The organism is Leclercia sp. J807 (genome assembly GCF_009734465.1).
In the GTDB taxonomy this organism is placed as follows: Bacteria; Pseudomonadota; Gammaproteobacteria; order Enterobacterales; family Enterobacteriaceae; genus Enterobacter.
Genome location: NZ_CP046446.1, coordinates 1437952 through 1495622 on the forward strand (window position 1 = coordinate 1437952; position 57671 = coordinate 1495622).

Genomic DNA, 57671 nt, shown 5'->3' on the forward strand with positions numbered 1-57671 from the left:
GAAATGACTGCACCATAAAAGTGCAAAACCCCCGCCAGGAGCGAGGGTGTGATAGCAAAATGCTATGGATTACTCGATGTTAGACTCGATGAACCACAGGAACTGATCCAGGTCGCGGGAAGCCGCGGTCAGGATATCTGCCGTGTCTTCGTCTTTCACTTCGCCAATCGCTTTACGCACGTCGTTGGCGACAACAGCATAACGATCCGCCAGCTCTTTCAGGTGGTCCTGAACGCTATGGATATCCAGCGGGTAGCTCTTCAGCGGGGTTTTGCTGTTGATCACCTGGGTTGTACCCAGCGCCACGCCGCCCAGCTGCACAGCGCGTTCAGCCATGGTATCCAGGTGAGTAGTCAGTGCAGTGCGGAAGCCATCCAGCATCTCATGCACAGCAATAAAGTTGGCACCGCGCATATTCCAGTGAGCCTGTTTAGTAATCAGGGACAGGTCAATGAACTGGATCACCTGGCGATTCAGCAGCTCAATCGTCGCTTTCTTATCGCTGTCTGACACATCGTTACGGGTATACAGCAGATTAGGTGCTTTTGTTTTTACCAGTTTAGCGGTAGGCATAATCTCATTTCCTCTTGATGTTGGCGTCCAAAGTTATTTCGAAATTAAGTATAGCACCGGCTATAGATAGCGCGACCGGGTCCTGCCTATCGGTTTAATAGTAAAAGGTTGGTTGTGATATATAACTATTTGAAAATAAATGGATACTTATATCGGTGGGTAAATTAATCTTATTTTTGAAGGACTTTGAAGGAGGGGCGTAAAATATTTCAAAATAATGACGCTAATGCGAATGGGAATATTTTGCCAGGGAACCGCTCCCCGGCAAAATAACACCCGCTAGCGAATATCCACCTCTTCGACTTTACTCTCCCGGCGCAGGGTGAGGGTCGAACCCATCGAGGCGGCAATGATCGAGCAGAGCGCCAGGGTCTGGGTGAAGGTCAGGGTTTCGCCGAGGAATATCATTCCGGATATCGCCGCGAGGGCGGGTTCCATACTCATCAGGGTGCCGAAAATACGCGTCGGCAGACGCGTGAGGGCAATCATCTCCAGCGAGTAGGGGAGCGCCGTTGAGAGCACCGCCACCGCCAGCCCCACCGGCAGAATTGACCACTGCCAGATCGATTCTGTGGCCTGGGCCATCCCCAGAGGAACGAAAACTATGGCGGCGATAAGCGACCCGAGGGCGACCGTTGCCGGGCCGTGCTCTTCGCCGGCGCGCTGGCCGGTCAGAATATAGATGGCCCAGCAGGCACCTGCTCCCAGCGCCAGCGCCGCGCCGGTGAGATCGACGTGCGAAACATCCTGGCCCAGCGGCAACAGGAACCACAGCCCCAGCACCGCCAGTACCACCCAGATAAAGTCCACCGGACGTCGGGAGGAGAAGAGGGCTACCGCCAGCGGGCCGGTGAACTCCAGCGCCACGGCGATCCCCAGCGGCACCGTCTGAATCGACAGGTAAAAGAGGTAGTTCATCGCCCCCAGCGACAGCCCATAAAAGAGCAGGGGCAGGCGCTGCTCCTTCTGAAAGCGCAACCGCCAGGGTTTAAAAATCACAACCAGGATCAGGGTACCGAGCGCAATACGCAGCGCCGTCACGCCAGGGGCACCCACCACCGGAAAGAGCGATTTTGCCAGCGAAGCGCCGCTCTGTATGGAGAGCATGGCAATAAGAATGACGATTACGGGCAACCAGACCGGCGCCCTGCGAGACAACCCAGGCATCCTTTCTCCTGTCAGTTTGTGTCAAAGGAAGTAAAGAGGAGGAGTGTAAAGGAAATAACGCCGGGCGGTTGAGACTTTGTTGAAAAAAAGTCGTCACAAATCCGTAAAATGGCCTCATACGGCAGAATGATTTCTGTAACAGATTAGGAATCATCTGGATGAATGTATTGTGACTGACGCGCACTATTAGCGTTATGAAACACAAATGTGGTGTTTTTTGAACAAGATAGCTGCTGGTAGAAATGTTTAGTTACATGAAAACCCGCGTTAGACATCACGAATCACAAAGAGTTCACAAGTTTTTTTGATATATTTAAAACTTACGGATTTACTTGAAGCACATTTGAGGTGGTTATGAAAAAAATTGCATGTCTTTCAGCACTGGCGGCCGTTCTGGCTGTTTCCGCAGGTTCCGCAATGGCAGATACGTCCACCGTTACTGGCGGTTACGCTCAGAGCGATATGCAGGGCGTAATGAACAAAACCAACGGTTTCAACCTGAAATATCGCTACGAGCAGGATAACAACCCACTGGGTGTTATCGGTTCCTTCACCTACACCGAGAAAGACCGTTCTGAAGACGGCGCGTACAACAAAGGTCAGTACTACGGCATCACCGCTGGCCCGGCTTACCGTCTGAACGACTGGGCAAGCATCTACGGTGTTGTGGGTGTTGGCTACGGTAAATTCCAGCAGACTGAAAACCAGGGCTTCAACCGCACTGCAAGCAACAGCGACTACGGTTTCTCCTATGGCGCAGGTATGCAGTTCAACCCAGTTGAAAACGTTGCGCTGGACTTCTCCTATGAGCAGAGCCGCATCCGTAACGTTGATGTTGGCACCTGGATCGCGGGCGTAGGTTACCGCTTCTAATCACTTCGGTGAGCCAATATAAAAACCCGCTTCGGCGGGTTTTTTTGTTTTTCTCCCCATCATGTTGGATAGAGGAGGGGATGAGGAGAATATGCGGCTCGGAGGTTTGTTCCGTTCACTTCATGTTCTGTGCTTCTCTTTCAGCAGCGTCACCTGTGAACGTGTTAAGGGGGCTACCGCCGCCCCCTTAACAATCCCGGCTCCCGGCAAAGAAAATCGCCGCGTTGCGGTACCCTCAGCTTATGCCCTCCGGCTATCGGGTCGGGCGTGATCCTACATCCATGTAGGTCACGCCCTCTCGGCGCATCCCTGCGCCTCGCCCCGGCCTACGGTCAACGCTTCGGCGATTTTCAGCCGGACCAGGGAGCCGCTGTAAGACGTTTATTGTTCTGTAATTATGTTATTGCTGCGACAGAAAAAATTTACCGGCTTTTCGTCTCAAACAGATCCGTCCCCAGATGGTTGTAATCAACTTTCTGTAATTTAAAGTTGGTCACATACACCGGCGGCGCTTTATCGTTCGACAGGAATCGGTACTTATTCGCGATCTCTTTGGCAGTGATCCCCGTCCACTGCGAGAAGAAGCTTAAGAAATCATTCGCTGAGCGGCGCGCTTTGATGATGCGATGGGCTTTGTCATCGCTCGACAGCACCATAAACGGCACCTGGAAGTTCTGCTGATAAGCGTCGTCGTGCGCCAGATACTGCACCTCTTTCCCGCGCTCTTTGAACGCCAGCCCGTGATCGGAAAAATAGACCATTGAGAAGCTCTCGCCGGTGTTTTGCAGCTGAGCATAGAGCTTGCTGAGCAGGTCATCGGTCTGGGTCATGGTGTAGAGATAGCACGAGGTTTCTTTCGACTGCACGAACTCGGCATATTTCCCCTGAGTGCGATCGCAGGCCTGCGGATGGGAACCCATCAGGTGCAGAACGATCAGCTGCGGCTGAGTGCGATGGCTGCTGAAGACCTGTTCGGTCATCTTCAGTAATGCCTCATCCCGGGTATTTTTATCCGCCTCGAAATCACCACTTTTCAGGAAATGCACTTCGTCAGCCCGTTTGGCAATGCTGGCAATGGCGGTATCGTATTCGCCGATCTGCCCCTGGTTGGAGAACCACCAGCTCTGGAAGCCCGCGCGGTTGGCGAGGGTCACAAAGTTATCCTGATACTGCGGCTTGTTGTCCACCACCGGGTTAAGCGTCAGCCCCAGCGACTTCTGGGTAGAACCGCTGGCGGCAATGTAGTCGGTAAACAGGGTACCGTTAACCTTGCTGGCAAACGGGGTGTTATTCCAGTGGCCGCCAAAGGCGCCCAGCGCATCGCGGCGGGCGCTTTCACCGATCACCACCATATAGATGTGATACTTCGGTTTTACCCCCAGCACGTTCCAGGTGTCCTTCATCTGCGACAGTTCGGCCATCCGGGCCTGCTCTTCAACCACTTCCTGGTTGTTCACCACCACATCTTTGACGAAGCGAAACACCGGATAGCCGGTATCTTTCAGCTTGAAGACGCCGCCCCAGGCCAGGTTCTGCACCGGGGCGACGAAAAAGGCCACCACGCTGAAGACCAGGCACAGGCTGTCGATTTTGCTCCACGCGTTTCTGGGCTGCGGCTTACGGCGCACGGCAATCACGCCGAGCGCAAAGATAAACAGGGCGACGATATAGCTGTACCACGGGAAGATGGTGAGGATCTCCGTCGACTCTTCCATATTGGTAGAGTGCATCGCCAGCAGGGTATTAAAGTTTGGCGCGCCGTAGGCCTGACCAAAAGGGAAATACATAGCCGCCACCAGCGAGCAGACGCCGACTACCCCTTTCTGCAGTCGCGGCGCGCTGAGCCACAACAGATGCAGGATACAGGTGAAGGCAACGGCATACAGCAGGCTAAATTCGTAGCCCAGGGCAAAGTTAATCAGCAGCGACTGTAAAAAATAGAATCCCGTCCACGGGCTTAAGGCCCGGCTGCGGGTAATGAGCGTCTCTTTCAGGGTTAAATTCATAGGTCACTATCGCGAAAACGCCATGTGCTCACCCTGGCGCCAAGGGTCAAAACCTGCCTGAGAATGCGTAGAAGGGGGATTGAGGTCCGCATCTGCGAGCCGCAAAAAGTGCAGGGCTGCAAGAAGATAGAGCCAGTAAGGTATAACGTCAACAGATATAAAAGGGGTGTTTTGCGAAGAGGGCTGCATTTCCGTAAAAAAGCTCGGGGAATAGCCGTCCGCGAGGGAGTATAGCGATGAAAAATGACAAAAAAATGAAGCGGCGTACCGCGACGCCGCTTAGTGGGAAGGTTTGTTCTGCTCTGGCTTGCCGTTGATGATGTCGCAAATCATATTCAGCAGCATTAAGCGTACCTTAAAGGGAGAGTGGCTAAACACGCGCATACACCTCTTGAATTCGTTCATATGACCTCCTGCGGGTTGATCCCTTCGATCCTTGAAGGGTGACTGCATTACATACAGATATAGCACAGGCTATGTTGTATAGCTATGGCTATTACGTTAATTTTTTGTGCTTGTGTAGCGATGGTTTACAATGGCCGCTTATGCATTGATACGCTTGATGTGTCACCGGATTGAGGAAGCACAATGAATCGCCGTGCAGGTAAACCAACAACAAAAAAAATGACGCAACTGGTCAATGTCGAAGAGCATGTCGAAGGCTTTCGCCAGGTTCGCGAAGCGCATCGCCGCGAGCTGATTGATGATTATGTCGAGCTGATCTCGGATCTGATCCGCGAAGTAGGGGAGGCCCGTCAGGTGGATATGGCGGCGCGTCTTGGCGTTTCCCAGCCGACGGTGGCAAAAATGCTCAAGCGTCTGGCCACGGTGGGCCTGATCGAAATGATCCCCTGGCGCGGCGTCTTTCTCACTCCGGAAGGGGAAAAGCTGGCGCAGGCGAGCCGCGAGCGCCATCAGATTGTGGAAAACTTCCTGTTGGTGCTGGGCGTCAGCCCTGAGATTGCCCGCCGGGATGCCGAGGGAATGGAACACCACGTCAGCGAAGAGACGTTGCAGCAGTTCCTGGTCTTTACGCTGAAACACGGATCCGCCGCAGAATGACCCTTCCAGGCCTGCGGGCGCTGGCCCGCGATCGTTTCTTTCATCTGTTGCTGGTGGTGGGGATTGGGCTCAGTTTTCTGGTTCCCTTCGCACCTGAGCGCTGGCCTGCCGCCATCGACTGGCACACCATTATTACCCTCGCCGGGCTGATGATGCTCACCAAAGGGGTCGAGCAGAGCGGCTTTTTTGACGTGCTCGGGCGCAAGATGGTGCGCCGTTTCGCCACCGAGCGGCGCCTGGCGCTGTTTATGGTCTTCTCAGCCGCGCTGCTCTCCACCTTCCTGACCAATGATGTGGCGCTGTTTATCGTGGTGCCGCTGACGCTCACGTTGCGCAAGCTGTGCGAGATCCCGGTCAACCGGATGATCATCTTCGAGGCGCTGGCGGTTAACGCCGGGTCGCTGTTGACCCCGATTGGTAACCCGCAAAACATCCTGCTGTGGGGACGCTCCGGACTGTCGTTCGCCGCCTTTACCTGGCAGATGACGCCGCTGGCGCTGGTGATGATGTTAACCCTGGCGCTGCTGTGCTGGTTTGCTTTCCCGGCAACGCCGCTGCGCTATCACAGCGGCAGCGCCATCGCCCAGGCGAAACCGCGGCTGGCATGGAGTTGTCTGGCGCTCTATCTGGTCTTTCTGGTGGCTCTCGATCTGAAACAGGAGCTATGGGGCGTGCTGCTGGTGGCGGGGGGCTTTCTGCTGCTGGCGCGTCGGGTGCTGATAAGCGTGGACTGGACGCTGCTGCTGGTGTTTATGGCGATGTTTATCGATGTGCACCTGCTGGTTCAGGTCCCGGCGTTGCAGGGCATGCTGCAGAACGTCACCCATCTGTCGCAGCCGGGGCTGTGGCTCACCGCCATCGGGCTGTCGCAGTTTATCAGCAACGTACCCTCGACCATTCTGCTGCTGAACTATGTGCCGCCGACGGCGTTACTGGCCTGGGCGGTGAATGTCGGGGGCTTTGGTTTGCTGCCGGGCTCCCTCGCAAACCTCATCGCCCTGCGGATGGCAAACGATCGCCGGATCTGGTGGCGCTTCCATCTCTGGTCGCTGCCGATGCTGGTCTGGGCCGGGTTCGTCGGTTTCGGATTATTCCTTCTCATATAGTGCCCTATTTGTCAGTTTTTCCTGGCAAATGTATAGCAACGTCCTAACTTTATTGAGCGGTATAAATTGTGATGCCGCTCACTAACAGGATGGACGCTGTTCTATGGCAGAAGAAAACCACACCTCTGAAGATACCGATAATAAAGAAAATAAAGAGACTGAACGTAAACGCCCCGGCAAAAAGCCGCTGATTATTCTGGGTATTGTGGTGATCGTCATGGTCATCGTGGCGCTGGTATGGTGGTTTATGACCCGCAACCAGGAGACCACCGACGATGCCTTCACCGAAGGTGACGCTGTCACAATTGCCCCGAAAACCGCTGGCTACGTCACCGATCTGCGGGTGCGGGATAACCAGCGGGTGAAAAAAGGCGATCTGCTGGTGACGATCGATCCCCGGGATACGCTCGCCCAGCGCGATCAGGCTAAAGCCCAGCTCGGTCTGGCCGAGGCCCAACTGCATCAGGCGCAGGCGCAACTGGCGCTCTCGAAAGTGCAATACCCCGCCCAGCGCGACGAAGCTAACGCCCAGGTGATCAAAGCCCAGGCCGATCTCGCCAATGCCCAGGCGGAGTATCGCCGTCAGCGCGGCGTCGATCCCCGCGCCACCACGCAACAGAGCATCGACGCGGCCAACGCCCAGCTGCGCAGCGCCCAGGCCCAGCTTGCCAGCGCCAAAGCACAGCTTGAGGTGGCCTCCCAGGTGCAGCTGCAAATTCGTCAGCAGGAGACCAACGTCGAAGCCCGGGAGCGCCAGGTGGAACAAGCGCGTGCCCAGCTGAAGACCGCCGAGCTCAACCTCTCTTACACCGAAGTTCGTGCTCCCTTTGATGGCTACATAACGAAGCGCAACGTCCAGACCGGTACCCTGGTGCAGGCGGGCACCGCGCTCTTTTCCCTGGTCTCGAGCGATATCTGGGTGGTCGCCAACTTTAAAGAGTCCCAGCTGGAGCGGATGCGCCCCGGTAATAAGGTCACGCTGAGCGTGGACGCCTGGCCAGATATGGAGCTGGAAGGGCATGTCGACTCTATCCAGCAGGGGAGCGGCTCACGCTTTGCCGCCTTCCCGTCGGAAAACGCCACCGGTAACTTCGTGAAGATCGTCCAGCGCGTACCGGTGAAAATTGTCATTGATAAAGGGCTGGATCCCAATAAGCCGCTGCCGCTGGGCCTGTCGGTTGAGCCGAAGGTAACCGTGGAATGACCGACCACAGCCATGAAAACTGGCGGCCCGCCAGCAACCCGTGGGCGGTGGCGATCGTCGTCACCCTCGCGGTGTTTATGGAGATCCTCGATACCACCATCGTCAACGTGGCGCTGCCCCACGTGGCGGGTTCGCTCTCCGCCAGCTATGACGAATCCACCTGGGTGCTCACCAGCTATCTGGTGGCGAACGGCATTGTGCTGCCCATCTCGGCGTTTCTGAGCCGGCTTTTTGGCCGCAAGCAGTTCTTCCTGATCTGCATTGTGATGTTCACCATCTGCTCCTTCCTGTGCGGGATCGCCACCGAGCTGTGGCAGATCATCCTGTTCCGTATTCTGCAGGGCTTCTTCGGCGGCGGACTGCAGCCTACCCAGCAGTCGGTACTGCTCGACTACTTTAAGCCGGAAGATCGCGGTAAGGCGTTTGGCCTGTCGTCCATCGCCATTATTGTCGCCCCGGTGCTGGGGCCGACGCTCGGCGGCTGGATCACTGATAACTACTCCTGGCGCTGGGTGTTTTTTATTAACATCCCGGTGGGGATTGTGACCGTGCTGGCGATCTATCAGCTGCTGGAAGATCCGCCGTGGGAGAGTAAATCGAAAGAGAAACTTTCCGTCGACTGGACGGGCATCGGGCTTATCGCCCTTGGCCTCGGCTGCCTGCAGGTGATGCTCGACCGCGGGGAAGACGAAGACTGGTTTAACTCGAACTTTACGCGCACCTTCGCGGTGCTGACGCTGATTGGCATTATCGGCGCTATCTACTGGCTGCTCTATGCCAAAAAGCCGGTGGTGGATCTGCACTGCATGAAGGATAAAAACTTCGCCGTCTCCAGCCTGCTGATGGCCGGTATGGCGATGATCCTCTACGGCAGTTCGGTGGTGATCCCGCAGCTGGCGCAGCAGGATCTGGGCTATACCGCCACCTGGTCGGGGCTGGTGCTCTCGCCCGGCGCGATCCTCATTGTGCTGACCATCCCGCTGGTGCTGAAGCTGATGCCGATTGTGCAGACGCGCTGGATCATCGCCTTCGGCTTTGCCTGCCTGGCGACGGCCTTCTTCTGGTCGCGGACGCTGACGCCGGATATCGACTTTGAGACCCTGGTGCTGTTCCGCAGCGCCCAGTCGATTGGGCTGGGGTTCCTGTTTGTGCCCCTGACCACCATCGCCTTTATCTCGATCCCCCGGCGGCTGAACGCCGACGCTGCGGCGCTCTTTACCATGTTCCGCAACGTGGCGGGGTCGGTAGGCATTTCGCTCTCGACGGCGGCCATTACCGAGCGCTCCCAGGCCCACAGCGCCCATCTCGCCACGCATACCTCGGCGTTTGACGAGCCGTTCCAGCAGACGATCCGCGAGATGGCCCAGGCGATCCAGAACTTTACCACCCAGGTGGGCGACCCCACCGGCATCGCCACCGGGCGCATGTACCAGGCGATGATCGAGCAGTCGCGTTTCCTGGCCTACGTGGATGTCTTCACCATTCTGAGCGTGGTGGCCCTTTTACTGATTCCGTTTTGTTTGTTGCTCTCGCCGGTTAAGAGCGAGGGGAGTGCAGGAGCACACTGATGATTCGACGTTTAAGCCCCCTGATGTTAATGCTGCTGCTGGCAGGCTGTGCCGTGGGGCCTGACTACCAGCAGCCCGCGCCGCAAACCCCGACGCACTGGAACGATCCGGGCGACGGCGGCGTGAAATCGCAAACCGCGTCGACCGCCATCAATCCTCGCTGGTGGAAATCCTTTGGCGATCCGCAGCTGGACAGCCTGATTGAGCGCGCCATCGCTGGCAACCTGTCGCTACAGCAAACCGTGTTGCGCATCGCCGGGGCGCGGGAGCAGATCAACCAGGCGGGCGGTGCCTTCTTCCCGGCGGTGAACGGCAACCTGCAGGCCACCCGGCAGCAGCTGGGGCTGGAGGGGGAGCTGAAATCCCACGGCGTATACGATCAGCTTGATGATGTGGATCCTGAACTGCGCGGGGCGCTGGGACCGCTGACCCAGCCGATTAACCTCTATCAGGGCAGCTTTGACGCCCAGTGGGAGCTGGATCTGTGGGGCAAGGTGCGCCGTCAGGTGGAAGCCGCCAACGCTCAGCAGCAGGCGGCTATCGAGCAGCGTAACGATGCACTGGTGTCGCTGGAGGCGGAAGTCGCCCGCGCCTGGCTCCAGCTGCGCGGAGCCCAGAGCAGCATCGCGACCCTCAATACCCAGATCGAGAGCGCGCAGCAGACGCTGGATCTGACCAGCAGCCGCCAGCGCGGCGGCCTGTCGCCGCAGTTGGACGTGGAGAACGCCCGCGCCCAGCTCGGCAACCTGGAGGCGCAGCTTCCGCAATATGAAGCCCAGGCGCGGCAGGCGATGAACGGCCTGGCGATCCTGCTTGGCAAACCGCCGGGAGCGCTGGACGGCGAGTTGCAGGCCAGCAAACCGTTGCCCGCGCTGCCGGAGATTGTCCCCACCGGGATCCCGTCCACCCTGGCGCGACGCCGCCCGGACGTGCGTGAGGCCGAGGCGAATCTGCATGCGGCCACCGCGCAGATTGGCGTGTCGGTGGCGCAGCTGTTCCCCAGCGTCTCCCTCAGCGGCCAGTTTGGCCTGCGTAACAGCGAGGCTAACTGGCTCACCGACTGGAGCAGCCACTTCTACAGCGTCGGGCCGCAGTTCTCCATTCCCATCTTCCAGGGCGGACGGCTGGTCTCCAGCGTGAAGGTCGCCCGTGCCCAGCAGGGCGCCGCCGTACTGGACTATCGTCAGACGGTGCTTACCGCGCTGGGGGATGTGGAAAATGCACTGGTCAGCTACCGCACCGACCAGAAGCGGGAGGCGGGATTAAGCAAAACCATTGATGCGCTGCAAAACGCCTTCGATCTGGCGAGCAGTAGCTATCGCCAGGGGATCGCTACCTTTATCGACGTGCTGGATGCCCAGCGCCAGCTGGCCCAGGCGCAGCAGCAGCGGGATCAGGCCCGGGTACAGAGCGCGCTGGATCTGGTGGCGCTCTATAAAGCGCTTGGCGGGGGATGGGAGCCGTATCAGAAGGTGCAGCTGCCGGATTATGCTGTGTTTGGGGATGCGCCGAGGGGATGATTTAGCGCTTTGGAAAGAAATTGCATATTCGCCATTCAGAGGTAAGTTCCGTTCACTTTATGACGGATAGAATATGACGTTCCAGCACACGTGAACGGGAAAAGGGGGCCACCGCGGCCCCCTTTTCAATCCCCGCGGCCCCGCAAGAAATCGGTGCTTCGCACTGCGCTCACCTCCCGACCTGCTGCCTGCGGTCGGCTCAACTCGACATCCTGTCTCGATTCGCCTCTGGCCGCCATCCCTGGCGTCCAGCCCTTGTCATCCGGTCTCCGGTTCGCCGATTTCAGCGGAACTCAACACCCGTGCCACATGCAGAAATTGTTAAAAGACTCTTTTAAGTTTTTTCAAACAGCTGGAAAGGTGGAGGGGGCGAGAGTCCGGCTGAAAATCGCCGAAGCGTTTCCTGTAGGCCGGGGCGAGGCGCATGGATGCGCCGAGAGGGCGTGACCTACATGGATGTAGGATCACGCCCGACCCGAAAGCCGGAAGGAATAAGCTGAGGGGACCGCGAAGCGGCGATTTTCTTTGCCGGGAGCCGGGATTGTTAAGGGGGCGGCGATAGCCCCCTTAACACGTTCACCGCAGCGGGGTGAACATAATGCAGAAATGCTTTAGTGAACGGAACAATTCCACTGTTTCAGCAGAATTGTTCCTATTACCATCAGTTCAACCGAACCGGCATCCCCGAACGGTTTTGAATCGCCTGATCCACAATCGTCGCATCCACATCCTGCTGGCCGGTCACCGCCTGCACATTGCTGGTCAGGGTAATTGGCACAGTTACGTTATTGTCGATCTGCTCTTCGCTGGTAGAGAGCGGGTTATGCACTTCGAGGTAACGGCTGCCATCCGGCTCGGTGGTCGCTTTGACAGGCTCGTTGATGAACTGCACGCGAGTACCCACCGGTACGTTTTCGAACAGGAATTTGATGTCGTCGTTACGCAGACGCACACAACCGTGGCTCACGCGCAGGCCGATACCGAAGTTGGCATTGGTGCCGTGAATCGCATACAGGCGGCCAATGTAGAGCGCGTACAGACCCATCGGGTTATCCGGGCCCGCAGGCACAACGGCTGGCAGCGGCTCGCCCGCGGCGATGTATTCCGCGTGCATCTTCGCGGTTGGGGTCCAGGTTGGGCCCGCTTTCTTACGCTCAACTTTGGTAGTCCAGTTCATCGGGGTATCTTTACCCAGCTGGCCGATACCGATTGGCAGCACGATTACGGTGTTGGTGCCTTTCGGGTAGTAGTACAGACGCATTTCGGCGCTGTTGATGATGATACCTTCATGTACGGTATCCGGCAGGATCAGCTGCTGAGGAATGTTCAGCACGGTGCCGCCTTTCGGCAGGTACGGATCGACGCCCGGGTTAGCTTCCATCATGTTGGAGAGGCCAAGCTGATATTCTGCTGCGAAATATTCCAGCGGCTGGCTGTTGCCTTCTTCAATGGTCACAACCTGGTTCTGACCGACCAGACGGCTACCGTCGGTTGGCAGTGGATAGGTGACAGCAGAAGCGGTCTTGCAAAACCCTACTACGGCAAACGCCGCCGCAAAAAGCGAAGTTAATTTCATATTCATGTTGTGCGAGGTATCTGTGCCACGTTGGCAGGTTGTTTAAAAGTCAGAACGGTTTAGGGAGCGCATTATATGTGCATTCCCACCCGCATGGAATTCGGATGTGTACTAAATCACACTTTTTTCAATTCTGTTAAAGTGTAGCGCTACGTTGTTAAGCGGGATCTCATTTCGGAATTGTGGCATAATGCCGGGTTTATCACACTTCTCGCAGGAATCTCCCGTGTTAGTTACCAGCAACGTCACTATGCAGTTTGGCAGTAAGCCGCTGTTTGAAAACATTTCCGTCAAGTTTGGCGGCGGCAACCGTTACGGCCTGATTGGTGCCAACGGTAGCGGAAAATCCACCTTCATGAAGATCCTCGGCGGCGATTTAGAGCCGACCCTGGGCAACGTTTCTCTCGATCCGAACGAGCGCATCGGTAAGCTGCGTCAGGATCAGTTCGCCTTTGAAGCGTTCACCGTGCTTGATACGGTGATCATGGGTCACGTTGAGCTGTGGGAAGTGAAGCAGGAGCGTGATCGCATCTACGGCCTTGCCGAAATGAGCGAAGAAGATGGCTATAAAGTGGCCGATCTCGAAACCCAGTACGGCGAAATGGACGGCTATTCCGCCGAAGCCCGTGCCGGTGAGCTGCTGCTCGGCGTCGGTATTCCGGTTGAACAGCATTACGGCCCGATGAGTGAAGTCGCGCCAGGCTGGAAGCTGCGTGTTCTGCTGGCGCAGGCGCTCTTCTCCAACCCGGATATCCTGCTGCTCGACGAACCGACGAACAACCTGGACATCGACACCATTCGCTGGCTGGAGCAGACGCTGAACGAGCGTAACAGCACCATGATCATCATCTCGCACGACCGTCACTTCCTGAACATGGTCTGCACCCACATGGCCGATCTCGACTACGGCGAGCTGCGCGTTTATCCGGGCAACTACGACGAGTACATGACCGCCGCGACCCAGGCGCGTGAGCGTCTGCTGGCTGACAACGCCAAGAAAAAGGCGCAGATTGCCGACCTGCAATCCTTCGTCAGCCGCTTTAGCGCCAACGCCTCTAAATCCCGTCAGGCCACCTCCCGCGCCCGTCAGATTGACAAGATCAAGCTGGAAGAGGTTAAAGCCTCCAGCCGTCAGAACCCGTTCATCCGCTTCGAGCAGGATAAGAAACTGTTCCGTAACGCGCTGGAAGTGGAAGCCCTCACTAAGGGCTTTGAAGAGGGGCCACTGTTTAAAAACTTCAACCTGCTGCTGGAAGTGGGGGAGAAGATCGCGATTATCGGCGCCAACGGCGTGGGTAAATCCACCATGCTGAAAACCCTGGTAGGCGAACTACAGCCGGACAGCGGTACCGTGAAGTGGTCAGAAAACGCCTCTATCGGCTATTACGCGCAGGACCACGAGTATGAGTTTGAAAACGACCTGACCGTATTCGAATGGATGAGCCAGTGGAAATCAGAAGGCGACGATGAGCAGGTGGTGCGCAGCTTCCTGGGCCGTCTGCTCTTCAGCCAGGACGACATCAAAAAACCGGCGAAGGTCCTCTCCGGTGGTGAGAAGGGCCGTATGCTGTTCGGCAAGCTGATGATGCAGAAACCGAACATCCTGGTGATGGACGAACCGACCAACCACCTGGATATGGAATCGATCGAATCGCTGAACATGGCGCTGGAGATGTATCAGGGCACCCTGATCTTCGTCTCTCACGACCGTGAGTTCGTCAGCTCGCTGGCGACCCGCGTAATTGAAATTACGCCGGAGCGCGTGGTGGACTTCAGCGGTAACTACGAAGACTACCTGCGCAGCAAAGGTATCGACGGCTAATCATCCGTTTCTGACCCTTCCCGTCCGGGGAGGGTCTGCTTTCCCCCTTTCTGCACGCTTTCCCCCGCATTTTTCATAACTTCTTGTTTTTAAATACGATATCACTGCGTTTATATAATTGGTATACCAATTATGGTGCATTTCACCTGTCATATAACTCTCGGGAAATTGGTATAACAACTTAAAAGAAGGGAGAACCGGTCGCGGGCGGAAATCAGGCAGTTTCGTGCAAAAAGCGGGGTAAAAGCGGCACACACTTTGTAACCGTTATGCAGTGAGACATCATGACCTGTTGTTTGCGTTAAGAAAAATGATTTTTAACGTAACCGGAGCGCGGTCACAAAATTACCGGGGGGAGATTAAGCGGGGCGGCGACGCCCATACTGGACGCGCCGCCGTAAAGGGATCAGGCCATGCCAAGTGCGCGCTTGCCGTGAATGTTCAGATCATCAACGGTGAAGCGTGACTGCCATGTCGCTTCATAATCTTCACGCGGGAAATCGCCCGGGGAAGCCCCGGTTTCCAGCGCCGCTTTCACCTTCTTCGCGTAGGCGAGGTTTTTCTCGCACATCGGCGCCGCCGGAATGTACATCACGTTGCCCCAGCCCTGCTGGTTCTCGACCGGGGCCACCGAGTGGATCACATCGCAGTGCCACCACACGGAGTCACCTGCTTCCAGCGCCGGAATGCTGGTTAGCGCTTCTATTAACAGCGGATGCCACTTCTCGGAAATCGGCAGCACGTGACCTGGCGCCACGCCGCAGAGTTCATCTTCCGGCACATCATCCAGCAGCGGACGCAGCAGAATGTACGCCATCGCTTCCGGGATCGGCACCACGTGCAGCAGCCCCTGATCCGGGATCATGTCTGAGAGCGCCGTCCAGCCCTGGAAGGTGCGGAACACCGAGCATTTGGTGGTGTTCTCCACGGTGTACTCTTCCACTTCGGTGCGGTGGGCGGCATCCCACGGATCGTACTGCTCGATATTGCCATCAAAGACCCGGGCAAAGACCTGCTGATAGGCCGGAAGCAGCCAGCGCTCTAGCGCGCCGGAGTCAGTGTGCGCTCCGAGCCCCTTCGAGGTGGTTCCCGGCGGACGACGACGAATGCGGTCCGGGTAGATCACGCTGACGTCCGGGTTGAACCACTGCTTGCCGTTACTCTCAAAAGTCCATAAACGGTTCAGGAATGACTGCACCTGGGCCATCTCTTCGCTCTGACGAGCTTCCATCTGGGCGTGCGACCAGTAGATCGGGTAGATCTCCGGGCGGGAGGCGGTGAGGGTGCCAAAGAAGTTATCTCCCGGACCTTTATAGACATCATCAAAACGGTTGAGATCCAGATAGTCGAGCATCGCGTTATCCCACGCCAGCGCCTGCTCGCGCGGGAAATGACCTTTGATCACCGCACAGCCCCGGCGTTTCACCGCCTCGCGCTGCGCCGGACTGATATTACCGCTCTGCACGTCGGCAAAGGGGATCACCGGCCAGACAGGATCGCCTTTGCTTTTCAGGGCATTAATTTCTGCCACGCGGCTGGCAATTTTATCGCTCAGGCGATCAAACACGCCCTGTACGTCGCCAATCTGCGCCCGTAGCTCGCGTTTCATCTGGCGGATGGCCGCTTTATGGTCAGCGGGCAAAGTTTCACTGGTAAACGTTAAGGTCATAACAGCCTCGCTATCTTTCATTCGAAAGTAAAAGTAATTACAAGTGATACTTTAGGTTAAAAATAAGTTAATGCAAGTTAAATAACTTGATGAAGTGCACAACCCGGAGAGAAAGAGAAAGGTTCGCCGGAGGAGGCTCCGGCGAGAAAATCAGTTGCTGAAAGGCGGGGTGTTATCGAGGACGGCCTGAATCACGTTCAGCGCGCCCTGGTGGTTGTTGTCGTCGGTCTGATAGCGGGTGATAGCTTTGATATTTTCGCCCGCGTTACCCATGGCGAAGGAGTAGTGGGCAAATTTCAGCATTTCGGCATCGTTACCGCTGTCGCCAATGGCCACGCACGCCTGCGGAGAGATGTGCCAGCGCTTCAGCAGGCGGCTGATGCCGTTGGCTTTATGCAGGCCGGGAATGATCAGATCGACAAAACCAAACCCGCTGGTCACCGGCTTCATGATGCCGTCAAGGGAGACATGCAGGGCGTCAATCAGGTTCGGGATATCGCTGTCAGGCAGGTTCAGCGAAAACTTGAACAGCACGTCGTCGATGTCGCGATAGTCGCTGATGCGCTGTAAGCGGTGATAATGTTTTGACATCAGGTCGACGAAGGCGTCGGGTGCCTTGTCGCTGACGTAAGCACTCTCCAGACCGCAGGCGACAAAGTTCAGGGCGCTATCTTTCAGCAGTTCGCCAATGACAATCTGCGACTCATGTTTCGTCAGTTCGCCGTGGAAAATCTGCTCGCCGTGATCGAACACCAGCGCGCCGTTCTCCGCCACGAAGGAGATCTGCGATTTCAGCTCCGGGAAGAAGGAGATGAGCTGGTAATACTGGTTGCCGCTGGCGACAACGAACTCGATATTGCGGGCCTGAAGTTGCTGGAACTGCGCCTGAAAGCGGTCACGATCGTACTGCTTGGCGTCATCAAGAAAAGTCCCGTCCATATCAGTGACGATAACTTTAACGGTCATACATTGCGCTCCTGGATGTTACTGCGACCAGCAACATTCTAATAACAATGTGACCAAAACCACAAATTTAATTTCGAATGAAAGTGAAAAGCCGGGTGGCGCTACGCTTACCCGGCCTACGGGAGAATTGTAGGCCCGGTAAGCGTAGCGCCACCCGGCGTTTGTTTACAGCGTATGCTCAGTACGCGCAATAATATCGTCCTGCGCATCCGGCGACAGGGCGGTGAAGAACGCCGAGTAACCCGCCACGCGCACCACCAGGTCACGATACTGATCCGGGTGTTTCTTCGCTTCCAGCAGCGTTTCGCGCGACACAATGTTGTACTGGATATGCCAGCCTTTATGCACCTCGAAGAAGGTACGCAACAGCACCATCAACTTCTGGCGGTCGCTGTCGTTATCCAGCGTTGCCGGGTTGAGCTTCTGGTTCAGCAGCACGCCGCCCAGAATCGCCTCGGTAGGCAGTTTGCCCACGGAGCCGATAACCGCGGTTGGGCCCAGGTGGTCCGTACCGGAGGCCGGGCTGGCCCCTTCCGCCAGCGGAGTATGCGCTTTACGCCCGTCCGGGGTCGCCATAGTTGCCGCGCCAAACGGTACGTTGGCGGAGATGGACGAGGTGCCGGCGTAATATTTCCCGCCAATTGGGCCGCGACCGTAGCGCGGGTTATGGTACTGCTTCAGCTCTTCGATGTAGGTCTGGTAGGCACGGGTCAGGAGCAGATCCACGCTGTCATCGTCGTTACCGTACTTCGGCGCGCCGTTGATCAGACGCTGGCGCAGCTGCTCATGGGTCAGTCCCTCGTAATCATCCGCAAGGGCCGCCGCCAGCTGCTGCTGACCAATCGCCCCCTGTTCAAAGACCAGCTTCTTCACTGCCGCCAGGCTGTTGCCGAGGTTGGCGATGCCCACCTGCAGGCCGGATACCCAGTCGTACTTCGCGCCGCCCTGCTTGATGCTCTTCGCGCGCTCAATGCAGTCATCCACCAGCGCCGAGCAGAGAATGTCGTGGACGTTCTCTTCCAGCATGGTGTCCACCACGTACTCGATTTCGATGGACTTGCGGGTGTAATAGCGGATCTGGCTATCCCAGGCGGCCATCACTTCGTCAAAGTTGTTGAAGTTGCCCGCCGAGAGCGCTTTTTCCTGCGGCAGGAATACTTTACCGCTGGTGGCGTCGCGGCCGCCCTCCATCGCCGCCAGCATCACGCGGGCGAAGTTAATGAAGCTCATGCCGGTGCAGCGGTAGCCCCACTTGCCGCCTACTGCGGTTTCGATACAGCCGATGGCCGCATAGTCGTAGGCGTCCTCTTTCTCTACCCCGAGCTTGATAAATTCCGGGATCACAATCTCATCGTTGTTGAAGGCTGGCATCCCGAAGCCACAGCGGATCACCTGAACGCAGGCGTCGAGGAAGTCGTTGCTCATGCCCGCGTGGTAGCGCACGCTCAGGTTCGGCTGGGTGGAGCGCAGACGACCGCAGGATTCCAGAATGGCGTAGGAGAGCGGGTTCACCGCATCCATCGCCACACCGTTCACCAGTTTCTGACCGCCGATGGTGACGTTCTGGTACAGCGGGCTACCGGCAGAGGCTTTGGAGTGCGAGCCGGAGCGGATCTTGTTCACTTCCAGCAGCTTCAGCCAGCAGCTGTGCAGCAATTCGATGGCGTGTTCACGATCCAGAGACTGGTTCAGCTCCACGTCGCGGCGGTAGTACGGGTAGAGATACTGGTCCATCCGGGCAAAGGAGACGGAGTGGCCGTTGGACTCAATCTGCAGGATCAGCTGGATGAAGTAGCACAGCTGCAGTGCCTGCCAGAAGGTTTTTGGCGGTTCGTGGGCAATCACATCGCAGTTTTCCGCCATGGCCAGCAGCTCGTCGCGGCGGCTTTCGCGGGTTTCGCTGGCGGCCATCTCACGCGCCAGGTCGGCAAAGCGTTCGATATGCATGCTTACCGCTTCCAGCACGATATCGATCGCTTTCAGGAACTGTTCACCGTGCAGATCTTCCAGCACCGTCAGGTTGATGCGGGAGCGGCGCTCGGCCACCTTGTGGCGCAGGCCGTCGAGCCCCTTTTCCAGCAGCAGCGGGAAGTTCACCGCCAGGTGGGCGTCGCCGGAGGTCATGTTGCCTTCGGCTTTAATAATCCCGGTTTCCAGCAGGCCTTTTTGCTCATCGGTGAACATACCGTAGCAGCGATCCTGCACCGTCTGGCCACGCCACCACGGGCAGAGTTCATGCAGAACGCGTTTGTTCTCTTCGCTTACCGCAAAGCCCGCGCCCGGACGGTCGGCGAGATCGTCGATCTCTTTTTCAATCCACGAGACGGTGTATTCCGGGAAGATCGGCGCGGCGCGCACTTCGCTTGCCTGGTTACCAATAATCAGTTCGTCATGTTTGATCCAGATAGTGCGCTGCGCCAGGTGATGCGCCAGGGCCAGCGCGCGGCGGACCGGGATCGGCTTATCCATATGCTGCTGGTACATTTCGGTATAGTGCTGCGCACGTTCGGTACAGACCGGCGGCTTAACAATATGGACCAGGGCAGTTTTATGCGCCTTAATGCGATCGCTCAGGGTAGTAAGATTCAGCTGTGTCATAACATTATCCTCGTAAGGTCGCGGTTAACCCTTTCTGGGCGGCGTACTGCCGGGCAAAGTCCAGTAATGCAGGATTATCGAGCGGTTTATCAGGGGCGGAGTAGGGTTGGCCGAGCAGGGTGTATTTGTTCATGCCCAGCGTGTGATACGGTAAAAAATGGATGTCACGGACGTTCAGTTCATCCGCGGCAAAATTGGTAATCGCGGTAATCGACGCTTCATCGGCGTTAAAGCCCTGGATCAGCGGCACGCGAATGGTGAGCGTTTTCCCGGCGGCAGCGAGGCGTCTGAGGTTATCCAGCACCCGTTTCGCCGAGCCGTCGGTCCACTGCTTAAAGACCGCACCGTCGACATGTTTCAGGTCGGCGAGAAACAGATCGATGTACGGTAACGACGGTTCGATATAGTGCCACGGCACATGCAGACAGGTTTCCACGGCGGTATGAATGCCCGCGTCGTGGCTGGCCTGGAAGAGGGCGCGGGCCAGCGTCGGGTTCATAAAAGGTTCGCCTCCGGAGAGGGTGACGCCGCCGCCGCTGCGATCGTAGAACGGCTTATCCCGCAGGACGGTCGCCATGATCTCCTCCACCTGCTTCTCTTCACCGCAGACGGTCAGGGCTTGGGTCGGGCAGCAGTGGGTGAGGGCATCCAGGTGGGTATCGTCGAGTTTTTCGCGGTGGATCACCAGGCCATTCAGCGTGCGGTGGATGACCGCGGGCACCGCCTGCTGGCAGAGGTTGCACCCCTCCAGGCACAGGCGAGCGTCGAACAGCAGATCCCGCGAGCGTTCGCGGCTTTCCGGGTTCTGACACCAGCGGCAGTCCAGGGAGCAGCCTTTCATAAAGACCACGGTACGAATACCGGGGCCGTCGTGTGTCGAATAACGCTGAATGTTGAAGATCATAATGTCGCCTCTTGTTGCGTATGAAGATTAAATTACTTTCGAATGAAGGTTATCTTGACGCAAATCAACTCTGAGGCAGGTTTTGCCGTGCTAGGGTTACGGCATAGTCATTTTTGAGGACCCCATCATGGAACTGTATCTCGACACATCCGACGTCATTACTGTTAAAAAACTGGCCCGCGTCTTTCCGCTGGCAGGCGTCACCACCAACCCAAGCATTGTTGCCGCGGGCAAAACGCCGCTGGAAGTCTTGCTACCGCAGCTGCAGGAGGCGATGGGCGGCCAGGGCCGTCTGTTTGCCCAGGTGATGGCGACCACCGCGGAAGGGATGGTGGAAGATGCGCTGAAGCTGCGCGGTATCGTGGCCGATCTGGTGGTCAAAGTGCCGGTCACGGCGGAAGGGCTGGCGGCCATTAAAATGCTGAAAGTGCAGGGCGTGCCGACGCTCGGTACAGCGGTCTACAGCGCGGCGCAGGGGCTGATGGCGGCGCTGGCGGGGGCGGAGTATGTCGCGCCCTACGTCAACCGCGTGGATGCGCAGGGCGGGGATGGCATTCAGACGGTGGCGGAGCTGCAACAGCTGCTGACGCTCCACGCGCCGCACGCCAAAGTGCTGGCCGCAAGCTTCAAAACCCCGCGTCAGGCGCTGGACTGCCTGCTGGCGGGCTGTGAATCCATCACCCTGCCGCTGGATGTGGCCCAGCAACTGATTACCTCTCCGGCGGTGGACGCCGCGATCGCAAAATTCGAGCAGGACTGGCAGAACGCCTTTGGACGGACATCGATCTGACCTTATTGCCGGGCGGCGCTAACGCTTGCCCGGCCTACGGTTCGAGGTTTTTGTAGGCCGGGTAAGGCGAAGCCGCCACCCGGCATGTTTTTACCCCCCGCACACCTCACACCCCGGATTGCGCATCAGCTTCATCTCGCGGAACTGGCAGGTCATCGCGTCATACATGACGATTTTCCCCGCCGCGGGCGTGCCGTAACGGGTCAGCACCTTAATCGCCTCCATCGCCTGCATCGAACCGATCACCCCCACTAGCGGCGCCATCACTCCTGCCTCAACGCAGGTCAGGGCGTTTTCGCCAAACAGACGGCTCAGGCAGCGGTAGCAGGGCTCGCCCTCCGCGTACGTAAAGACGCTCACCTGGCCTTCCATACGGATCGCTGCCCCGGAGACCAGCGGCGTCTTATGAGCGAAACAGCCGGCGTTGAGCTGATTGCGAATGGTGACGTTGTCGGTGCAGTCGAGCACCAGATCGTGTTGGGCAATCTGGTCAGACAGCGCGGCGTCATCAAGCAGGGCGTTGAGCAGCGTAAACTGCACGTTGGGGTTGATGCGCGAAAGTGATGCCTGGGCCGAGACCACTTTCGGCTCGCCCAGGGTCGCATCGCTGTGCAGGGTCTGGCGTTGCAGGTTGGAGAGCGACACGGTGTCGAAATCGAGCAGCGTCATGCGCCCGACACCGGCCGCCGCCAGATACTGCGCCGCGGCGCAGCCTAATCCGCCGAGGCCGACCACCAGCACATTCGCGGCTTTTAACGCTTCCTGGCCGTCGAAATCAAAACCGCGCAGCACAATCTGGCGATTGTAGCGCAGCATCTCGTTGTCGCTCAGCTCCACCGTCATGGTTAGCCTCCAAACAGGGCGTTAAACGGCTCGACTTCCACCCACTCACCCGCTTCCACGTTACCGCGTTCGCGCTCAAGCACGATAAAGCAGTTGCCCTGGCTGAAGGAGCTGAAAATATGCGAGCCCTGATGGCCGGTGGTGCTCACCTCCAGCTCGCCGTCGGCGTTACGCGCCAGAATGCCGCGCTGGAAGTCGAGACGGCCCGGCGATTTTTTCAGCCGGGTGGCGGCGCGCACGCGCTGGCGGGCAGGCAGGCTGTGCGCCCGGTTGCCGGAGAGCTTCGCCAGCAATGGCTGTACCAGCTGGTAGAAGGTGAGCGCCGCAGAGACCGGGTTCCCTGGCAGGCCGCAGAACCAGCTATCCGGCAGTTTGCCGAAGGCGAAAGGTTTGCCGGGCTTGATGGCCAGCTTCCAGAAGCCGATCTCACCCAGTTCATCGAGGATCGTTTTGGTGTAGTCCGCTTCGCCCACCGAGACGCCGCCGGAGCTCAGGACCACGTCGGCCACGCGATCCGCCTCAATAAAGGCTTCGCGCAGTTTTTGCGGATCGTCAGGAATAATGCCGAGGTTGATCACCTCACAGCCGAGCTGCTCCAGCATCAGGTGCACCGCCAGCCGGTTGGTGTCGTAGATCTGCCCTTCGGCCAGCGGCTGGCCCGGCAACTGAAGCTCATCGCCGGTGGAGAAGAGCGCCACGCGCACCTGGCGCACCACGGCGATCTCTGCAATGCCCAGCGAGGCTAGCACCGGCAGTTCGGCGACGGTCAGTTTTGTCCCCGCCGGGAAGACGGTCGCGCCGAGGGCAATATCTTCCCCGCTGCGGCGGATATTTTGTCCCGGCTTAACGCTGGCGGTAAAACGCACGCCATCGTCGGTCTGTTCGGTCTCCTCCTGCATCACCACCGCATCGCAGCCTGGCGGCACCGGCGCGCCGGTCATAATGCGCACGCAGCTTCCGGCAGGCCATTCACCCTGGAAAGGCTGACCGGCAAAGGCTTTTCCCGCCACCGGCAGCGCGGTACCTGCCGCCAGATCCGCCAGACGCACGGCGTAGCCATCCATCGCTGAGTTATCAAAGCCCGGCACGTTCAGGGGAGAGATGATGTCGGCGGCGGTCACGCGGCCAAAGCAGCGCAGCAGCGGTAAGGTTTCCTGCTCTGTAAGCGGAGAAATACGATCGAGCATCTGGGTGAGTGCCGTCTCAAGCGGCATCAGTCCGGCGGTAAAATCCATGGGTCACTCCAGGGAGAGAATAACGAAGGCGGCCATTATGGCAGAAAAGTGCCGTTAACTGTATGACACCATGGGCTTACCCTTTACATCACCGTGACGTCTTTCTATATTCAAAAATTATATGAATTGTCAGCCACGATAATGATATTTATAAAAAAAGCGGCCATAACGTGCCCAAAGGTAAAGTAAATGGGGAAGGCAGTCATTGCAATCCACGGCGGCGCCGGGGCTATCACCCGCGCGCAGCTTAGTCAGGAACAGGAAAGGCGCTACGTTGAGGCGCTCTCATCGATTGTGGAAACCGGCCAGCGAATGCTGGAGGCGGGAGAGAGCGCGCTGGATGTGGTCACCGAAGCGGTACGTCTGCTGGAGGAGTGCCCGCTGTTTAACGCCGGGATTGGCGCGGTGTTTACCCGCGACGAAACCCACGAGCTGGATGCCTGCGTGATGGACGGCATTACCCTGAAAGCGGGCGCCGTGGCCGGGGTCAGCCATCTGCGCAACCCGGTGCTGGCCGCCCGTCTGGTGATGGAGCAGAGCCCGCACGTGCTGCTGGTCGGGGAGGGCGCCGAGAAATTCGCCTTTGCCCACGGCATGGAGGCGGTGTCGCCGGAGATTTTCTCTACCCCGGAGCGCTATCAGCAACTGCTGGCGGCGCGCGGGGCGGGTGAGACCCGGCTCGACCACGCCGCCCCGCTGGACGAGGCGAGCAAAATGGGTACCGTGGGCGCCGTCGCGCTGGATAAAGCGGGCAATCTGGCCGCGGCCACCTCCACCGGGGGAATGACCAATAAACTGCCCGGTCGGGTGGGCGACAGCCCGCTGCCCGGTGCAGGCTGCTATGCCAATAACGCCAGCGTGGCGGTCTCCTGTACCGGCACTGGCGAAGTATTTATCCGCACCCTGGCCGCCTATGATATCGCCGCGCTGATGGACTACGGCGGCTTAAGCCTGGCAGAAGCCTGCGAGCGGGTGGTAATGGAAAAACTTCCGGCGCTGGAGGGCAGCGGCGGGCTGATTGCCATCGATCGCGAGGGCAATGTGGCACTACCGTTTAACAGTGAGGGCATGTACCGTGCCTGGGGATACGCAGGCGATACGCCGAGCACCGGAATTTACCGTGAATAAGGGGGAGAGGCATGCCGCACAGTGATGAACTGGACAGTCAGCAGGTGCTGGCGGTGCACAACCTGAACGTTGCCTTTCCTGACAACCATCAGTCGATCCCGGCGGTTAAACACCTCTCTTTTTCGCTAAAACGCGGCGAGACGCTGGCGATCGTCGGTGAGTCCGGTTCCGGTAAATCGGTGACCGCGCTGTCGCTGATGCGCCTGATTGAACAGTCCGGCGGGCAGGTGGCGTGCGACAGCCTGCTGCTGCGCCGTCGTAACGGCCAGGTGAGCGATCTCACTACCCTGAACGCCTCCCAGATGCGCAGCGTGCGCGGCGCGGATATCGCCATGATTTTCCAGGAGCCGATGACCTCCCTCAATCCGGTCTTTCCGGTGGGGGAGCAGATCGCCGAATCCATTCGCCTGCATCAGGGTCTGAACCGCGAGGGGGCGCTGGCCGAAGCCCGGCGCATGCTGGAGCAGGTGCGGATCCCGGAGGCCGATGCTGTGCTGTCGCGTTACCCGCACCAGCTTTCCGGCGGCATGCGCCAGCGGGTGATGATCGCCATGGCGCTCTCCTGTCGCCCGGCGGTGCTGATTGCCGATGAACCGACCACCGCGCTGGACGTCACCATCCAGGCGCAGATCCTGCAGCTCATCAAGGTGTTGCAGGAGGAGATGGAGATGGGGGTGATCTTTATCACCCACGACATGGGCGTGGTGGCGGATATCGCCGATCGGGTGCTGGTGATGTATCAGGGCGAGGCGGTGGAAACCGGCACCGTGGAGCAGATTTTCCATGCCCCTGAGCACCCCTATACGAAGGCGCTGCTGGCCGCGGTGCCACGTCTGGGAGCGATGAACGGCAGCGATCTGCCCCGGCGTTTTCCACTGTTCTCCCTTGCCGAACCCGGCTATCAGGAGGCTGAAACCGAGCAGGATACCGTGGTGCCCGGCGAGCCCATTTTACAGGTGCGTGACCTGGTGACCCGCTTTCCGCTGCGCGGCGGCCTGTTTAACCGCGTCAAGCGCGAAGTCCACGCGGTGGAGAGCGTCAGTTTCGATTTATGGCCCGGCGAAACGCTGTCGCTGGTGGGCGAATCCGGCAGCGGCAAATCGACCACCGGCCGGGCGCTGCTGCGGCTGGTGGAGGCCCAGGAGGGCACCATCACCTTTAACGGTGAGCGCATCGACACCCTGCCGGCCGGGAAGCTGCAACCCCTGCGGCGGGATATTCAGTTTATTTTCCAGGATCCCTACGCCTCCCTCGATCCCCGCCAGACGGTGGGCTATTCGATTATGGAGCCGCTGCGGGTGCATAACCTGCTGGACGGGGATGCCGCCCAGCGGCGGGTGGCGTGGCTGCTGGAGCGTGTGGGCCTCAAACCGGAACACGCCTGGCGCTATCCCCATGAATTTTCCGGCGGCCAGCGGCAGCGGATCTGTATTGCCCGCGCGCTGGCCCTGAACCCGAAGGTAGTGATTGCCGACGAGTCCGTCTCGGCGCTGGATGTCTCCATCCGGGCGCAGATCATTAACCTGCTGCTCGATTTGCAGCGGGAGATGGGCATCGCGTTTCTGTTTATTTCCCATGATATGGCGGTGGTGGAGCGCATCAGCCACCGGGTGGCGGTGATGTACCTCGGGCAGATTGTCGAGATTGGCCCGCGTCGTGCGGTGTTTGAAAATCCCCAGCACCCTTACACCCGCAAACTGCTGGCGGCGGTGCCGGTGGCCGATCCGGCTCACCGGCAGGCCCGACGGGTGCTGTTGCAGGACGAGCTGCCGGGTAACATTCGCCAGCGGGGAGAACCCACCGAGCGCGTGGCGTTGCGGGAGGTCAGCCCCGGCCATTTTGTCGCACCGCCGCGTCAGGACAATGCTTTTTCGCGTTTATAACTTAAGACAGCAGGGAACAACAGGAGAAGAACATGACAAAATTTGTTGCTCGCAGATGGCTGTTAGCCGCGAGCCTAACGGCGGCCCTCGCGGCCACGCCGGCCTTCGCAGCAAAAGATGTGGTAGTGGCGGTGGCCTCCAATTTCACCACCCTCGATCCCTATGACGCCAACGACACGCTCTCCCAGCAGGTGGCAAAGTCGTTTTATCAGGGGCTATTCGGCCTCGATAAAGAGATGCAGCTGAAAAACGTGCTGGCCGAGAGCTATACCGTCTCTGACGACGGGCTGGTCTACACCATCAAGCTGCGCAGCGGGGTGAAGTTCCAGGACGGCACCGACTTCAATGCCGAGGCGGTGAAGGTCAACCTCGATCGCGCCAGCAACCCGGACAACAGCCTCAAGCGCTACAACCTCTATAAAAATATCGCCAGCACTGAAGCCGTCGATCCCACCACGGTAAAAATTACTCTCAAGGAACCGTTCTCCGCCTTTATCAACATTCTGGCGCACCCGGCCACGGCGATGATCTCCCCCGAGGCGCTGAAAAAATATGGCAAAGAGATTGGTTTTCATCCGGTGGGCACCGGGCCGTATGAGCTGGTGACCTGGAACCAGACCGACTTTGTGAAGGTGAAGAAGTTTGCCGGTTACTGGCAGCAAGGGCTGCCGAAGCTGGACACCATCACCTGGCGTCCGGTGGTGGATAACAACACCCGCGCGGCGATGCTACAGACCGGCGAAGCGCAGTTTGCCTTCCCGATCCCCTATGAGCAGGCGGCGCTGCTCGGCAAAAACAGCAAGCTGGAGCTGGTCGCCAGCCCGTCCATTATGCAGCGCTACATCAGCATGAACGTGACGCAAAAGCCGTTCGATAACCCGAAAGTGCGCGAGGCGATCAACTACGCCATCAACCGCGAGGCGCTGGTGAAGGTGGCCTTTGCGGGCTATGCCACTCCGGCAACGGGCGTGGTGCCGCCGTCTATTGCATACTCCCAGCAGTACCATCCGTGGGAATACAATCCGACAAAAGCGCGCGCGCTGCTGAAAGAGGCTGGCTTCCCGAATGGCTTCAGCACTACCCTGTGGTCGTCGCACAATCACAGCACCGCCCAGAAGGTGCTGCAGTTTACCCAGCAGCAGCTGGCGCAGGTGGGTATTAAGGTGAAGGTGACGGCGATGGATGCCGGACAGCGTGCCGCCGAAGTGGAAGGCAAAGGGCAGAAAGAGAGCGGGGTAAGGATGTTCTACACCGGCTGGTCGGCCTCCACCGGCGAAGCCGACTGGGCGCTGTCGCCGCTGTTCGCCTCGCAAAACTGGCCGCCAACCCTGTTCAACACCGCGTTTTACAGTAATCCGCAGGTGGATAAAGATCTGACGGATGCCCTGAAAACTACCCAGCCGGAAGAGAAAGCGAAACTGTACAAGGACGCGCAGGACACCATCTGGAAGGAGTCGCCTTGGGTGCCGCTGGTGGTAGAGAAGCTGGTCTCGGCGCACAACAAGGCGCTGACCGGATTCTACATCATGCCGGATACCGGCTTTAGCTTTGACGACGCGGATCTGAAATAGAGCACTCATTCCCGCAGGTATGCGCCTGCGGGATGAGAGGAATGTGCATGCTGAATTATGTGATTAAACGCCTGCTGGGCCTGATCCCGACGCTGCTGATTGTCGCGGTGCTGGTCTTTTTATTTGTGCATATGCTACCAGGGGATCCGGCGCGGCTGATTGCCGGCCCGGAAGCGGATGCCACGGTCATTGAGCTGGTACGTAAGCAGCTGGGGCTGGATCAGCCGCTCTACCGGCAGTTCTGGCACTACATTACCAATGTCCTGCGGGGCGATTTTGGTATCTCGATGGTCTCCCGTCGGCCCGTTTCCGCGGAGATTGCCAGCCGCTTTATGCCTACCTTCTGGCTGACTCTCGCCAGCATGGCCTGGGCGGTGCTGTTTGGCCTGATGGCCGGGATTGTGGCGGCCGTGTGGCGTAACCGCTGGCCGGACCGGCTGGGTATGGCGCTGGCGGTGACGGGGATTTCCTTCCCGGCCTTTGCGCTGGGGATGTTGCTGATGCAGATCTTCTCCGTTGAGCTGGGCTGGCTGCCTACCGTGGGCGCGGACAGCTGGCGGCACTACATCCTGCCTTCGCTGACGCTGGGCGCGGCGGTGGCGGCAGTGATGGCGCGCTTTACCCGCGCTTCATTCGTGGATGTGCTGAATGAAGACTATATGCGCACCGCCCGGGCGAAGGGGGTGAGCGAGAGGTGGGTGATCCTCAAGCATGGCCTGCGTAATGCGATGATCCCAGTGGTCACCATGATGGGGCTGCAGTTCGGTTTTCTGCTCGGCGGCTCCATCGTGGTGGAAAAGGTCTTTAACTGGCCGGGGCTCGGGCGCCTGCTGGTCGATTCCGTCGACATGCGCGACTACCCGGTGATCCAGGCGGAAGTACTGCTCTTTTCGCTGGAGTTTATTCTTATCAACTTAGTGGTGGATGTCCTGTATGCCGCCATTAATCCGGCTATCAGGTACAAGTAAGATGCGACTGTTAAACTGGCGCCGGCAGGCCATGTTAAAGGCGATGCCGGGACTTAAACCGGATCAGATCCGCACTCCGTGGCATGAATTCTGGCGACGCTTTCGCAAGCAGCCGGTGGCGATCGCCGCCGGGCTGTTCGTGCTGATGTTGATCCTGGTGGCGATACTGGCCCCGTGGATCGTCCCCTTCGATGCGGAGAACTATTTCGATTACGACCGTCTGAACGAGGGGCCATCGATGATGCACTGGTTCGGCGTGGACTCCCTGGGGCGTGATATCTTCAGCCGGGTGCTGATGGGGGCGCAGATCTCGCTGGCGGCGGGGGTGTTTGCGGTGCTGATTGGCGCGGCCATCGGCACGGTGCTGGGGCTGCTGGCAGGTTATTATGAAGGCTGGTGGGACCGGATTATCATGCGCATCTGCGACGTGCTCTTTGCCTTCCCCGGCATTCTGCTGGCGATTGCGGTGGTGGCGGTGATGGGCAACGGCATGGCCAACGTGATTATCGCCGTGGCGATCTTCTCCATTCCAGCCTTCGCCCGTCTGGTGCGCGGCAATACGCTGGTGCTGAAACAGCAGACCTTTATCGAGTCGGCGCGCAGTATCGGTGCCAGCGACACCACGATTCTGTTTAACCATATCCTGCCGGGCACCGTCTCCTCCATCGTGGTCTATTTCACCATGCGTATCGGGGTGTCGATTATCTCAGCGGCGAGCCTGTCCTTTCTCGGCTTAGGCGCCCAGCCGCCGACCCCGGAGTGGGGGGCGATGCTTAACGAGGCGCGGGCCGATATGGTGATTGCTCCGCACGTGGCGCTGTTCCCGAGCATGGCGATCTTCCTCACCGTGCTGGCGTTTAATCTGTTAGGAGATGGGCTGCGGGACGCGTTGGACCCGCGCATTAAGGGGTGAGCGGGTGCGCGCATTTTTGCCGGGTGGCGCTGCGCTTACCCGGCCTACAAGGGCCCATCACCCGTAGGCCCGCGCAAGCGAAGCGCCGCCGGGTAAGGGCTGGAATTACTTGTCGACGCCGAAGCCCTGCTTAATCAGGGCTGGCAGCACGTCCGGGAAGTAAATGTGCTGGTAGTACCCGCTCACGCTTTCACTCCAGGTTTCGCCGTCGGTACGGTTAATCGCCTGCCAGTGTTCGGTCATCTGCTGGTTGTAGCGGGTGATTTTCGCTTCCAGCCCCTCGGTGACATAGGCTTCGTCGTGGCGGAAGGTCTCCAGCGGCAGACGCGGTTTGTGATGGGATGGCACATCGACATGACCAATCACCACGCCCGCCACCGGGAAGGTGTGTTCCGGTAGCTCAAGCAACTCAATCAGCTCTTGCGGCTTCAGACGGATCCCGCCAATTGGCACAATCCCCAGCCCTTCGGAGCGGGCAGCCGCCATCACCGAGCCCAGGGCAATGCCCACGTCGGTTGCGCCAGCCACCAGGCTCTCTATGCTCTGGTGCGCTATCTGCTCCTTGCCCGCCAGCTTCATGCCAACCTCAGTTTTGTACATATCCAGCACAAAGGTGATAAACACCGGGGCTTTGGCGATCCACGGCTGGCCGCCGGCGATCTGCGAAATCTGCGCCCGCTTTTCGGCATCGCGTGTGACGATCACCGACACCTGCTGGGAATGGACGGAGGTAGGAGCACGGTAAGCAGTGCTGATAATGCGTTCGAGCGTGGCGTCATCAATGGCTTGATCGGTGAAGCTGCGCTCGCTTTTATGGTCGTTAAACAGGTCAATAATGGTGTTCATGCGTTCTCCCGTGTGAAGCGCAAAATCTTAACAGCCTGAAACTGTTTTGCATTTAACACTCTTTGCGGTACACGCAGGTGAAAAGCCCGGCCAGCGGCCGGGTTAGGGGTTAGCGCAGCGCAGCAACCAGCGCTTTGGCCGCCTCTTCGGAGCTTGCCGGGTTCTGCCCGGTGATCAGCTTACCATCTTCGACAATATACGAGCCCCAGTTCGGGCCTTTCTGGTAATGCGCACCCAGCGCGCTCAACTCATCTTCCACCAGGAAAGGCACCACGTCGGTCAGTTCCACGTCGGCCTCTTCACCGTTGGTAAAACCGGTCACCTTGCGGCCCTTGACCAGCGGCTCGCCAGAGGCGGTTTTCACATGGCGCAGCACGCCTGGGGCATGGCAGACGAAGCCGGTCGGTTTACCCGCGCGGGTAAAGGCTTCAATCAGCGCGATGGAGGTTTGGGATTCCGCCAGATCCCATAACGGACCGTGGCCACCCGGATAGAAGACGGTGTCGAAATCCTCCTGGCGCACGCTGTCGAGTTTGACCGTGTTAGCGAGTGCCTGCTGCGCGGCCGGATCGGCTTTAAAGCGATCGGTCATCCCGGTCTGGAAATCGGGCTGATCGCTTTTGGGATCTAAAGGAGGCTGACCACCCTGGGGAGACGCCAGCACCACATCGGCGCCCGCGTCTTTGAAAACATAATACGGGGCGGCAAACTCCTCCAGCCAGAAGCCGGTTTTCTTGCTGGTATTGCCCAGTTCACTGTGAGAGGTGAGAACCATTAATACTTTCATTGTTTTCTCCGGTGATGTGGATAGCTATAAAGGTAGCCTGGTTCAGCGAAGCCATCCCCGGAGGGAGGGCAGTTTCAGAATGATTACGGCAGCTTCCGGGCAATCCTTGTTATCATCGGGAAATATCAGACACATCAAGGATCACACCAATGATTAACGTGCGTGAAGCGAAAGCGGAAGATTACGCAGCATGGTTAACGCTGTGGCAAGGCTATCTCGATTTTTACGGCACCGGGCTGAATGAGGCGGTGACGCTGGCGACCTGGCGCCGGGTATTATCCCCGGATTCGGGACTGTTTTGCCGACTGGCAGAAACCGAACAGGGCATGGTGGGTTTTGCCATCTGCGTGCTGCATGAAGGTACCTGGGTAACCCAGCCGGTGTGTTATCTGGAAGATCTGTTTGTGGATGACGCGGCGCGCGGCAAAGGGGCGGGCAGGGCGCTGATCGAAGCCATTATTGCTGAGGCACGGGATAAGGGGTGGTCGAAGGTCTACTGGGTGACGCGGGAGGGCAATCCGGCCCGGGCGCTGTATGACAAGCTGGCCACGGTGGATGATTACGTTCGCTACCGGATTACGATTTAAGTGCAGAATTTAAGCCGGGCGGCGCTGCGTTTGCCCGGCATCCTTACTGAATGGGGCCCCTCAAAATTCCTACGGCAGCTTAACACTATTTATCCGCCCGCAGAGTTTAATTCATATCCCCCTCTTTCAACCCCGCCAGAATGTGCATCACGCTGCTGCGTGACAAATGGGCTTTGTCGCGGATAGATCTTTCGGCAATGATATTATTTCTGATGGTGAATATTTCGTTGAGAATGTCGTACGCCCTGTCCATTTTGTCGATCGCGATACTGCATCGTTCATTACCTATCTGCATACTCAAACGATGCCGGGGAAGAATATATTTTACCTCGACATCTCGCTTCAGATATTCTACCTATGGCTAAGAATAATCTTATTAGCATAAAATAAGTAATTGAAATACTCCTGTTGCCGTATTTCTACTCGTCAAAAACATTAAAGGTTTCGAAGGCAAGTCTAATACTGTTTATGAACCCGTCCACATAAAATGCAGGCTGTGAATTCAATACTTTAATGGCAGGTTTTTGATGGAGACCAAAGTACCACGATTTAGCTCAATACAACCGGCGTCGCGCAGATCGGCGAGGATACGCATGATGCCGCTACGGGAGAGATAGGTGCGGCTTTTTATGTAGTTGGCCGCCGTAATACTGGCGCGGAGGCGATCTGATTCTTTCATGAGTTCTTGCAACTGAAAGCGAATGATTTCATAGGAAGACATGTGCGAAACCAGGGTGCAGTGTTCATAGACGCATGAAGCGGTATAAATCAATAATTTGCACATGCTTTCCCACAGCATAGAACTTTCAATTAATAAGTTAAAACGTTCCAGCGGTAAGCTGCTCATCTGTGCATCTTCTGTTACGCGCAGATAGAGGTTTTCGGAGTTAGCAAACTGATTGCTTACTCCCATAATAAAGGTGGCCCGTTCTGAATTTAACACCATCCCATCTCCCCTGCGGTTCAGCGTCACGCTCCCCTGATGGAGTAAATAACAGGTACGTTTATTGCCAGTGTAATAACGTAGAATCGCCCCTTTATTAGCCTGAAATGGCTTAGCAAACGGGGAGATTTGTTCGATTATTTTATTGATATCATCGACGGGTTTTAACAAATGCGTAGATGCAATCTCCGGATTCTGACCGTTTTTGAGTTTGATATTCATTATTATTACTCCAGATCATTTTATTATTGCTAAAGGCTCATGAATGATTATCGATCTGGTCATTTAAGAAAGGAATATTATATTAGTTCCATTGTGGACTGATTTGTTAACAACTCTGCAATACCTTTAGGATTATTATTATATATTCTACTATGTTAATTAGGTGTTAACATTTAAGTCTACGGTTGGTAAAGAAATAAATTGTGTACAAAAAATAATTTCTATAAATTCGCTTCAGCAAGTGAGAAAGTGAAATTAAAGTTATTGAAAATATATCTTTAAAATCGGCTTGCTGCATATCAGAAATAAAACGGCTGACCCAAAAATATATGGATGTGAAAGTGAGTCCATCAGTATTTTGCAGCCTGAATTTCGCGAATTCATATGGCAATAAAGGAATTTAATACATGAAAAAGAATATTATCGCTGCTGCTATCGCTGCTACTGCTGTCCTGTCTATGTCTAACGCATTTGCTGCTGCTGGCATCGTGAACTTCAACGGTGAAATTCTGGACGCAGCGTGCACTGTTGACGTGGGTTCGCAGAACCAGACCGTTAACCTGGGTAAATATAATAAGTCTGAATTCACGGCTGCTGGCGACAGAACGGCTGCAACTAATTTCAAAATTGTACTGAAAGACTGCCCGGCAACCGTAACGTCTGCGGCTGTGCGTTTCGATGGTACGCCTGATGCAACTAATTCAGCGCTGCTGGCTGTCGACTCCTCAGTTGCAGGCGTTGCGACCGGTGTTGCTATTAACCTGATGACTGCTAACAAGGCTGATCTGCCGCTGCACGGTTCTAACGGTTACAGCTATGCCCTGAGCAGCACTGCTGACAATACCCTGGATTTCTACGCTCAGTACAAATCTACTGCGGATTCAGTCACTGCTGGTCCGGCAAATTCCGTAGCTAACTTCTCTGTAGTTTACAACTAATTTTCCCGGCCGGAAAAATAATTGGGGCCAGCCTCAAGGCCCCATTTTTATCGAGGTATAAAATGCACTTTCTGAGTAAATCTTTAATTGCCTTTGCGATTCTTTCTGCTGGCGTTTCAGCGGCCAATGCAGGTGTGGTGATTGGTGGAACGCGTGTAATTTATGACGGCAATAAAAAAGAATCCTCTATTAGCGTGACTAACCCGGACACAACACCTTATTTAATTCAGTCATGGGTGGAAACGCAAAATGGGGGTGCTGAGAAAGCACCTTTTATTATCACGCCACCGCTCTATCGACTGGATAAAGACCAGCAGAACGTGGAACGTATCGTATTAGCGGGCTCAGTTCCGCAGGATAAAGAATCACTGTTCTGGCTGAATATTAAGGCTATTCCTTCTGCACCACGTAAAGACAACACGCTGCAAATCGCGGTGAAAACACGCATCAAGCTGATTTATCGCCCGACGGCACTGAAGGGCGTGATTCCGGAAGAGCAGGCGGACAAATTAACCTGGCAGCGTAGCGGCAATCAGATCCAGGTTACTAACCCAACCAACGTGGTGATGAACTTCAACGAAATCCATATCAACGGTAAAAAGCTGGAAAACGTGACCTATGTCTTGCCAGGAGCAACCGCACGGTTTGATTTACCGAAAGGCGTAAGCGGCGGGGCCGTGACCTTCAAAATTATTAACGACTACGGCGGAACTGGAAACGTACATAACGCCACGTTTTAGCTCGCGCTGGGGTAAAGGACGCCTGTTTCGTACAGATGGAGTAAATTTGTGATGAGTAATAATAAGCAGGAAAAAATCTTCAAACCTGCACGACTTGCCTTCTTAATTGCGTTTGCTCTGGGGGCTGTCTCACAGGCCGTTTATGCCCGAGATTTTTTTAACCCGGATTTGATCGAGCTGGATGATCCAGGGATGAAGGGGGCAGATCTCTCTGCATTTGAGTCTGGGTCGCAGCTACCAGGCACCTATCGCGTTGATGTGGTTATCAGCGAGCAGGTTGTTGATACCCGTGATATTCGCTTCGATTCGGTTAAGGACGCCGATGGCGACATGATTCTGCAGCCCTGCCTGAGCGTGGCACAGCTGAAAAGTTGGGGGGTGAAAACCGAACTGTTCCCCGCTCTCTCTTCTGACGGCGAATGCGCAAAATTAGCCGCTATCCCGCACGCCTCTGCCGATTTTCTCTTTGCTGCCCAGCGTCTGGTGATCAGTATTCCCCAGGCGGCGCTGTCGCCGCAGGCTCGTGGCTACGTGCCGCCAGAAATGTGGGATGAAGGGATCACCGCCGCGATGCTCAACTACAGCCTGAGCGGATCCAACAACTGGACGCGCAACGGTAACGGCAGCGATACCAACAGCCAGTACGCCAACCTGCGTCCGGGTATCAACATCGGCCCGTGGCGGCTGCGTAACTACACCACCTGGAGCCGTGACAGCAGTGGCAACGACAGGTGGGATACGGTGTACACCTACGCTCAGCGGGCCATTGTTCCGCTTAAGGCGCAGTTCACCGCCGGTGATAGCTCCTCCCCTGCGGATGTGTTCGACAGCATGCCGTTTCGCGGGGCGCAACTGGCCTCCGACGACGACATGATGCCGGAATCCCTGAAAGGCTACGCCCCGGTGGTGCGTGGTATTGCCCGGACCAATGCCCAGGTGATCATTCGACAGAATGGGTATCAGATTTACCAAAGCTATGTGGCGCCGGGTGCGTTTGAAATTACCGACATGTACCCAACCGGTGGAGCAGGCGATCTCGATGTGACCGTCAAAGAGAGCGACGGCAGCGAGCAGCACTATACCGTGGCTTTTGCCTCCCTGCCGGTATTACAGCGTGAAGGGCGCTTCAAGTATGCGGTGACCGGCGGTCAGTACCGCTCGTATAACAGCGATGTGGATAAAACCCCGTTCAGCCAGTTGACTGGGATCTACGGTCTGCCCTGGGGCCTGACCCTGTATGGCGGCTTCCAGGAAGCGAGTAAGTATCAGTCTCTGGCGTTGGGTGTGGGTAAAAACATGGGCGACTTTGGTGCGTTCTCCACCGATGTGACCCAGGCGTGGTCCAAACCGCAGGATCTGGATAAGAGCAACGGCCAGTCCTGGCGTATCCGCTACAGCAAGAACTTTGTTGAAACAGGCACCAACTTCGCTATTGCCGGTTACCGCTACTCCACCAGCGGCTACTACGGCATGCAGGAAGTGCTGGATTCATACGGCGATAACCGGGCATTGGAAGATCGTCGTCGTAACCGCGCCGAGTTGACCATGAGTCAGATCATCGGCCAGAACCTGGGCGCGCTGATGCTGAGCGCCGTGCGTGAGGATTACTGGAATTCCGGTAAGACCATGGAGTCTTACAGCGCCGGATATAACAACTCATGGAAAAGCATCACTTACGGCATCACCTATACCTACAGCAAAAACGGTAGCAACGACTACTACGGGCACCGGACCAGCTACGACAAGGATCAGCAGATAGCGCTGAACATCAGTGTACCGCTGGAGAAATTCCTCCCGCGCACCTGGGCCAGCTACAGCATGAATGCCAGTAAGAACAACGGCACCACGCACAGTGTCGGGTTGAACGGTTCCGCGCTGGAGAACAATGCCCTGAGCTGGAACGTGCAGCAGGGTTATGGCACCAATGATGTGGGCTATACCGGCAACGCCAACGCCGATTACAAAGGCACCTACGCCAAAGTGACGGCGGGTTACGGCTACGACAAAGACAGCGATCGTCTCAACTACGGTCTGCAGGGCGGGATCATTGCCCATGCTGACGGCGTGACCTTCTCTCAGCCGCTGGGTGAAACCAATGTGCTGATAAAAGCACCGGGGGCAAAAGGGGTGAGCATCCAGAACCAGAGCGGGGCGAAAACCGACTGGCGCGGCTATACCACGGTGAGCAACCTGACGCCGTACCGCAAAAATGACGTGGCGCTGATAACCGATACCCTGCCGGATGACGTGGAGCTGGAGCTGACCAACAAGACGGTGATCCCAACGCGCGGTGCGATCGTCAGGGCGGATTATGTAGCGAACGTCGGGCAGCGGGTGTTGATGACCCTGAATCACAGCCGCGGCCAACCTGTACCGTTTGGGGCGATTGCAACCGTTAAAGGCCAGAGCAACAACAGCTTTATTGTCGGTGATAAGGGTCAGGTTTATTTGACCGGGTTAAGTCCGAGCGGAACATTACTGGTGAAGTGGGGCAATGACGCTTTACAGCAGTGTCAGGTGAATTATTCGCTTTCGGAGCAAAGCCCAAATACCGGCGTACGGATGGCCACCGGACAGTGCAACTAAAATTAAGATGTTAGGTAGGGAGTTTATATGTATTTAATTTTTCATTTAAGATCTTTGTTTTTGTTAGCCAGCTTTATGAGCTGTTCAGCTTTTGCATGCGTTAATTTGGGTACATGGAATTTATATATTCCTTTTGGCAATGTTATTGTCCAGAGAGATGCTCCAGTTGGTACACAAATTGCCTCAGCGGTAGTTCAGCCCACTAATGAGATAATTAGCGATTGTAAAAATGGTGGCCAACAATATGAGAAGATGAACACAGGCCCACTTACGGTGATTAATAATGTTTATGAAACTGGAATTCCTGGTGTAGGTATAAAAGGGGAACCCTGGCAAGGTTATTACGGCTTTTTCACCAACCCAGCTGTTATACAAACTTTTCCTGCAAACAACTATCCAGAAGATACTTTACCTCATAATTTTTATTTAGTGAAAACCGGTCCTATTCAGTCCGGGGTATTTGATGATAGATTGATTTCTAGCATATATTATGATACCGGGGGAAATGCGCTTCAGTTTTATATCATCAACTCAAGAGTAACCCAAACTTTGTGTTCTATTACAACGCCAAATTTAACTTTTCCAATTGGTGATGTACTGGCTGCAACATTCAATAATGGCGTGGGAACGGCTCCAGTTGGTGCTCAAAATACCCAGAGCTTGGGTCTGAATTGCGACGCTGGAGCCAATATTAACGTCATGCTACAAGGCACCCAAAACCCTGATGTTAGCACCACCAGCGTATTAGCCTTAACCGGCCAGGGAAATGCGGATGTGGCAAAAGGTGTCGGCGTGCAGCTGCTATATAACGGTATCCCATTAGTATTAAATAACCGTATCGTGCTGAAGCAATCGGCAGGAGGCCAGGAAACTTTCCCGATTACCGCCCGTTATTATCAGACCAAAACCACTGTTTCAACGGGTAAAGCTAACGCATCAGCGACCCTTGATTTAACCTATCAGTAATAAAAAAGGAAATAAAATAAATGGCGAAATTAAAGACTATCGCAGCGGCTGCGCTCGGCGTAACCATGGTATCTCAGGGCGCGTTTGCAGGTGATACGGTCAACCTGAATATTACCGGCAACGTGGTGGCCTCGCCGTGCATCGTGAACGGCGGCTCAGGCAATATCGACGTCGATCTCGGCAATATCCAGGCGAGCATGCTGGCGACGGCAGGTTCTTCTTCTACAGAAGTGCCGTTCGACATCAAATTGACCGATTGTCCAACCGGTACTTCAAACGTAATGGCGACTTTTTCCGGAACCAGCGATCCGGTTGCCGGTTCGAACTACTACAAAAGCACTGGTACGGCGACCAACGTAGCGGTGGCATTGATTCAGGCCAGCACCAGCAGTCTGAAGGGGAACGGCACGAGCATCACTCAGGCCGTGGCGGCGGACCGCACGGTAACCATGTCGATGAAAGCCAAGGCCTATTCCAGTGCGGGTAGCGCCATGCCGGGCACCATTAATTCGGTTGTAACGGCAACCTTTATCTATCAATAACAAGCAATACGCCCCGGTTTACCGGGGCAAAAAGGTGATTTCTATGTTGAAGCCCGGCCTGAAAATAGCTTTCTGTTTAACGTTATTCTCTGCTGCTGTGCAGGCAGACTCGTCAATTTCAGTTTCAGGAAACGTTGTCACCAGCCCCTGCACGGTAGACACCGACACGGTCAACAAAACGGTGGAACTTGGCACCGTACAGCGCCGGGATCTGCAAACCGCAGGGGAGGGTGGCGAGTGGCATGACTTCGATCTGCTATTAACCCAATGTCCGTCCGGTACGACCAAGGTAACGGCAACCTTGAGCGGCACAGCCGATCCCATCGACGCCACAGCATGGAAAAACAGCGGCACCAGCACCAATATGGCGCTGCGGATCGCCAGCCGCAGTCATAGCACGACTTATGCGCCGGGCGATTCACTGGGTGAGCCAGTCAACGTAAGCACGCGCTCTGCAACATTTCAACTGTCGGCCAGAATGTTTACTCCGCAGGGCAGTGCTGGCCCTGGTACATTCCAGTCGGTGATGAACGTCGATTTTACCTGGCAGTAAATGACTCCCGGGCAATAATCCTCTGATATTTATTTAAAAGTGCACTATGCCTTATCGTTTACCGATTGAAAACGCGGTACGAGGAAGCCATTCCCTTCGGGAATTTATGTGGCCTGAAGAACAGTTTTCTATCAGCTATAACCCGAGTTGTCCATGCTAAAGATATTAATTAACGAATCCGATGTCCTGTTTTGCAGAGGCATGAAAGATATTCTCAGTGAGTTGTTCTGCAAGCGGTTTAACCGCCAAGTTGATTTTCTTGCCGATTTTACGCAGGAGAATATTGCCAACGCCGATGTGATTGTTCTTTCTTTGTGCAATGGCGAACGTTACCTCTGTTTCCCGGAGCTACGCGCGCGACGTAAAGGCATTATTATTGGACTAGTGGATAAAAATGATTTTCAGGAAAGATCGCCATCCTGCTTTGCTGATATTGTCTATATTGTACGACGAGAACCGTTATGTGCAATCACGGATAAACTCACCGTTACCTGGGAAAAATGGTTAGTGAGCGAGGGTTTCCCACAATATAGATCATGCCTCGGGTGTAAACATTTCATCTTATCACTCCAGCAGCGGGAAATTATGTCCGGCTTTTACTATGGGAATACAGTCAAGGATGTCGCAAAGATTTTGAATATTGACTACAAAAAGGTTGCAGCGCAGAAACACATTGTTATGCGTAAATTCAAGCTGAAAAGCGATTACGAGCTATTCCGCTTTTTAGGCATGCTGCGTGAAAAAAACGAAACCCGATTATTTCTGTGAAATTCTCTCCAGCAGTGGAAAAATAACGCCCGGCAGCGCACGCTTGCCGGGTGTTAACACCCCCGCCTGATAAGCGCAGCGCCATCAGGCGTAAACCGAAATTAAACCCGGCTGCCCCACAAGTCATATTCGTCGGCGTTTTCAACTTTCACGCGCACGATATCGCCCGGTTTGACCTTCGTTTCACCGTTCAGGTAGACCGCACCGTCGATTTCCGGGGCGTCGGCCATGCTGCGGCCAATCGCGCCTTCTTCATCCACTTCGTCGATGATGACCATGATTTCGCGGCCCACTTTCTCCTGCAGACGTTCAGCAGAGATCTGCTGTTGCAGCTGCATGAAGCGGTTCCAGCGCTCTTCTTTTACCTCTTCCGGCACCTGATCCGCCAGTTCGTTGGCGGTCGCCCCTTCAACCGGGCTGTACTTGAAGCAACCCACGCGATCCAGACGTGCCTCTTTCAGGAAGTCGAGCAGCATCTGGAAATCTTCTTCGGTTTCACCCGGGAAGCCGACAATAAAGGTGGAGCGCAGGGTCAGATCCGGGCAGATTTCACGCCACTGCTTGATGCGCGCCAGCTGGCGGTCAACAGAGCCAGGACGCTTCATCAGCTTCAGAATGCGTGGGCTGGCGTGCTGCAGCGGGATATCCAGATACGGCAGGATTTTGCCTTCCGCCATCAGCGGGATCACGTCGTCCACGTGCGGGTAAGGGTAGACATAGTGCAGACGCGTCCAGATGCCGAGCTTAGAGAGCTGTTCGCACAGGCCGACCATGCTGGTTTTCACCGGCTCGCCGTTGTGGAAACCGGAGCGGTGCTTCACGTCCACGCCGTAGGCGGAGGTGTCCTGGGAGATCACCAGCAGCTCTTTCACGCCCGCATCGGCCAGGCGCTTGGCTTCGGCCAGTACTTCGCCAATCGGACGGCTCACCAGATCGCCACGCATGGACGGGATAATGCAGAAGGTGCAGCGATGGTTGCAGCCTTCGGAAATTTTTAAGTACGCGTAGTGACGCGGGGTGAGTTTCACGCCCTGTTCCGGCACCAGGCTCAGGAACGGGTTATGCTTTGGTTTTGGCACATAGTGATGCACATGTTCCAGCACCTGCTCGTAGCTGTGCGGACCGGTGATTTCCAGCACCTTAGGGTGGACTTCGCGGATCTGATCGACTTTGGCACCCAGGCAACCGGTAACAATCACCTTGCCGTTTTCGGTGAGTGCTTCACCGATGGCTTCCAGAGACTCCTGTACGGCGCTATCGATAAAGCCGCAGGTGTTAACGATCACCATATCGGCGTTGTCGTAGCTTGGTACCACGTCATAGCCTTCGGTGCGAAGCTCGGTCAGGATACGTTCGGAATCCACCAGGTTTTTCGGGCAGCCCAGAGAGACGAAGCCGATTTTCGGCTGGTGTGTCACATTGCTCATAGATTAAAAAGTAGTCAGTTATGGAGTTATCAGGGCAGGGATTGTACAGATTTCCGCAGAGAATTTATAGCGGTCTGTGCAATGGGGAGGCAAGCATCCTGAACGGGGCGTGAGCGCGCGCCGGTACCTCTCTGGAGCGGCTCGCTCAGGTCCATTTAACATTGTAAATGTCAGTAATCCGTCACGGATTATTGACCTGACGCATTAAATTGAACAAAAAATAGACATAATCTAAGAATGTTCTAAGGCTGACAAGGGGGGAAAAAGCATGTCCGTTGACAGACTGAAACGCGATCTTCTTAACAAGATGATCAACGCCCGAATCGATCTCGCGGCCTATCTGCAGTTGAGGAAAGCGAAGGGGTATATGTCAGTCAGCGAAAGCGACCATCTGCGTGACAACTTCTTTGAACTTTGTACTTACATGCGTGAAAAAGCGCCTGAACTGAGGGCGCACTGCAATGCTGAGGAGCAGGCGATGCTCTATCGTGCCGCCGGTTCGCTCACCACCGCAGGCGTCTGTATGATGACCGGCAACCATGATTGCCCGACGTTCATCGCCGTCAACGCAGAGAAGCTGGAAAACTGTCTGAACGATCTCACTCTCTGCATCCAGTATCTGAAATCGCATACACCGCTGATTCAGAGCTGATCCTGGGGGAGGCAACTCCCCCAACTGCTTAAGCTTTTGTAAAAGTAATAACGCCCCTGTGCGGAGTGGCTAACCTTATGCCATACCTCGAAAAGGAGTGCGTTATGCGTCGATCTTCGGTTATATCCCTGCCAATGTTGCTGATATCCGCCTCGCTGTATGCGGCTCCTGCGGATGTGAACGTTGCTGTCCTGCAAAATAAACTCGATCATCCCTGGGCGCTGGCGTTCCTGCCAGAAGATCAGGGGATGTTGATCACCCTTAAAGGCGGGCAGCTTAAGCGCTGGCAGGCGGGCAAAGGGCTCTCCGATCCCATCGTCGGCGTGCCGAAGGTCTGGGCTAACGGCCAGGGCGGGTTGCTTGACGTGGCGCTGGCCCCTGACTTTGCCACGTCGCGCCGGGTCTGGCTGAGCTATGCCGAAGCGGGTGATGACGGTAAAGCGGGCACGGCGGTAGGGTATGGCCGTCTTAGCGACGACAATACCCGGCTGGAGGGCTTCAAGGTGATCTTCCGCCAGCAGCCAAAACTTTCCACCGGCAATCACTTTGGTGGCCGGCTGGTGTTCGACGGGAAAGGCTATCTCTATATCGCTCTCGGAGAGAATAATCAGCGGCCCACCGCCCAGGATCTGGATAAGCTGCAGGGTAAAGTGGTGCGCCTTACCGACCAGGGGGCCGTACCGGACGATAATCCGTTCGTAAACCGCCAGGGCGCACGACCCGAGATCTGGTCTTACGGCATCCGTAACCCTCAGGGGTTAGCCATGAACCCGTGGAGCGACACGCTGTGGCTTAATGAGCACGGTCCGCGCGGCGGCGATGAGATCAATATTCCGGAAAAGGGCAAAAACTACGGCTGGCCGCTGGCGACGCACGGCATCAATTACAGCGGATTGCCGATACCGGAAGCGAAGGGTGAACAGGTGGAAGGCACCGAGCCGCCGCTGTTTGTCTGGAAACAGTCCCCGGCCATCAGCGGCATGGCCTTCTATAACAGCGATCGTTTCCCGCAGTGGAAGAACAAACTCTTTATCGGCGCGCTGAAAGACAAAGATGTGATTGTGCTGAACGTCAATGGCAATCGCGTGACGGAAGAGGGGCGTATTCTGGGGGATCGCAATCAGCGGGTTCGCGATGTGCGGGTGGGGCCGGATGGCTATTTATACGTACTTACCGATGAGTCGGACGGGCAGCTGTTAAAGGTCAGCCCGTCCGGGACATAGCTTAGCTGACCGGGATCATCACCACGTTGCGGTACGCCGGGCGCTCGCTCAGGTTCGTCAGCCAGCGCGCCAGATTGGGGCGGGGCGCCCACTCAAGATCGACGTTGGTGAGGTTCCAGACAAACGGTGCGACGGCGATATCACCCACGCCAAACTCATCGCCCGACAGCCACGGTTGTGTCGCGAGAGCCTCATCCAGCATGGCGAACAGAGATTCGCAGCTCTCTTTTGCTGCGTTAATCGCCGCATAGTTACGTTCGGCTTCCGGGGTTCTCACCAGCCCCATCAGGATCACACGGTGGGCAGGGGAGAGCGTCTGGTTGGCCCAGTCCATCCACTTCTCGCCGACGGCACGCTTCGCAGGCGCATCGATCCACAGCCTGTTCTGCCCGTATTGCGCCGCAAGGTAGCGCACAATAGCGTTGGACTCCCACAGCGTCAGGTCGGTTTCATCATCGCGCAGCAGCGGCACCAGGCCATTGGGGTTCATCGCCAGGTACTCCGCCTCTTTATTCACCCCGTACTGCATCCCCGCCATGATCTGGGTAAAGGGTAAATCCAGCTCTTCCAGCGTCCAGAGCACCTTTTTGACGTTCGTTGAATTGTTCCGGCCCCACAAAGTAATCATAATAACCCCTTATAATTAAAGCCGATCTCAGGATGAAATCCGTGTTTATGATCACCCATGGTGAGATAAACCTAACAAATACGCAACAGAGGCGAAAAAAATCGATGGGGTCAAAGCGTATCGGATTGTAATTGCGTAAACTTTAAAAAAGTTTACCAGGTTTTAGTTTTTTTAAAGCCATTAGTACGTTATTAATCAACGTTTCTTGCGACACGGCGGTATGACGTGATTTTTGGAATGGACATTCGGGTGGCAACATGATGCGAAAAACTTCTTCTTTACGTGGTCTGGTAGCAGGTAGTGCGCTGCTGGTCCTTTTTGCACCTTCGCTGTACGCAGCGGAACAGGCGGCCCCAGAGGCACCGCCGGTTGATGCGCGCGCCTGGATACTGATGGACTACGCCAGCGGTAAAGTGCTGGCCGAGGGCAACGCAGACGAGAAACTTGATCCTGCAAGCCTGACCAAAATCATGACCAGCTACGTGGTAGGGCAGGCGCTGAAAGCGGGCAAAATCAAGCTCACCGACATGGTGACCATCGGTAAAGACGCCTGGGCGACCGGTAATCCGGCGCTGCGCGGCTCCTCGGTCATGTTCCTGAAGCCTGGCGATCAGGTGGCGGTTTCTGACCTGAACAAAGGGGTAATCATTCAGTCAGGGAATGATGCCTGTATCGCGCTGGCCGATTATGTGGCCGGCAGCCAGGATTCTTTTATTGGTTTGATGAATGGCTATGCCCAGCGACTGGGCCTCACCAACACCACCTTTAAAACCGTTCATGGTCTGGATGCGCCGGGCCAGTTCAGTACCGCCCGCGATATGGCCCTGCTCGGTAAGGCGCTGATTCATGACGTGCCGGAAGAGTATGCGATCCACAAAGAGAAAGAGTTTACCTTCAACAAAATCCGCCAGCCGAACCGTAACCGCCTGCTCTGGAGCAGCAACCTTAACGTTGACGGGATGAAAACCGGAACCACGGCGGGGGCTGGCTACAACCTCGTGGCGTCGGCGACCCAGGGCGATATGCGTCTGATCTCAGTGGTGCTGGGCACCAAAACCGACCGCATCCGCTTTAATGAGTCGGAAAAACTGCTGACCTGGGGCTTCCGCTTCTTCGAAACCGTTACCCCTATCAAGCCGGATGCGACGTTTGTCAGCCAGCGCGTCTGGTTTGGTGACAAGAGCGAGGTTAAGCTTGGCGCCGGGGAGAGCGGTTCCGTCACCATTCCGCGCGGCCAGCTGAAAAACCTGAAAGCCAGCTACACCCTCACTGACAAACAGCTCACCGCGCCGCTGAAGAAAGGCCAGGTGGTCGGCACCATCGATTTCCAGCTGAACGGCAAATCTATCGAGCAGCGTCCGCTGATTGTGATGGAAGCGGTGGAAGAGGGCGGCTTCTTTGGCCGGATGTGGGATTTCGTCATGATGAAATTCCACGAATGGTTTGGGGGTTGGTTTAAGTAAATAACACAGCGCCGGGTGGTGGCTTCGCCTTACCCGGCCTACGAACGGCCCAAACGCCTGAATCGTAGGCCCGTGCAAGCGCAGCGCCGCCGGGCATTAAACCCCACTCAGTACATCAGCTTTATCTGCTGCGCCTTAGCATAAGCAACCAATTCCTCATCCGGACGGCAGTCGCTCACGATGGCATCAAAACAGGTCAGCTCGCCCATTCGGGCCGGGCGCACTTTACCTATCTTGCTGTGATCCACCACCAGCACATGGTACTGAGCCATGCTCATCGCCCACTGTTTTACCGGCAGTTCATCCAGATTAAAGCAGGTCGCGCCCTGACGGACATGTACACCCGCCGCGGAGTAAAAGGCGATATCCGGGCAGAGATTATTGAGCGTGTCCTGCAGATTGAGCGGTTTGAAAATGGCATTGCTGGCGTGGAATTCGCCGCCGCAGAGGATCACCCTGCACCCCGGTTTTTCCTGCAGGGCGAGGAACGTATTCAGGGAGTAACAGACGCCGGTAAAGGGCAGGTCGTTATCAATGGCTTCGATGATCCAGGGGGTGGTGGTACCGCAATCGAAAAAGAGCGTTTGATGGGGCTGCACCAGCGAGGCGGCCAGACGTGCGGCTTTGCGCTTCTCTTCCACCAGACGGGTCTTTTGATCGCTCAGCAGATAGTGGCTGGCGCTGCGGGGTTCGAGGACGATATAGCCGCCAAGCAGCACCACGGGGCCGCTTTCGCTGTTGAGATCCCGTCGAATGGTCATCTCAGAAACACCCAGCAGCGCGGCGGCTTCTTTCAGATGCAATTTGTCGCTGCGCTTAAGCGCATTAATCAGTTGAGCCAGCCGTTCGTCACGTCGTGTTTCCATAGGTCCTCGGAGCCAAAATGAACCCCCGTTACGCCGGGGGGCTCAAGTTTAACCCGCTAAACCCGACTTAGTCACGTATCCAGCCTTTGCGGATAGGCAGGGCAAAGCAGAAGCGGTGAAGCTGCGAAAGACGTTGATAGATAACGTCACCGAACAGATTCCAGAGGATCTGCGCGCTCAGGCAGCCCAACAAGCCGACCATCAGCCCGCCCAGCATATCCATCGGCCAGTGCACGCCAAGATAGACTCGGGACCAGGCGATAGCGCAGGCCAGCATCATTAAGACGATGCCTGACCAGACGCGGTGCCAGAACAGGAACGCCAGCGCAAAGGTGAAAATGACAGTGCCGTGATCGCTCGGGAAGGAGTCATCGGCGGCGTGAGGCAGGAAGTTATAGCCGACACGATCGACAAACGGGCGGTCATGAGGGAAGAGATGCCCCAGCAGCCACGACGCCGCCAGGCTAATCACCAGCGCCATAGCAATTTTAATCACCAGCTGACGCTGGGCACCCACCTGTTTGCGCGGTCCCCATAGCCAGAGGATCGCAATCAGCGCCGGCACGATGCTGATCAGGTCTTTCGCCACAAAGGTGGCGAGATTAATGCTCCACTCCGCTGAAGCAGGGGTGGCATTGATCAGATGAAACAATCCGTAGTTCAGATCTTCTAACATATCCTCGTTACTCTTTTGCAAACCAGGCGGACACCAGGCCATAGGCCACCACCTGAGAAAACCACACCCACCAGCCTGCCCACAGGTTATGGGAGAAGAAATGTGCACCGCGCATCACCTGGCCATAGCCCATCCCCAGCCCGAGCGCGATACCCGCGGCGACCATTCCCCAGGCCAGGCGCGGACGTTCACGCCAGAAGGCGAAGAACAGCCCCATCACCATAAAGCCGCTTGAGGCGTGCCCGCCCGGAAAACAGCGCCCGGGGCCACTGCCGGCAGGGGCGGGATCGAACAGGGGATACGACAGCGCTTTGCCGCCGTACTCCACCAGGTCCCAGGGGCAGCTGTGATGGCTGGTAGCTTTCAGTATGCCCACCACCGCCGTGCCAAGCCCCATCAGCAAAGCCCCGGTCACCAGCTGAGCGTTGCGTCGCCAGATGCCGTACAGCAGCGTCCCGGCAGCCAGGGCGATGGTCAGATATTTCGCCAGTCGATGATTGAGCAGATCCAGCAGCGCGTTCTGCTGCAGCGGAAAGTGTTGACTCGCCGCGTCAAACCAGTAGCCGGTCAGCACCCTGTCGAGGGTTTCATCCCGCGAAAGCCAGGTAAAAACCGCGGCCAGCACCAGCAGCACAATGAACTGGTTAACATAAAAACGTACCGGCAAAGGGTAAAGCGGTTTTGTCTTAGAACTCTTTAACTTAGACAATTCTGAAGCGGAGGAAATCTGTGTCATAATTGAGGTCAATGACTGGAAAAGCCTAAGCATACGGATGCCAACTTAAGGAAACCTTAAACGACGGCGATTTGTGCGTTATTTCTGAACTGCTGCGTGAATCTGCTATCGCTGGCGCGACCATTTCATTACACTCTGCGCGATTTTTTATCGGATATTGAGACTCCATGTTAAACCGTTCTTCTTCTGGCACTCGCCTGGGGCGTCAGGCGTTGTTGTTCCCCCTGTGCCTGGTGCTTTACGAATTCTCCACCTATATCGGTAACGATATGATCCAGCCCGGCATGCTGGCCGTGGTGGAGCAGTACAACGCCGGGATTGAGTGGGTACCCACCTCCATGACCGCCTATCTGGCAGGGGGGATGTTTTTGCAGTGGCTGCTCGGCCCGCTGTCGGACCGTATTGGCCGTCGTCCGGTGATGCTCACCGGGGTGGCGTGGTTTATCGTCACCTGCCTGGCGACCCTGCTGGCGCAAACCATCGAGCAGTTTATGGTGCTGCGTTTTTTACAGGGGATCAGCCTGTGCTTTATCGGCGCGGTTGGGTACGCCGCCATCCAGGAGTCGTTTGAGGAGGCGGTGTGCATCAAAATCACCGCCCTGATGGCTAACGTGGCGCTGATTGCGCCGCTGCTGGGCCCGCTGGTGGGGGCGGCGTGGGTGCACGTTGCGCCGTGGGAGGGGATGTTTGTGCTGTTTGCGGCGCTGGCCGCCATCTCGTTTTATGGTCTGCACCGGGCGATGCCCGAAACGGCTACCCGCATCGGCGAAAAGCTCTCACTGCAGGAGCTGGGGCGCGACTATAAAGAGGTGCTGAAAAACGGTCGCTTTGTGGCCGGGGCGCTGGCGATTGGCTTTGTCTGCCTGCCGCTGCTGGCGTGGATCGCCCAGTCGCCGGTGATCATCATCAGCGGCGAAAACCTCAGTAGCTACGAATATGGCCTGCTGCAGGTGCCGATTTTTGGCGCGCTGATTGTGGGTAACATCGTGCTGGCCCGTTTGACCTCGCGCCGTACCGTACGCTCGCTGATTATTATGGGCGGATGGCCGATCGTGATTGGGCTGGTGGTGGCCGCGGTGGCGACGGTCGTCTCATCGCACGCTTACCTGTGGATGACCGCCGGGCTCAGCATCTACGCATTTGGCATTGGGCTGGCAAACGCCGGGCTGGTGCGCCTGACGCTGTTTGCCAGCGAGGTGAGCAAAGGGACGGTGTCGGCGGCGATGGGCATGTTACAGATGCTGATCTTTACCGTGGGCATTGAGGTGAGCAAACACGCCTTCAGCAGCGGCGGTAACGGGCTGTTCAGCCTGTTTAACCTGGTAAACGGCCTGCTGTGGCTGGCGCTGATGTTTGTCTTCCTGAAAGACAAGCGGGTGGGCAGTTCGTTACAGCCGGATTAAGCGGGCATGGTGCCCGCATTTTGCCGGGTGGCGGCTTCGCCTTACCCGGCCTACAAGACCTGCGAACCCGTAGGCCCGCGCAAGCGAAGCGCCGCCGGGCGGGGCCTTAATTGAACGGCGCTTCCCGCTTCAACACGCGGTCAATCACCTCCAGCACCCCTTCGTCGTTATTATTCGGTGCTTCATAGCGGGCAACCGCCTTGATGTGATCCCGGGCGTTGGCCATGGCAAAACTAAACCCGGCCTGGCTCAGCATCTCCATGTCATTACCGCTGTCGCCAAAGGCGACCACTTCGCTGTCATCAATGCCCCACAGTTCCTGAAGCAGACGCAGGCCGTTGGCCTTGTGGATCCCCGGCAGGATCAGGTCGATATTGCCGTAGCCGGTGGTCACCGGCACCATAATATCGCTCAGTTTGTCGTGGATCATCTCCTGGATACGCGGGATCTCCTCATCCGGCAGATTCAGCCCGAATTTAAAGAAGATATCGTTAAAGTTATCGAAGTTATCCACCTTTTCCAGGCGGTGATAATACTTCGCGGCAACGTCGTGGAACGCTTCGCCATAGTGCTTGAGGGTATAGGCGCTGCCTTTCCCGCAGGCGATCACTTCCACTTCCGGGATGGAACAGAGGAACTCCGCGACGGTGGCGAACTGCGCCTGGGTCAGCTCGCCGTTATAAACATCTTCTCCGGCATTTACCACCCAGCCGCCGTTTTCAGCGACGAAGGCGATCTCATCGGCTATCTCCGGGAAAAAGGAGATCAGCTGGTAGTACTGGTTGCCGCTGGCGACCACAAACCGTATGCCCCGTTCCTTCATTTGCGCATACTGGCGCAGAAAGCGCGCGCGATTGTACTCCTTCGCATCGTTCAGGAAGGTGCCATCCATATCAACCGCAATCATCTTAACGCTCATTATCCATTCTCCATGACAGATTCACTCTGCGACGCCGGTTTAGCGACCGCCCGGGCGACCAGGGCGGCAATAATCACTAAGCCCAGTACCACCAGCATGGCGCTGCGTAAGCCATAGTGCTCCCCGAGGAAGCCCAGCAGCGGTGGGCCTACCAGGAAGGCGAGATAGCCTGTGGTGGCGACCACGCTGACGCGTCCTGGCGCATCCGGGCCGGTATCGCTGGCTGCCGAGATGGTGAGCGGGAAGCCGAGCGAGGCGCCAAGTCCCCACAGGATCACCGACACGCCAGCAATCCAGTCGACATCAACAAAAATAATCAACGCAATGCCCAGCCCGCCCAGCAGGGCGCTGGCGCGTACCACCGCCACGCGGCTGTAGCGGTCGATAAACCAGCCGCCGGTAAAGCGCCCGACGGTCATGCCCAGCGTAAATCCAGCGTAAATCAGCGAGCCGGAGGTGGGACTGAATCCGTGGCCGTCCACCATCAGCAGCGGCAGCCAGTCGTTTGCAGAGCCTTCGGCAAAGGCCATCGCCAGCACCACCACGCCAATCAGCATCAGCTGCATATCGCGATAAAACGGCACGCCTTTCTCACCCTTTTTGCTCTCACCGGCCTGGTTCTTGCCGTTGCCGTCCGGGATGGCGGTGATCCCCAGCAGAACCGGGGCGATACAGACCAGCGCGGCCAGCAAAGTATGGGTCGTGGCAGCGATACCGGAGGCGGTGAGTGCCATGCCGATACCGGCGCCTGCCAGGGTACCGAGGCTGTAAAAGCCGTGCATCATCGGCAGCACGGTTTTGTTCATCTCCTGCTCGATAGTGGCGCCTTCGACGTTGATCGCCACTTCTGCCGCGCCAAAACTGCCGCCAAAGACGGTCAACCCGAGGGCAAACGCCAGCGGGGAGGCAAACCACAGCGCAGCGCTGAGCATCATCATACCCAGAATCGCGCAGCACATAGTGGTGCGGATCACGGTCCGCGTGCCGAAGCGCTTAACCAGCCAGGCGGAGCAGAGAATGCCGCTCATCGAGCCTATCGACAGGCCAAATAATACGATGCCCATTTCCGCCGTCGAGACCGACAAAATGTCGCGGATAGCGGGGGTACGTGTGGCCCAGGAGGCCATTAACAGGCCGGGGATAAAGAAGAACATAAACAGCGCCCACAGGCGGCGTTGCAGCTTTTTGCGCGATGAGATGTCGGTCATGATTTCTGTACCAGAGGGACAACACAGGAGACAACACTAGCAAGTTTGTGTACATTTGTACATAAATTCGCTGAGGTAAAAATGAACAGACGACCCAACGATCCGCAACGGCGGGAACGGATATTGCAGGCCACCCTGGACACTATTGCCGAACACGGCCTGAACGCCGTCACCCACCGCAAAATCGCCAGCTGCGCCGGGGTGCCGCTGGGGTCGATGACCTACTATTTTTCCGGGATGGATGCGCTGCTTGAGGAGGCGTTCACTTGGTTTACGCAGCAGATGTCGGTGCAGTACCGCGAGTTTTTTGCCGGGGTGACGGGGCCGGAGATGGCCTGCGAGTCGATTACCACCCTGATTCACAGCTCCCAGGTCACCACGCCGCACAATATGGAGCTGATGTATCAGCTTTATGCCTTTATGAACCGCAGCCCATCGTTAAAAAGCGTGATGCAGGACTGGATGAAAACCAGCCAGACGACGCTGGAGCAGTGGTTTGATCCGGTCACCGCCCGCGCGCTGGATGCGTTTATTGAAGGGATGACGCTGCATTTTGTTACCGACCGGCAACCGCTTTCACGAGAAGAGCTAAGGGCGATGGTAGGGCGGATTGCGGGGGAGGGGAGATAAGATTCAGGCCAGCGGCAGCCTCTGCCGCAAACAATGATAGTGATTTTACTTTTACGCAACATTGTGGCAGAAAGAGTGTTTAAATTTTATGCACAAATCGCAGGCGTCACGTCAGGCTAAACGGGCATAATAAATTTTATCCGGGTAAAATTGGCACCATTTTCATTGCCAGCCTACGCTTATATTTTTACCCGGATAAAAAGGTAAGAGCATGCCCGCCATCACCCTCACTGCCTTCTGGCGGCAGCAGCAGATTGCGCACGGAACCCTGAGCGAACTGATGCAGCAGCTACAATCCGTTAACATCGGTCGTGAAACCGTTTTCATTTTCAACGATCGCAGCGGCAAACGCCTCGATATTCATCTTCATGAAGATATTGCCAGCGCCCTGGCGGTCTATCCGGAACTGGCGGAAAGCACCGCGGTGAAAACCCGTGGACGGCCAAAACTGGGCGTGTCGGCAAAAGAGGTCACCCTGCTGCCCCGGCACTGGGAGTGGCTGGCCACGCAGCCCGGCGGCGCTTCCGCTACGCTGCGCCGACTTATCGATCAGGCGAGGAAAAGCGCTAAACCGGCAGATAACAAGCGCCAGCGCCACGACCGCGCCTATCACTTTATGTACGAAATCGCGGGGGATCTTCCTGGCTACGAGGCCAGCATGCGCGCGCTGTTTGCCGACGATGAGGCGGCATTTACGGCCAGTATCGCAAGCTGGCCGCAGGATATTCGCGAGTACGCGCTACGGTTAGCTTTTGGCAAAGAGGAAGAGAGCCACGACGCCTAAAATCTCTACAAATGTAAATTTTTGTGCAATTTGCTGGTTGGTTTTTATTTCAATCTATTGATTTTAAATAGATTAAAATCTACCCCTGCTTTCTCTTTTCCTGTCAGGCAACAAAACGCAGAAGGATACGCTACGCTTTGTAAACCAGCCTGCGGCAAGCGTTTTTTACCTCTTCTGCGGACGTCGCCACCATAACACCGGGGAAGCCACTATGACCCACAGTCATGAAGATGATGTGAAGATGCTGCTGTCTGCGTTTGAGCAACGTCTCGAACAACTTTTGCCCGCGGGGGAGCAGGAAGGGCAAGTCTATGCAGCCATGCGTGATGCCACGCTTGTCGCGGGCAAGCGTATGCGCCCTTTGCTGCTGCTGCTGGCGGCGCGAGATATGGGCTACAAAACAGAGCCGACGGGCATTCTCGATCTGGCCTGCGCCATTGAGATGGTCCATGTCGCCTCCCTGATCCTGGATGACATGCCCTGCATGGACAACGCGACGCTCCGCCGCGGGCGGCCTACGGTTCACTACCAGTATGGCGAACACGTGGCGATCCTGGCGGCGGTGGCGCTGCTCAGTCACGCTTTTTGCGTTATCTCCCGCGCGCCTTCGCTGACCCACGAGGCAAAAGCGCGGGCGATTGCTGAGCTCTCTGCGTCGGTGGGGCATATGGGGCTGGTGCAGGGGCAATTCCGCGATCTCAATGAGGCCCGCCAGAGCCGAAATACCGATGAGATCCTGCTGACCAATGAGCTGAAAACTAGCAGCCTGTTCAACGCCGCTCTGCAACTGGCGGCCATTGCCGCCGACGCGCCGCCTCCGGTCAGCGAACGGCTGCGCTTTTTTGCCCGCGATCTCGGCCAGGCCTTCCAGCTAATTGATGACCTGACCGATGGCTCCAGTGCCAACGGCAAAGATCCGCATCAGGATAAAGACAAATCGACGCTGGTTGCCGTGCTCGGGGCAGAGAGTGTCTTCCTGCGGCTGCGCGAACACGTGCGCAGCGCCGATCAGCATATCGCTACCGCCTGTCAGCCGGGAAATACCGCCCGCTACTATGTTCACATCTGGTTTGAAAAACAGCTGACGCTTATCAGCCAGAGCCTGTCGTTATCCCTGTCGGAGTGTCAATGAGCAGCCTGTCGCAACGTAAAAGCGATCATCTCGATATCGTACTGAACAGCATGCCCGGCGTAAAAAAATGTACCAGCGGCTTTGAAAAATGGCGCTTCGGGCATTGCGCACTTCCCGAACTGCATCTTGATGAGATTGACCTCTCGACCCCGCTGTTTGGCCGAACCCTGAACGCGCCGCTGCTGATAAGCTCCATGACCGGCGGTACCCGCCGGGCGAGCCAGATTAACCAACACCTTGCCATTGCCGCACAGACACTGGGGCTGGCGATGGGGGTGGGCTCCCAGCGCGTGGCGCTGGAGAGTGACGCCAGATATGGCCTGACGCGCGAACTGCGATCTTTTGCCCCGGACATTGTGCTGATGGCGAACCTCGGCGCGGCGCAAATCGCGGGACCACAGGGGCTGGATTATGCCAAACGGGCCGTCGAGACCCTCGCGGCGGATGCGCTCATCATCCACCTTAACCCGCTGCAGGAGGCGCTGCAGCACGGCGGGGATCGCAACTGGTACGGCGTCATCGACGCCATCCATCGCACCGTCGAGGCGCTGGATGTGCCGGTGGTGGTGAAAGAGGTGGGTAACGGAATTTCAGTTCCGGTAGCCCGCAAGCTGGCGGCGGCGGGAGTGGCGATGCTGGATGTCGCCGGTGCCGGGGGCACCAGCTGGGCGGCGGTGGAGGGCGAACGCGCCGTTAACGCCCACGACCGGGCGGTGGCGATGGCTTTTGCCGACTGGGGGATCCCGACCGCAACGGCGCTCCAGGATCTGCATCAGGCGCTGCCCGATATGCCGCTGGTGGCATCGGGTGGGATCGCCAACGGTATTGAGGTGGCAAAAGCGATCCGCTTAGGCGCAAGCCTGGTGGGGCAGGCGGCCGGCGTGCTGCAAAGCGCGTTAACCTCCAGCGAGGCGGTTATCGACCATTTTCAGGTGATCATCGACCAGCTGCGCGTCGCCTGCTTCTGCACCGGCAGTGCAAACCTGTCCCAGCTGCGTCAGGCCACGCTGGTGGCACAAACGTAATGGCGCCAGCGTGGGACATCATCTTAGCGGGCGGCGGACTGGCCAACGGGCTGATCGCCTTACGCTTGCGACAGCGACGACCAGAGCTGCGCGTACTGCTTCTTGAGGCCGACAGTAAGCCTGGCGGGAATCACACCTGGTCCTTTCATGAGGGCGACATTACACCGGAACAGCATCGCTGGGTTGCCCCACTGGTGGCCCATCGCTGGCAGGGGTACGACGTCCGCTTTCCTGACCTGAACCGCACCCTTGCCAGGGACTATCTCAGCATCACCTCCGAACGTTTTGCCGAGGTGTTGACCGCGACCTGCGGCGACAATCTGCATACCCGGGCCGCTGTCACCGCGCTCACCCCGACCTCGGTGACGCTTGCTGACGGCACCACGCTCCAGGCCCGGGCGGTCATTGATGGTCGGGGCTACATGGCGGACGGGCATCTTACTACTGGCAGCCAGTCTTTCCTCGGCCAGCAGTGGCGTCTGAGCCAGCCCCACGGCCTGTCCCGGCCCATCCTGATGGATGCCACGGTCAATCAGCAGGGCGGGTATCGCTTTGTCTACACGCTGCCGCTTTCTGCGAACGAACTCTTGATCGAAGATACCCACTACGTTGACACCGCCCGGCTGGATGCTGGCGTTGCGCGGCAAAACATCGCCGATTATGCCCGCGAGCAGGGCTGGGCACTGGCACATCTCGATCGCGAAGAGCAGGGCGACCTGCCCATTATGCTGGCGGGCGATTTCCCGGCGTACTGGCAGGGGCGAGACAAACAGCCCTGCAGCGGACTGCGCGCCGGGCTGTTTCATGCCACCACCGGCTATTCGTTGCCGCACGCGGTGGCGCTGGCCGAGGCCATTGCCGCAAGCGCGGATAGCAGCGCAGCCGCGCTTTTTTCCATTATCCATCGCTACGCCCTGCGCCAGTGGCGCGAGCAGCGCTTTTTCCGCTCCCTCAACCGCATGCTGTTCCTGGCGGGGGATGCCGATAAGCGCTGGCAGGTGATGCAGCGGTTTTACTCTCTTAACGAAGGGCTGATTGCCCGCTTTTACGCCGGGCAGCTGACCCTGGCCGATAAAGCGCGGATCCTGGCAGGCAAGCCCCCGGTACCCGTCGGCGAAGCGATGCTCGCCATACTGAAACTCACTCCCCGGATGCGAGCGTTTCACCATGAATAAAACAGTGATTATTGGCGCCGGTTTTGGCGGATTAGCGCTGGCCATTCGGCTACAGGCGCAGGGCATCAACACGCTTCTGCTGGAGAAGCGGGATAAGCCCGGCGGGCGCGCTTACGTCTATCAGGATCAAGGATTTACCTTTGACGCCGGGCCGACGGTGATAACCGATCCCAGCGCCATCGAAGAGCTCTTTACCCTGGCCGGTAAACGCATGGCCGATTATGTCGAGCTGCTGCCGGTGACCCCGTTCTATCGCCTCTGCTGGGAGACGGGAGAAGTCTTTGATTACGACAACGTGCAGACCCGGCTGGAAGAGCAGATAAGACGGTTTAACCCGCGCGATGTAGAGGGCTACCGCAAGTTTCACGCTTATTCGCGGGAAGTGTTTAACGAGGGCTATCTCAAGCTTGGCACGGTTCCGTTCCTCTCTTTTCGCGACATGCTCCGCGCCGGGCCGCAGCTTACCCGCCTTCAGGCCTGGCGCAGCGTCTACAGCATGGTCTCCCGCTTTATCGAGAATGAACAGCTGCGCCAGGCGTTCTCGTTTCATTCCCTGCTGGTGGGGGGCAATCCCTTCGCCACCTCGTCCATTTACACCCTGATCCACGCCCTTGAGCGGGAGTGGGGCGTCTGGTTTGCCCGCGGGGGAACCGGGGCGCTGGTGCAGGGGCTGGTGAAGCTCTACCAGGACCTGGGCGGCGAGCTACAGCTGAATGCGGAGGTGACCCGGCTGCAGGCAGACGGCGATCGTATCAGCGCCGTCACGCTCAAAGATGGCCGGACGATCCCGGTCGCGGCGGTGGCCTCCAATGCCGACGTGGTGCATACCTACGAAAAGCTGCTGGGACATCATCCCACAGGGGCGGCGCGCGCAGCCTCGCTTAAGCGCAAACGGATGAGTAACTCCCTGTTTGTGCTCTATTTTGGCCTCAACAAGCAGCACGATCTGGCCCACCACACCGTCTGTTTCGGGCCGCGCTATAAAGCGCTTATCGACGAGATATTCAATAAAAACGCCCTGGCGGAGGATTTTTCCCTCTACCTGCATGCCCCCTGTGTCACCGATCCCTCCCTGGCTCCGCCGGGCTGCGGCAGCTACTACGTATTAGCGCCCGTGCCGCATCTGGGAACGGCGGATCTCGACTGGGACGTTGAGGGACCGCGCCTGCGCGACAGGATTTTTGCCTATCTCGAAGCCCACTACATGCCGGGGCTGCGCAGCCAGCTGGTGACTCACCGCATGTTTACCCCGTTTGATTTTCGCGACCAGCTTGGGGCGCATCTCGGCTCCGCCTTTTCGG

The 57671-nt window shown here is 57.0% G+C and carries 53 protein-coding genes (1 of these 53 running past the window's edge); 31 read left to right on the forward strand and 22 right to left on the reverse strand.

The genetic code is table 11. The annotated features are described in order from the left end of the window. Positions 1-69 precede the first annotated feature (69 nt). Both dps and rhtA read right to left on the reverse strand, forming a co-directional pair. Positions 70-573 (reverse strand): DNA starvation/stationary phase protection protein Dps, encoded by a 504-nt coding sequence (dps, locus tag GNG26_RS06690; RefSeq protein WP_103178794.1) that lies wholly within the window; start codon positions 571-573, stop codon positions 70-72. A 279-nt stretch (positions 574-852) separates the two neighbouring features. Beyond that, positions 853-1740, reverse strand: a complete 888-nt coding sequence (gene rhtA / locus GNG26_RS06695) for a threonine/homoserine exporter RhtA (protein ID WP_114315557.1) — start codon at positions 1738-1740, stop codon at positions 853-855. 354 nt (positions 1741-2094) lie between these two features. On the opposite strand from rhtA, the gene ompX reads away from it, so the two are divergent. Further along, positions 2095-2613 (forward strand): outer membrane protein OmpX, encoded by a 519-nt coding sequence (ompX, locus tag GNG26_RS06700; RefSeq protein WP_114315556.1) that lies wholly within the window; start codon positions 2095-2097, stop codon positions 2611-2613. A 422-nt stretch (positions 2614-3035) separates the two neighbouring features. Here the strand turns inward: ompX and GNG26_RS06705 are convergent, their stop codons facing one another. Together GNG26_RS06705 and mntS are read right to left on the reverse strand one after the other, a co-directional pair. Beyond that, positions 3036-4619: a phosphoethanolamine transferase gene (locus GNG26_RS06705; protein WP_156238218.1), complete on the reverse strand. Its 1584-nt coding sequence runs from the start codon at positions 4617-4619 to the stop codon at positions 3036-3038. Between the two features lie 279 nt (positions 4620-4898). Continuing rightward, the gene (gene mntS, locus GNG26_RS06710; protein ID WP_103178798.1) at positions 4899-5024 is read right to left on the reverse strand and encodes a manganase accumulation protein MntS; all 126 of its coding nucleotides are present in this window, start codon (positions 5022-5024) and stop codon (positions 4899-4901) included. Between the two features lie 183 nt (positions 5025-5207). On the opposite strand from mntS, the gene mntR reads away from it, so the two are divergent. The 5 genes from mntR to GNG26_RS06735 all read left to right on the forward strand — a co-directional run bounded on the left by mntR (position 5208) and on the right by GNG26_RS06735 (position 11079). After that, positions 5208-5681, forward strand: a complete 474-nt coding sequence (mntR, locus tag GNG26_RS06715; protein ID WP_156238220.1) for a manganese-binding transcriptional regulator MntR — start codon at positions 5208-5210, stop codon at positions 5679-5681. Beyond that, positions 5678-6787, forward strand: coding sequence for an anion transporter (locus tag GNG26_RS06720; RefSeq protein WP_156238221.1), 1110 nt, complete (start codon positions 5678-5680; stop codon positions 6785-6787). Before mntR ends, GNG26_RS06720 begins: the two co-directional genes overlap by 4 nt. Positions 6788-6890: 103 nt before the next feature. Beyond that, positions 6891-7991, forward strand: a complete 1101-nt coding sequence (locus tag GNG26_RS06725) for an HlyD family secretion protein (protein ID WP_114315552.1) — start codon at positions 6891-6893, stop codon at positions 7989-7991. Further along, positions 7988-9559, forward strand: coding sequence for a DHA2 family efflux MFS transporter permease subunit (locus GNG26_RS06730; RefSeq protein ID WP_114315551.1), 1572 nt, complete (start codon positions 7988-7990; stop codon positions 9557-9559). The genes GNG26_RS06725 and GNG26_RS06730 overlap by 4 nt, the downstream gene beginning before the upstream one ends. Next, positions 9556-11079 carry an efflux transporter outer membrane subunit gene (locus GNG26_RS06735; protein ID WP_197080150.1) on the forward strand — a complete coding sequence of 508 codons (1524 nt, stop codon included), beginning with the start codon at positions 9556-9558 and terminating at the stop codon, positions 11077-11079. The genes GNG26_RS06730 and GNG26_RS06735 overlap by 4 nt, the downstream gene beginning before the upstream one ends. 661 nt (positions 11080-11740) lie before the next feature. Here the strand turns inward: GNG26_RS06735 and ldtB are convergent. Continuing rightward, positions 11741-12661 (reverse strand): L,D-transpeptidase, encoded by a 921-nt coding sequence (gene ldtB, locus GNG26_RS06740; RefSeq protein ID WP_103178805.1) that lies wholly within the window; start codon positions 12659-12661, stop codon positions 11741-11743. A 220-nt stretch (positions 12662-12881) separates the two neighbouring features. Here ldtB and GNG26_RS06745 point away from each other — a divergent pair, with 220 nt between their 5' ends. After that, positions 12882-14477 (forward strand): ABC-F family ATPase, encoded by a 1596-nt coding sequence (locus GNG26_RS06745; protein WP_103823489.1) that lies wholly within the window; start codon positions 12882-12884, stop codon positions 14475-14477. 406 nt (positions 14478-14883) lie between these two features. On the opposite strand, the gene GNG26_RS06750 is transcribed toward GNG26_RS06745, so the two are convergent. The 4 genes from GNG26_RS06750 to GNG26_RS06765 all read right to left on the reverse strand — a co-directional run bounded on the left by GNG26_RS06750 (position 14884) and on the right by GNG26_RS06765 (position 20614). Beyond that, positions 14884-16146 (reverse strand): DUF1479 domain-containing protein, encoded by a 1263-nt coding sequence (locus GNG26_RS06750; RefSeq protein ID WP_156238225.1) that lies wholly within the window; start codon positions 16144-16146, stop codon positions 14884-14886. A 150-nt stretch (positions 16147-16296) separates the two neighbouring features. Further along, a complete protein-coding gene (locus tag GNG26_RS06755; protein WP_103178808.1) occupies positions 16297-17112 on the reverse strand; it encodes a Cof-type HAD-IIB family hydrolase in 816 nt (271 codons plus the stop codon). 165 nt (positions 17113-17277) lie between these two features. Further along, positions 17278-19710 (reverse strand): formate C-acetyltransferase/glycerol dehydratase family glycyl radical enzyme, encoded by a 2433-nt coding sequence (locus GNG26_RS06760; RefSeq protein WP_156238227.1) that lies wholly within the window; start codon positions 19708-19710, stop codon positions 17278-17280. Between the two features lie 4 nt (positions 19711-19714). Continuing rightward, positions 19715-20614: a glycyl-radical enzyme activating protein gene (locus GNG26_RS06765; protein WP_156238228.1), complete on the reverse strand. Its 900-nt coding sequence runs from the start codon at positions 20612-20614 to the stop codon at positions 19715-19717. Between the two features lie 127 nt (positions 20615-20741). Here GNG26_RS06765 and fsa point away from each other — a divergent pair, with 127 nt between their 5' ends. Continuing rightward, entirely contained in the window at positions 20742-21404 is a 663-nt protein-coding gene (gene fsa, locus GNG26_RS06770) for a fructose-6-phosphate aldolase (RefSeq protein ID WP_156238230.1), read from the forward strand. 90 nt (positions 21405-21494) lie between these two features. Here the strand turns inward: fsa and moeB are convergent, their stop codons facing one another. Together moeB and moeA are read right to left on the reverse strand one after the other, a co-directional pair. Further along, complete coding sequence (gene moeB, locus GNG26_RS06775) at positions 21495-22247, reverse strand: molybdopterin-synthase adenylyltransferase MoeB (RefSeq protein WP_156238232.1); 753 nt, start codon at positions 22245-22247, stop codon at positions 21495-21497. A gap of 2 nt (positions 22248-22249) precedes the next feature. Next, entirely contained in the window at positions 22250-23482 is a 1233-nt protein-coding gene (moeA, locus tag GNG26_RS06780; protein WP_156238233.1) for a molybdopterin molybdotransferase MoeA, read from the reverse strand. 189 nt (positions 23483-23671) lie between these two features. Here moeA and iaaA point away from each other — a divergent pair, with 189 nt between their 5' ends. The 5 genes from iaaA to gsiD are packed head-to-tail and all read left to right on the forward strand — an operon-like array spanning position 23672 to position 29945. After that, the gene (gene iaaA, locus GNG26_RS06785) at positions 23672-24610 is read left to right on the forward strand and encodes a beta-aspartyl-peptidase (RefSeq protein WP_156238235.1); all 939 of its coding nucleotides are present in this window, start codon (positions 23672-23674) and stop codon (positions 24608-24610) included. Positions 24611-24621: 11 nt separating this feature from the next. After that, positions 24622-26493, forward strand: a complete 1872-nt coding sequence (gene gsiA, locus GNG26_RS06790) for a glutathione ABC transporter ATP-binding protein GsiA (RefSeq protein WP_156238237.1) — start codon at positions 24622-24624, stop codon at positions 26491-26493. A gap of 32 nt (positions 26494-26525) precedes the next feature. Next, positions 26526-28064, forward strand: a complete 1539-nt coding sequence (gene gsiB, locus GNG26_RS06795) for a glutathione ABC transporter substrate-binding protein GsiB (RefSeq protein WP_156238238.1) — start codon at positions 26526-26528, stop codon at positions 28062-28064. Between the two features lie 47 nt (positions 28065-28111). Further along, positions 28112-29032 (forward strand): glutathione ABC transporter permease GsiC, encoded by a 921-nt coding sequence (gsiC, locus tag GNG26_RS06800; RefSeq protein ID WP_103823478.1) that lies wholly within the window; start codon positions 28112-28114, stop codon positions 29030-29032. 1 nt (position 29033) lies between these two features. Continuing rightward, complete coding sequence (gene gsiD / locus GNG26_RS06805) at positions 29034-29945, forward strand: glutathione ABC transporter permease GsiD (RefSeq protein ID WP_103178818.1); 912 nt, start codon at positions 29034-29036, stop codon at positions 29943-29945. A gap of 105 nt (positions 29946-30050) precedes the next feature. On the opposite strand, the gene GNG26_RS06810 is transcribed toward gsiD, so the two are convergent. Further along, a complete protein-coding gene (locus tag GNG26_RS06810) occupies positions 30051-30791 on the reverse strand; it encodes a nitroreductase family protein (protein WP_156238240.1) in 741 nt (246 codons plus the stop codon). A 109-nt stretch (positions 30792-30900) separates the two neighbouring features. After that, positions 30901-31578 carry a type 1 glutamine amidotransferase domain-containing protein gene (locus GNG26_RS06815; RefSeq protein WP_156238242.1) on the reverse strand — a complete coding sequence of 226 codons (678 nt, stop codon included), beginning with the start codon at positions 31576-31578 and terminating at the stop codon, positions 30901-30903. Between the two features lie 149 nt (positions 31579-31727). Between GNG26_RS06815 and GNG26_RS06820 the strand changes: the two genes are divergently transcribed. Then, entirely contained in the window at positions 31728-32165 is a 438-nt protein-coding gene (locus GNG26_RS06820) for a GNAT family N-acetyltransferase (RefSeq protein ID WP_156238244.1), read from the forward strand. Positions 32166-32271: 106 nt separating this feature from the next. On the opposite strand, the gene GNG26_RS06825 is transcribed toward GNG26_RS06820, so the two are convergent. Both GNG26_RS06825 and GNG26_RS06830 read right to left on the reverse strand, forming a co-directional pair. Further along, entirely contained in the window at positions 32272-32460 is a 189-nt protein-coding gene (locus GNG26_RS06825) for a helix-turn-helix domain-containing protein (RefSeq protein WP_156238245.1), read from the reverse strand. 207 nt (positions 32461-32667) lie between these two features. Further along, positions 32668-33330, reverse strand: a complete 663-nt coding sequence (locus GNG26_RS06830; protein ID WP_156238247.1) for a helix-turn-helix domain-containing protein — start codon at positions 33328-33330, stop codon at positions 32668-32670. Positions 33331-33737: 407 nt separating this feature from the next. Between GNG26_RS06830 and GNG26_RS06835 the strand changes: the two genes are divergently transcribed. From GNG26_RS06835 to GNG26_RS06865, 7 genes are all read left to right on the forward strand, one after another. Continuing rightward, the gene (locus tag GNG26_RS06835; protein WP_156238249.1) at positions 33738-34268 is read left to right on the forward strand and encodes a fimbrial protein; all 531 of its coding nucleotides are present in this window, start codon (positions 33738-33740) and stop codon (positions 34266-34268) included. Positions 34269-34330: 62 nt separating this feature from the next. Then, a complete protein-coding gene (locus GNG26_RS06840; RefSeq protein WP_156238251.1) occupies positions 34331-35008 on the forward strand; it encodes a molecular chaperone in 678 nt (225 codons plus the stop codon). A 51-nt stretch (positions 35009-35059) separates the two neighbouring features. Continuing rightward, positions 35060-37594, forward strand: a complete 2535-nt coding sequence (locus GNG26_RS06845; protein WP_156238253.1) for a fimbria/pilus outer membrane usher protein — start codon at positions 35060-35062, stop codon at positions 37592-37594. A gap of 27 nt (positions 37595-37621) precedes the next feature. Then, complete coding sequence (locus GNG26_RS06850; protein WP_156238255.1) at positions 37622-38560, forward strand: fimbrial protein; 939 nt, start codon at positions 37622-37624, stop codon at positions 38558-38560. A gap of 20 nt (positions 38561-38580) precedes the next feature. Beyond that, on the forward strand, positions 38581-39102 hold the full coding sequence (locus tag GNG26_RS06855; protein ID WP_231604228.1) for a fimbrial protein: 522 nt from the start codon (positions 38581-38583) through the stop codon (positions 39100-39102). 43 nt (positions 39103-39145) lie between these two features. Next, positions 39146-39655 carry a fimbrial protein gene (locus GNG26_RS06860; RefSeq protein WP_156238257.1) on the forward strand — a complete coding sequence of 170 codons (510 nt, stop codon included), beginning with the start codon at positions 39146-39148 and terminating at the stop codon, positions 39653-39655. Between the two features lie 153 nt (positions 39656-39808). Next, a complete protein-coding gene (locus tag GNG26_RS06865; protein ID WP_156238258.1) occupies positions 39809-40423 on the forward strand; it encodes a LuxR C-terminal-related transcriptional regulator in 615 nt (204 codons plus the stop codon). 101 nt (positions 40424-40524) lie between these two features. On the opposite strand, the gene rimO is transcribed toward GNG26_RS06865, so the two are convergent. After that, the gene (gene rimO / locus GNG26_RS06870; RefSeq protein WP_156238259.1) at positions 40525-41850 is read right to left on the reverse strand and encodes a 30S ribosomal protein S12 methylthiotransferase RimO; all 1326 of its coding nucleotides are present in this window, start codon (positions 41848-41850) and stop codon (positions 40525-40527) included. 268 nt (positions 41851-42118) lie between these two features. Between rimO and bssR the strand changes: the two genes are divergently transcribed. Continuing rightward, on the forward strand, positions 42119-42502 hold the full coding sequence (gene bssR / locus GNG26_RS06875) for a biofilm formation regulator BssR (protein ID WP_103823464.1): 384 nt from the start codon (positions 42119-42121) through the stop codon (positions 42500-42502). Positions 42503-42606: 104 nt separating this feature from the next. Beyond that, complete coding sequence (locus GNG26_RS06880) at positions 42607-43725, forward strand: PQQ-dependent sugar dehydrogenase (protein ID WP_156238260.1); 1119 nt, start codon at positions 42607-42609, stop codon at positions 43723-43725. 1 nt (position 43726) lies between these two features. Here GNG26_RS06880 and GNG26_RS06885 read toward each other — a convergent pair whose 3' ends face one another. Beyond that, positions 43727-44353, reverse strand: coding sequence for a glutathione S-transferase family protein (locus GNG26_RS06885; protein WP_103823462.1), 627 nt, complete (start codon positions 44351-44353; stop codon positions 43727-43729). A gap of 257 nt (positions 44354-44610) precedes the next feature. Here GNG26_RS06885 and dacC point away from each other — a divergent pair, with 257 nt between their 5' ends. After that, positions 44611-45816: a serine-type D-Ala-D-Ala carboxypeptidase gene (dacC, locus tag GNG26_RS06890; protein ID WP_114315516.1), complete on the forward strand. Its 1206-nt coding sequence runs from the start codon at positions 44611-44613 to the stop codon at positions 45814-45816. A gap of 107 nt (positions 45817-45923) precedes the next feature. On the opposite strand, the gene deoR is transcribed toward dacC, so the two are convergent. The 3 genes from deoR to GNG26_RS06905 all read right to left on the reverse strand — a co-directional run bounded on the left by deoR (position 45924) and on the right by GNG26_RS06905 (position 48094). Continuing rightward, positions 45924-46682 carry a DNA-binding transcriptional repressor DeoR gene (deoR, locus tag GNG26_RS06895; protein WP_103823460.1) on the reverse strand — a complete coding sequence of 253 codons (759 nt, stop codon included), beginning with the start codon at positions 46680-46682 and terminating at the stop codon, positions 45924-45926. Positions 46683-46749: 67 nt separating this feature from the next. Next, on the reverse strand, positions 46750-47358 hold the full coding sequence (gene ybjG / locus GNG26_RS06900; RefSeq protein WP_103823459.1) for an undecaprenyl-diphosphate phosphatase: 609 nt from the start codon (positions 47356-47358) through the stop codon (positions 46750-46752). A gap of 7 nt (positions 47359-47365) precedes the next feature. Then, on the reverse strand, positions 47366-48094 hold the full coding sequence (locus GNG26_RS06905; protein WP_156238261.1) for a phosphatase PAP2 family protein: 729 nt from the start codon (positions 48092-48094) through the stop codon (positions 47366-47368). A gap of 167 nt (positions 48095-48261) precedes the next feature. On the opposite strand from GNG26_RS06905, the gene GNG26_RS06910 reads away from it, so the two are divergent. Continuing rightward, positions 48262-49497 (forward strand): MFS transporter, encoded by a 1236-nt coding sequence (locus GNG26_RS06910; protein WP_114387575.1) that lies wholly within the window; start codon positions 48262-48264, stop codon positions 49495-49497. A 106-nt stretch (positions 49498-49603) separates the two neighbouring features. Here GNG26_RS06910 and GNG26_RS06915 read toward each other — a convergent pair whose 3' ends face one another. Both GNG26_RS06915 and GNG26_RS06920 read right to left on the reverse strand, forming a co-directional pair. Then, entirely contained in the window at positions 49604-50416 is an 813-nt protein-coding gene (locus GNG26_RS06915) for a Cof-type HAD-IIB family hydrolase (RefSeq protein ID WP_156238262.1), read from the reverse strand. Beyond that, positions 50416-51624: an MFS transporter gene (locus GNG26_RS06920; RefSeq protein WP_114387573.1), complete on the reverse strand. Its 1209-nt coding sequence runs from the start codon at positions 51622-51624 to the stop codon at positions 50416-50418. The genes GNG26_RS06915 and GNG26_RS06920 overlap by 1 nt, the downstream gene beginning before the upstream one ends. An 81-nt stretch (positions 51625-51705) precedes the next feature. On the opposite strand from GNG26_RS06920, the gene GNG26_RS06925 reads away from it, so the two are divergent. The 6 genes from GNG26_RS06925 to GNG26_RS06950 all read left to right on the forward strand — a co-directional run. Next, the gene (locus tag GNG26_RS06925) at positions 51706-52254 is read left to right on the forward strand and encodes a TetR/AcrR family transcriptional regulator (protein WP_156238263.1); all 549 of its coding nucleotides are present in this window, start codon (positions 51706-51708) and stop codon (positions 52252-52254) included. Between the two features lie 211 nt (positions 52255-52465). Beyond that, the gene (locus tag GNG26_RS06930; RefSeq protein WP_103823453.1) at positions 52466-53038 is read left to right on the forward strand and encodes a DUF2239 family protein; all 573 of its coding nucleotides are present in this window, start codon (positions 52466-52468) and stop codon (positions 53036-53038) included. A gap of 211 nt (positions 53039-53249) precedes the next feature. Further along, complete coding sequence (locus GNG26_RS06935; protein WP_114315510.1) at positions 53250-54170, forward strand: polyprenyl synthetase family protein; 921 nt, start codon at positions 53250-53252, stop codon at positions 54168-54170. Beyond that, positions 54167-55195, forward strand: coding sequence for a type 2 isopentenyl-diphosphate Delta-isomerase (fni, locus tag GNG26_RS06940; RefSeq protein ID WP_156238264.1), 1029 nt, complete (start codon positions 54167-54169; stop codon positions 55193-55195). The genes GNG26_RS06935 and fni overlap by 4 nt, the downstream gene beginning before the upstream one ends. Then, positions 55195-56370: a lycopene beta-cyclase CrtY gene (gene crtY / locus GNG26_RS06945; RefSeq protein WP_156238265.1), complete on the forward strand. Its 1176-nt coding sequence runs from the start codon at positions 55195-55197 to the stop codon at positions 56368-56370. Before fni ends, crtY begins: the two co-directional genes overlap by 1 nt. Next, positions 56363-57671: the 5' portion of a phytoene desaturase gene (locus tag GNG26_RS06950; protein WP_156238266.1), read on the forward strand. 170 nt of this gene lie beyond the right edge of the window; the window shows 1309 of its 1479 coding nt (coding positions 1-1309); the start codon lies at positions 56363-56365; its stop codon lies beyond the right edge, outside the window. The genes crtY and GNG26_RS06950 overlap by 8 nt, the downstream gene beginning before the upstream one ends.

Bases quoted from the DNA above. Each gene is read 5' to 3' on its own strand.
- mntR (WP_156238220.1), top strand. From the start codon at position 5,208: ATGAATCGCCGTGCAGGTAAACCAACAACAAAAAAAATGACGCAACTG.
- GNG26_RS06725 (WP_114315552.1), top strand. From the start codon at position 6,891: ATGGCAGAAGAAAACCACACCTCTGAAGATACCGATAATAAAGAAAAT.
- GNG26_RS06720 (WP_156238221.1), top strand. From the start codon at position 5,678: ATGACCCTTCCAGGCCTGCGGGCGCTGGCCCGCGATCGTTTCTTTCAT.
- GNG26_RS06755 (WP_103178808.1), bottom strand. From the start codon at position 17,112: ATGACCGTTAAAGTTATCGTCACTGATATGGACGGGACTTTTCTTGAT.
- GNG26_RS06930 (WP_103823453.1), top strand. From the start codon at position 52,466: ATGCCCGCCATCACCCTCACTGCCTTCTGGCGGCAGCAGCAGATTGCG.
- GNG26_RS06840 (WP_156238251.1), top strand. From the start codon at position 34,331: ATGCACTTTCTGAGTAAATCTTTAATTGCCTTTGCGATTCTTTCTGCT.
- GNG26_RS06750 (WP_156238225.1), bottom strand. From the start codon at position 16,146: ATGACCTTAACGTTTACCAGTGAAACTTTGCCCGCTGACCATAAAGCG.
- GNG26_RS06885 (WP_103823462.1), bottom strand. From the start codon at position 44,353: ATGATTACTTTGTGGGGCCGGAACAATTCAACGAACGTCAAAAAGGTG.
- gsiB (WP_156238238.1), top strand. From the start codon at position 26,526: ATGACAAAATTTGTTGCTCGCAGATGGCTGTTAGCCGCGAGCCTAACG.
- ybjG (WP_103823459.1), bottom strand. From the start codon at position 47,358: ATGTTAGAAGATCTGAACTACGGATTGTTTCATCTGATCAATGCCACC.
- GNG26_RS06915 (WP_156238262.1), bottom strand. From the start codon at position 50,416: ATGAGCGTTAAGATGATTGCGGTTGATATGGATGGCACCTTCCTGAAC.
- GNG26_RS06880 (WP_156238260.1), top strand. From the start codon at position 42,607: ATGCGTCGATCTTCGGTTATATCCCTGCCAATGTTGCTGATATCCGCC.
- dps (WP_103178794.1), bottom strand. From the start codon at position 573: ATGCCTACCGCTAAACTGGTAAAAACAAAAGCACCTAATCTGCTGTAT.
- GNG26_RS06730 (WP_114315551.1), top strand. From the start codon at position 7,988: ATGACCGACCACAGCCATGAAAACTGGCGGCCCGCCAGCAACCCGTGG.
- GNG26_RS06855 (WP_231604228.1), top strand. From the start codon at position 38,581: ATGGCGAAATTAAAGACTATCGCAGCGGCTGCGCTCGGCGTAACCATG.
- gsiC (WP_103823478.1), top strand. From the start codon at position 28,112: ATGCTGAATTATGTGATTAAACGCCTGCTGGGCCTGATCCCGACGCTG.
- GNG26_RS06860 (WP_156238257.1), top strand. From the start codon at position 39,146: ATGTTGAAGCCCGGCCTGAAAATAGCTTTCTGTTTAACGTTATTCTCT.
- GNG26_RS06765 (WP_156238228.1), bottom strand. From the start codon at position 20,614: ATGATCTTCAACATTCAGCGTTATTCGACACACGACGGCCCCGGTATT.
- rhtA (WP_114315557.1), bottom strand. From the start codon at position 1,740: ATGCCTGGGTTGTCTCGCAGGGCGCCGGTCTGGTTGCCCGTAATCGTC.
- GNG26_RS06825 (WP_156238245.1), bottom strand. From the start codon at position 32,460: ATGCAGATAGGTAATGAACGATGCAGTATCGCGATCGACAAAATGGAC.
- GNG26_RS06845 (WP_156238253.1), top strand. From the start codon at position 35,060: ATGAGTAATAATAAGCAGGAAAAAATCTTCAAACCTGCACGACTTGCC.
- GNG26_RS06935 (WP_114315510.1), top strand. From the start codon at position 53,250: ATGACCCACAGTCATGAAGATGATGTGAAGATGCTGCTGTCTGCGTTT.
- fni (WP_156238264.1), top strand. From the start codon at position 54,167: ATGAGCAGCCTGTCGCAACGTAAAAGCGATCATCTCGATATCGTACTG.
- GNG26_RS06760 (WP_156238227.1), bottom strand. From the start codon at position 19,710: ATGACACAGCTGAATCTTACTACCCTGAGCGATCGCATTAAGGCGCAT.
- bssR (WP_103823464.1), top strand. From the start codon at position 42,119: ATGTCCGTTGACAGACTGAAACGCGATCTTCTTAACAAGATGATCAAC.
- gsiA (WP_156238237.1), top strand. From the start codon at position 24,622: ATGCCGCACAGTGATGAACTGGACAGTCAGCAGGTGCTGGCGGTGCAC.
- ompX (WP_114315556.1), top strand. From the start codon at position 2,095: ATGAAAAAAATTGCATGTCTTTCAGCACTGGCGGCCGTTCTGGCTGTT.
- crtY (WP_156238265.1), top strand. From the start codon at position 55,195: ATGGCGCCAGCGTGGGACATCATCTTAGCGGGCGGCGGACTGGCCAAC.
- GNG26_RS06905 (WP_156238261.1), bottom strand. From the start codon at position 48,094: ATGACACAGATTTCCTCCGCTTCAGAATTGTCTAAGTTAAAGAGTTCT.
- GNG26_RS06910 (WP_114387575.1), top strand. From the start codon at position 48,262: ATGTTAAACCGTTCTTCTTCTGGCACTCGCCTGGGGCGTCAGGCGTTG.
- moeA (WP_156238233.1), bottom strand. From the start codon at position 23,482: ATGGATTTTACCGCCGGACTGATGCCGCTTGAGACGGCACTCACCCAG.
- GNG26_RS06920 (WP_114387573.1), bottom strand. From the start codon at position 51,624: ATGACCGACATCTCATCGCGCAAAAAGCTGCAACGCCGCCTGTGGGCG.
- gsiD (WP_103178818.1), top strand. From the start codon at position 29,034: ATGCGACTGTTAAACTGGCGCCGGCAGGCCATGTTAAAGGCGATGCCG.
- GNG26_RS06850 (WP_156238255.1), top strand. From the start codon at position 37,622: ATGTATTTAATTTTTCATTTAAGATCTTTGTTTTTGTTAGCCAGCTTT.
- GNG26_RS06820 (WP_156238244.1), top strand. From the start codon at position 31,728: ATGATTAACGTGCGTGAAGCGAAAGCGGAAGATTACGCAGCATGGTTA.
- moeB (WP_156238232.1), bottom strand. From the start codon at position 22,247: ATGACGGTGGAGCTGAGCGACAACGAGATGCTGCGCTACAATCGCCAG.
- dacC (WP_114315516.1), top strand. From the start codon at position 44,611: ATGATGCGAAAAACTTCTTCTTTACGTGGTCTGGTAGCAGGTAGTGCG.
- GNG26_RS06815 (WP_156238242.1), bottom strand. From the start codon at position 31,578: ATGAAAGTATTAATGGTTCTCACCTCTCACAGTGAACTGGGCAATACC.
- fsa (WP_156238230.1), top strand. From the start codon at position 20,742: ATGGAACTGTATCTCGACACATCCGACGTCATTACTGTTAAAAAACTG.
- rimO (WP_156238259.1), bottom strand. From the start codon at position 41,850: ATGAGCAATGTGACACACCAGCCGAAAATCGGCTTCGTCTCTCTGGGC.
- GNG26_RS06830 (WP_156238247.1), bottom strand. From the start codon at position 33,330: ATGAATATCAAACTCAAAAACGGTCAGAATCCGGAGATTGCATCTACG.
- deoR (WP_103823460.1), bottom strand. From the start codon at position 46,682: ATGGAAACACGACGTGACGAACGGCTGGCTCAACTGATTAATGCGCTT.
- iaaA (WP_156238235.1), top strand. From the start codon at position 23,672: ATGGGGAAGGCAGTCATTGCAATCCACGGCGGCGCCGGGGCTATCACC.
- GNG26_RS06705 (WP_156238218.1), bottom strand. From the start codon at position 4,619: ATGAATTTAACCCTGAAAGAGACGCTCATTACCCGCAGCCGGGCCTTA.
- GNG26_RS06835 (WP_156238249.1), top strand. From the start codon at position 33,738: ATGAAAAAGAATATTATCGCTGCTGCTATCGCTGCTACTGCTGTCCTG.
- mntS (WP_103178798.1), bottom strand. From the start codon at position 5,024: ATGAACGAATTCAAGAGGTGTATGCGCGTGTTTAGCCACTCTCCCTTT.
- GNG26_RS06865 (WP_156238258.1), top strand. From the start codon at position 39,809: ATGCTAAAGATATTAATTAACGAATCCGATGTCCTGTTTTGCAGAGGC.
- ldtB (WP_103178805.1), bottom strand. From the start codon at position 12,661: ATGAATATGAAATTAACTTCGCTTTTTGCGGCGGCGTTTGCCGTAGTA.
- GNG26_RS06925 (WP_156238263.1), top strand. From the start codon at position 51,706: ATGAACAGACGACCCAACGATCCGCAACGGCGGGAACGGATATTGCAG.
- GNG26_RS06810 (WP_156238240.1), bottom strand. From the start codon at position 30,791: ATGAACACCATTATTGACCTGTTTAACGACCATAAAAGCGAGCGCAGC.